Below are 56,341 nucleotides of genomic sequence, written 5' to 3' on the forward strand. Positions count from 1 at the left end.
ATCGGCGCCGTCCGGGCCGGGGATCGCACCTGGCGTTACAACTACGTCGACAGCTACTGGGGGCGCACGCTCAACGAAGTCGTACTTCCCGACCAGTCGCGCTGGACCTTCTCCACCGACCGCCATGTGGGCGCCATGCCGTGGACGATGGTGCCCCCCGTCCTGAATCCAGGCTTCTACATGAATTCCTGCGCGCAGAATGCAACGGGATTCCGCTCGGAAGATGCCGGCGACCCGGCCTTCAACGATGTGATCACCATGCGCCATCCCAGCGGTGCACAAGGGGTGTTCTCGCTTCGCCAGTTGATCCACGGATCGGACAATACGCCTGGCAGCTGCGGCATCATCGGCACTAGTTCCTCCAACTTCGGGTTTGGCTCATTCGGCATTCCCAATGCCTACATGGCCAAGTCGCTGGTATCCAAGACCCTGTCCGGGCCCGGCATCCAGCCCGCCTCCTGGACGTACACATACTCACCACACTGGTCATTCACCGGTGGCTGCACCTCCAACTGCGTTTCAACAACCTGGGAAAACCGGCCCGACGGCGTGCAGGCCGAGTATGTCTTCGGCAACGACTACACCGCCAACATCGGCGACCTGCAGATCGAGCGCCTTCGCCGTGCCGGCCTGGTGGTACAGGAAACCCGGTATGTGAAGGCAGGCGCATCGGGGCCCTACCCCGCACGCTATGGAACGCAACTGGCGCCACGCGGGAATCCGCTGACCACCCAGATCCGGCCGATGCAGGACACCCAGCTGCGCCGGGACGGGATGCTTCATCGTCGTTATGTGGATGCATTCGACGGCCTAGCGCGCCCGGTGCGCATCGTCGAATCGAGCACTGCTGGCCCATGATCGGAGCGTGTCGGGACGCGAGCCGCCGGGCGACCGGAACAAGGCCCCGGCAGTGAATTCCCGACAATCGATAGACAGAAGCTATAGAAGTGAATGATTCATTCGATTATTCATTTCATCTAGCCATAGCTAAAGTCGAGTGAAGATGTTCCACCCCGTCTTCACCCGCAGGAGCCAGCCATGAGCCAGTCCGATAACAACAGCCCCAAGTGCCCGTATCACACCGCGCCGTCGCCGGCGGAAGGCGCCCAGCAGCAGCGTGAACTGAGCACCACGCCCAAGCAAAAGCACGGCGATGATCCGGTCACGCCGATGACAACGGCCTTCGGCGCACCGGTGGTGGACAACCAGAACAGCAAAACCGCCGGCCCACGTGGCCCGCTGCTGATGGAAGACGTCTGGCTGCTGGAGAAGCTGGCCAACCTCAACCGCGAGATCATTCCCGAGCGCCGCATGCACGCCAAGGGCTCGGGCGCGTTCGGTACTTTCACCGTCACCCACGACATCAGCAAGTACACCCGCGCCAAGCTGTTCGAGAAGGTCGGCAAGCAGACCGAGATGTTCGCGCGCTTCACCACGGTGGCCGGCGAGCGTGGCGCCGCCGACGCCGAGCGTGACATCCGCGGCTTCGCGCTGAAGTTCTACACCGAAGAAGGCAACTGGGACCTGGTCGGCAACAACACGCCGGTGTTCTTCCTGCGCGACCCGCGCAAGTTCGCCGACCTCAACAAGGCCGTGAAACGCGACCCGCATACCAACCTGCGCAGCGCGCGCAACAACTGGGACTTCTGGACGTTGCTGCCCGAAGCCCTGCTGCAGGTGACCGTGGTGATGAGCGACCGCGGCATCCCGCGCAGCTTCCGCCACATGCACGGCTTCGGCTCGCACACCTACAGCTTCACCAACGCCGACAGCGAGCGCTTCTGGGTGAAGTTCCACTTCGTCAGCCAGCAGGGCATCGAATCGCTGACCGACGCGCAGGCGCAGATCCTGGTCGGCCATGACCGCGAAAGCCACGGCCGCGACCTGTTCGCCGCAATCGAGAAGGGCGACTTCCCGAAGTGGAAGCTGTTCATCCAGGTCATGCCCGAGCTGGAGGCGGAAACCTACCGCATCCATCCGTTCGACCTGACCAAGGTGTGGCCGAAGAGCGACTACCCGCTGATCGAAGTCGGCCAGTTCGAACTCAACCGCAACCCGGTCAACTGGTACCAGGACGTGGAGCAGTCCGCGTTCGCACCGAGCAACCTGGTGCCCGGCATCGGCCCGTCGCCGGACAAGATGCTGCAGGCACGCCTGTTCGCCTATTCCGATGCGCAGCGCTACCGCTTGGGCGTGAACCACCACCAGATTCCGGTGAACGCCGCACGCTGCCCGGTGCACAGCAACCACCGCGACGGTGCGATGCGCGTGGACGGCAACTACGGCGGCCTGCCGCACTACGAGCCGAACAGCTACGGCCAGTGGCAGGAACAGCCGCAGTACCGCGAGCCGCCGATGAAGATCCGCGGTGACGCCGACTTCTGGAATTTCCGTGAGGACGACGCCGACTACTTCAGCCAGCCCGGTGCGCTGTTCCGCAGCTACAACCAGGCACAGAAGGACCGCCTGTTCGCCAACACCGCCCGCGCCCTGGGCGATGCGCCGGACTTCATCAAGCAGCGCCACATCGACAACTGCAGCAAGGCCGACCCGGCCTATGGCGCTGGCGTTGCCGCGGCCCTGAAGGCGCTGGCCAGCCAGCCGTCGGATCCGTTCAAGCCGGCGCAGCCGGAAGCGGACTTCCCCACCGCGACCCCGGGCGCCGAAGACATCGAGCTCTGATCACCCTGCCCCGTGAACAGCACGCCGCCTCCCCGTGAGGCGGCGTCGCCGTTTTAACGGTCCGCGTCGTACCTTCTGCACGCCCCACCCCAATCAAGGATTCCGCAGATGAGCCTCACCGACGAACTTCTCGCCAAACTGCAGGGCGCACCGCTGCAGCAGGTGTCGCAGCAGCTCGGCATCAGCGACACCCAGGCTTCCGGTGCGATCAGTGCCGCGCTGCCGGTGTTGATGGGCGCGCTGGGCAACAACGCCTCGCAGCCGCAGGGCGCGCAGGCGCTGCTCGGCGCGCTGCAGAACAACCACAGTGGGCTGGACCTGGGCAGCGTGCTCGGTTCGGTGCTGGGCGGCGGTGGCGGTGGCGGTGGTGCCGCCAGCGATGGCGCCGGCATCCTCGGCCACATCTTCGGCGGCAACCAGCAGAAGGTGGAAACCGGCCTGGCCCAGGCCACCCAGCTCGACAGTGGCCGCACCAGCCAGCTGCTGCAGATCCTCGCACCGATCGTGATGGCTTTCCTCGCCCAGCGCCTCGGTGGCGGCCAGGCCGACGCCGGCTCGCTCAGCCAGGCCCTCGGCCAGGAAAAGCAGCAGGTGCAGCAGCAGGGCGGTCTTGCCGGCGGCCTGCTCGGCAGCCTGCTGGACCAGGACGGTGACGGCCAGCTCGGCGTGGGCGATCTGCTGAAGATCGGCGGCAGCCTGCTGGGCGGCAAGCGCTGAGCCAAGGGGGCGCCGGATCCGGTCTGGCGCCCTGCTGCTTACAACGCGTCGATATCGCCGAGCGCGCGGATCAACCGCCGTGCGCGCTTGTCCGGCTTGTGCTCCGGCGGCTGGAAACCATCGCGCGCCGCGATGCGCAACGCGCGCTGTTCGGCACGGCGCGCCTTCGAGGCCTCACTCTCGGCATACAACTGCTGCGCCGTCGGCGCCGGCCCGCGCTGGTCGCTCAGGCCCAGCACCTGGATCTCGAAATGCTCTTCGCCGCGGTCGACCTGCAGCTGCTCACCGACGCGCACTGCGCGTGAGGATTTCGGGCGCTGCCCGGCGACGCTGACCTTGCCGGTCTCGATGGCCTGCTTGGCCAGGCTGCGGGTCTTGAAGAAACGGGCCGCCCACAGCCAGATGTCCAGGCGGACACTGGGCGACAGCGGGGAAAGCTCGGTCATCGGCAGGGACTACTCCGTTCGCTTGTTCAGGGGACGCGGGTTGTAGGGGTCGGTGCGGCAGCCACTGCCCCCGATCAGGATGGGAACGCCGGCGGAAAGATCCTGGCGCTGGCTGCCGACCAGGCACTCGGGGCGGTCGGTTGGCCGCACCTGGGTATCGCCCAGCCGGTCACCTGTCGAACATGCGGCCAGCGCGGCGCCGATCAAGGCCAGCGCCAGCCTTCGCTTCACCTGCAGTCGTTGACGCATTGCCACATCCCGCAAACCGGCTTGGTGCTAGTGTGCGCCTCCCGGGATTCGATCACCACTCCATGGCCAAAGCGCCGCTTGACCTGACCTCCGGCCCGATCGGCCGCAATCTCCTGTTGTTTTCCCTGCCGATCCTGGCCGGCAACATCGCGCAGTCGCTGAACGGTTCGGTGAATGCGGTCTGGGTCGGGCGCTTCCTCGGCGAGGCGGCACTGACCGCCACCGCGAACGCCAACAACATCATGTTCTTCCTGATCGGCTCGGTGTTCGGCTTCGGCATGGCCTCGACCATCCTGATCGGCCAGGCGATCGGCGCGCGCGACATCCCGCAGGCGCGGCGCGTGGTGGGTACCAGCGCCACCTTCTTCATCGGCCTGTCGGTGATCATCGCCATCGCCGGCTGGTTCATGGCCCATCCGCTGCTGGCGGCGATGGGCACGCCGGCCGCCTCGCTGCCATTGGCCGAGGCCTACCTGCAGATCATCTTCCTGGCGATGCCGACGCTGTATGCGTTCGCCTTCCTCACCGCCGCGCTGCGCGGCGCCGGTGACTCGCGCACGCCGTTCCGTTTCCTGATGGTGTCGGTGGCACTGGACATCGTGCTGAACCCGGTTCTGATCTTCGGCATGGGGCCGTTCCCCGCGCTGGGCATCGCCGGCTCGGCCTGGGCCACGCTCGTCGCGCAGACGCTGTCGCTGGCCGGCCTGCTGCTGTACATGCGGCACAAGCGCCACACGTTGTGGCTGGGCCGCGCCGACATGCGCCTGTTCAAGCTCGACCTGACCATCCTGAAAGCGCTGGTGCTCAAGGGCGTGCCGATGGGCCTGCAGATGGTGCTGATTTCGCTGTCGGTGATCCTGCTGATGACCATGGTCAACCAGTACGGCACCGACACCGCCGCCGGTTACGGCGCTTCCCTGCAGCTGTGGAACTACCTGCAGATGCCGGCGATGGCGATCGGCGCGGCGTGCTCTTCGATGGCGGCGCAGAACGTCGGTGCACAGCGCTGGGACCGCGTACGCGGCACCGCACGCCAGGGCGTGCTGTTCAATTTCCTGCTGACCGGCGCGCTGATCCTGCCGCTGGTCCTGTTCGATCGCCAGCTGCTGGCCCTGTTCCTGCCGCCGGCCAGCCAGGCGCTGGACATTGCCCGTCACCTCAACCACGTGGTGATCGGCTCGTTCCTGTTCTTCGGCGTCAGCTTCGTGATCTCCGGCGTGGTGCGCTCCACCGGCGCGGTGATCCCGCCGCTGCTGATCCTGGCCGGTTCGCTGTGGGGCGTGCGCGTGCCGTTCGCCGAGCTGCTGCAGCCGTATTGGGGCGCCGATGCGATCTGGTGGAGTTTCCCGGTCAGCTCGCTGGCGTCGATGCTGCTGTCGTTGGCGTACTACCGCTGGGGCGGCTGGCGCAAGGCGAAGATGATGGGCAAGCCCTCGCACGCCGAGGAACTGGCCACGCCGTCGGAAATTCCGGCCTGCCCGCCGTCGCCGGTGGCCGACCCGGATGCCGCACCGATGCGGTAGTGCCGGCCGCTGGCCGGCAACCTCAAGCCTCTCCAGCAGCATCGCGGCACAGCCGGCCAGCAGCCGGCTCTACCGCTTCTTCTTCGCCGCGTTGAACATGGCCGCCGCGCGCATCAGCGCCTTGAACGCGGCGGCATCCGGCATCGCGCCTTCATGGATATTGATCGCGCGCCGCGTGTTGCCCTCCAGGCTGGCGTTGAACAGGCCTTTGGGGTCGGCCAGCGCCGCGCCATTGGCAAACGTCAGCTTCACCGCCTGCTTGTAGGTCTCGCGGGTGCACAGGATGCCGTTGTGCTCCCACACCGGTGTACCCCGCCATTTCCAGGTTTCCTGCACGTCGGGCAGCGCCTCATGGATCAACGCACGCACGCGTGCCAGCGCTTCGCCACGCCAGTCGCCCAGTTCGGCGATGCGCGCATCGATCAGTTCGGCGGCCGGGGTTCCGGCATCGGCCGGGTTGGGTGCATGCGTGGCCATCAGCGGCTCTCGTCGGCAAGGAGATCAGAACGGTGGGCTTACATGTGTTCGCCGGGCAATGCCGCGGCCTGGCGCACCCAGTCAAGAAACCGGGCTTCATCCAGTACGCCATCCTGTGCAATGTGCAGGTAGCGCGTATCGGCACTCCTGGACGGCTCCGGCGGCACCGGTTTCAGCGCAGCGCCGCGGAAGAACGCCACCTTGATATAGCGGGTGAAGCAATGGAAGCTGAGAAACCAGCCTTCGCCCGCGGCCACCGCATACATCGGCGAGTTCCACTTCACCGCCTTGTGCACCCCGGGTACGGCCTGTTCGACCAGCGCATCCAGCCGTGCGCCGATCGGCCGCTTCCAGTCCGGCATCGCCGCGATATAGGCCTGTACCGTGGCATCGCCCTCGCCCTTGGCGATCTGCGGATTACCGCCTGACAACAGCTTGGGCGCAGCGGAAGGTGCGGTTCGCTTGGCAGGCATCGCACGGCACGTCCATCGGGATGATGCCGGCAGCCTACCGCGGCCTGTGCCGGGCGGTCACGGCGCAGTGCGCCATCGGCTCAGTCCGCCTGCCCCGCGCGGAACTGGCGCCACTCCGGCAATTTGCGGTGACGGCGCAGCGAGCGCATCAAGCCGGCCATCACCACGCCGAACAGCGCACCAGCCAACAGCCCGGCCGCCAGCAGCAAGGCCAGCGGACGCTCGCTGCCCTGCCACAGCATCAGCCACATCAGCGCGGTCCAGAACAGCCCGAACAACAGGCCCTGCACCAGCGCATTGGTACCGAAGCCGGCCAGGATCGGCGGTGGCAGTGCGATGCCCATGCGCCACAGCAGGCGATGCAGCAACGGCGCCGACTGCACACGCGCCAGTCCCTTGCCGTCGAGGAAGCGCAACGCCGACTGGATCACGGCGGGATAGCGCGGGTTGATGTCGTTCATCACCTGAGCATGGCCGATGCGATGCCGGAAACGCAAACGGCCACCCGAAGGTGGCCGTCGCGGCAACAACCGAAGTTGTTTATCAGGCCTTTTCGGCCAGACGGGCAGCCTTGGCGGCAGCAGCGGCAGCCAGGTCTTCCTTGATGCGGGCAGCCTTGCCTTCCAGGCCACGCAGGTAGTACAGCTTGCCGGCGCGGACCTTACCACGACGCTTCACTTCGACCGAGTCGATGATGGCGCTGTGGGTCTGGAACACGCGCTCGACACCGTAGCCGTGCGAGATCTTGCGCACGGTGAACGAGGAGTTCAGGCCGGCGTTCTTGGTGGCGATGACGACGCCTTCGTAGGCCTGCACGCGCTCGCGGCTGCCTTCCTTCACCTTCACGTTGACGACAACGGTGTCGCCCTGGCTGAACTTCGGCAGTTCACGGGTGATCTGGGCGGATTCGAATTCCGCGACGATGGACTTGTTCAGCTTGCTCATGGGTTACACCGATTCTTGTTCGGGTGGGCGTGTCATGTAGACAACGTGGGCTCATGCAGTCACCGGACTGTGCTGCACGTTTGTTGTGGGTACTGCGCGCGCCGGCCTGGGCTGGCGGTAATTGGCCATGATAGCCGATAAAGCCGGCCCTGCGCTAGGGGGCGGCCTTCTGTTTCTGGGCTTGACGGCCCTGTTCCAGCAGCGTGCGGTCGGCCTTGCCCAGCGTCTGTTCATCCAGCAGGTCCGGGCGCCGCTGGGCGGTACGGACCAGCGACTGCTGGCGGCGCCACGCGGCGATGGCCGCATGGTTGCCTGAGCGCAGCACGTCCGGCACGTCGCCCAGAGGGTGCTGGGCCGGCTGGCTGTAGTGCGGACAGTCGAGCAGGCCCAGATCACCTTCGAAACTGTCCTGGGCCGCTGATTCAGCGTCATTCAGGGCCCCGTCCTGCAGGCGGGCCACGGCGTCGATGATGACCGCCGCACCCAGCTCGCCACCCGACAGCACATAGTCGCCGAGGGAGATTTCCTCGTCGACATTGGCTTCCAGGAAACGCTCGTCGATGCCCTCGTAGCGGCCACAGAGCAGGACCATGCGCGGCAGTGCCGCCAGTTCCCGTACCTTGGCCTGGGTCAACGGCGCCCCCTGCGGGCTGAGGTAGATCACCCGCGCCGGGGTCGGATCAGCATCGCGGATCGCCTGCAGGCAGGCCTGCAACGGTTCGATCAGCATCACCATGCCCGGGCCGCCACCGAACGGACGGTCGTCCACCCGGCGGTAGTTGCCTTCGGCGTAATCACGGGGATTCCAGCCATGCAGGCTGAACAATCCCTTCTCCTGCGCGCGCCCGACCACGCCCAGTCCAGCGGACTGGGCGAGGAACTCGGGGAACAGGGTGATGACGTCGAAACGCATGCTCACACTCAGAACTCGGGATCCCAGTCGACCACGACCAGGTTGGCCTCGAAATCGACCGACTTGACGAAGTCCGGCTGCACGAACGGGATCATCCGCTCGCGGTCACCCCGGACCACCACCACGTCATTGGCGCCTGTACTGAACAGGTGCGAGACCTGGCCCAGGGCAACGCCCTCGGTGGTCTTCACGTCCAGGCCTTCCAGGTCCACCCAGTAATACTCATCGGGCTTCGGCGGTGGCAGGGCACTGCGGGCCACATAGATCTCGGTGCCGCGCATCGCTTCAACGGTATCGCGGTCCTCGACGCCGGGGAACCGGGCGACCAGGTGCTTGCCACTGTCGCGGCCACGCACACCTTCAATCGTGGTTTCCACGCCGGACGGGCTGCGCACGATCCACGGCTGGTAACGGAAAATGGCGGAACGTGGCTCGGTCCAGGACTCGAGCTTGATCTCGCCGCGCACACCAAAAGCGCCGACAACCCTGCCCAGCAGGATGCGGCGCTCGATATCTTTCATCTGCTTCAACCAAGAGGGCCACGCCGAAGCGTGGCCCGTCAGGATCAGGCCGCAGCGGCCTGGGACTTGGTCGCTTCCTTGATCAGGTTGCGGACCTTGTCGGTCGGCTGGGCGCCGTTCTTGACCCAATGGTCAACGCGGGCCAGGTCCAGCTCGATGCGCTTCTCGCCGCCCTGGGCGACCGGGTTGTAGAAACCAACGCGCTCGATGTTGCGGCCGTCGCGCGCACTGCGCACGTCGGTGACGATGATGTGGTAGAACGGACGCTTCTTGGCGCCGCCGCGGGTCAGTCGAATCTTGACCATGGTGTTTTTCCTATTGCCCAGTCGCCAGGATGGCGAGGTAAGCGGGCGATTATAGCGGTAGAGTCCGGCCGAGCCAACCCCGGGCGTTCGCTTGGGGTCAGATCCCTTTTGCGCCGCAAAAGGGATCTGACCCCAGCCCCTGCCAAGCCACCGCCGCCAGCACCGCCCTGCCCTGTTCAGCCAGCGCCTGCGAGCTTGGCAGGAGATGCCCGTCGATGGCCTCCAGCGCCCACAGGCCGCTGGCGTTGCAGGCAAAAGCGGCCTTCACCCTGCTTAGTTCAGCCAGCGCCAACGGCCGCGTCAACTGCGCATCGGGCCAATGCCGCTTCAGCAGCGCTTCGGCCGTACCGCGCAGGGCCGGCGCCTGCGGCCAGAGCAGGCGTTCACCATCGTGCACGGCCAGGTTCCAGGTGCTGCCTTCACTCACGTCGCCATCAGCGGTCACGAACAGCACATCGTCGAATCCTTCGGCCATCGCCGCGCGGCGCTCGGCGAACAGGCCAAACGTGCCCACGTGCTTGATCCGCGGCATTTCGCGATGCCAGACCACGCTGCGCACGCGCTTGGGCACGACCAGGGCCAGCGGCGCTGATATTGCCACCAGCACGTCCACCGGCACCGCCGCCAGCGGGTTGCGGAAATCGAACCGGCGCGAGTACACCGTCACCCGCAGCGAGGCATCGGCCAGGCCGGCCTGTTGCAGGGCCTGTGCCATCCAGGTCTGTACCTGCACTGTATCCAGCTCGCTGCCGAACAGTTCACGCGTCGCCTGTGACAGCCGCGCCAGATGCAGGTCCAGTCCCTGCACCGCGTAGCCGCGCACCTGCAGCGAGGTGAAATGGCCGTAGTTGACCAGCGCCGGCAGCAGATCCTCGACCTGTGCCGGCAGGCCGTTGCAGGTCACCGTCATCGCAGCAGCGCCTGCGCCTGGCTCCACATGCCGCGCAGCACGTCGGCGGCCGGCTGTGCCGGCGCCATCCACGCCGACTGCCCGGCCCAGGCCTGCATCGCCGCCAGGCGGTTTTCCTGCGCGGCCTGCTTGCGCATCGGCGCGGTCAGCCCGCGCTGCACCGGGTACGGGCGTGGCGGCGGGGCGCCTTCTGCGGCAGCGGCGCGCACATAGGCGGTCGCCAGGCCGCGGCCCAGGCGGCCGCTGAAGGCGCGGGTCGGCCAGGTGTCTTCCGGTTCGCTGGCGGCCAGCCCATCGGCCCATGCCGAGGCGATCGCTGCTTCGGGCGTGCGCAGGAACGCGGTGCCGATCTGCACCGCGCTGGCCCCCAACGTGAGCGCGGCGGCGATACCGCGGCCATCGGCGATACCGCCGGCGGCAATCACCGGGATCTGCAGGTGATCGGCCAGGCGCGGCAGCAGCGCGAACAGGCCGACCAGCTGGCGCTCGGCCATCGCCGGATCGAACGCACCGCGATGGCCGCCCGCTTCCATGCCCTGCGCCACCACCGCATCGGCACCGGCGTCCTGTGCTGCACGCGCTTCGGACAAGGTGGTCGCGCAGGCGATCCAGGCAATGCCGGCATCCTTCAACTGCTGCACGTGGCGCGGCAGCAACACACCCATGATGGTCGAGGCCACCGCCGGGCGTGCGGCCAGCAGTGCGGCGAACTGTTCTTCGAAGTCGGCGGGCGTGGCATCGGCGGCGCTGGCCGGCACGTCCGGGCCCCACTGCGCCAGGAAGGCGCGGCTGGCAGCCTCGGCGGCAACGTCACGGGTCGGCACCGGATCCGGCACCCACAGGTTCACCTGCGCCGGGCCGGTCGAAGCGGCGCGGAAATCGTCCATCCAGCGACCGATATCGGCCGAAGAGGACAACACCGCGCCCATCGCGCCCATGCTGCCGGCATTGGCCAGCGCAGCCGACAGCGGCACCGGGCAGGCACCGGCCATCGGTGCCAGCAGGATCGGAAGCTGCAATGAAAAACGCCGACAGAAGGTGTCGGCGCGTTCAAGAATCGGCGATGCATTCATCGCGACATACCTGTTGGAGAAGTCGCCATCCAGCATACGCCAGTCATTGTGACCGGGGCCGCGTCGCAATGCGCGCCGGCCCCGTCGCTGCATCAACGGAACGGCATGCCGCGGCCGCCCATGGCGCCCATCATGCCCTTCATGCTGCGCAGCATGCCCTTCATGCCGCCGCCGGCCATCTTGCTCATCATCTTTTCCATCTGCATGTACTGCTTCATCAGCTTGTTGACGTCAGCCGGCGTCACGCCCGAGCCCTTGGCGATGCGCGCGCGGCGCGAGCCGTTCAGCAGGTTCGGGTTGCGCCGTTCCTTCTTGGTCATCGAGCTGATGATGGCGATCATGCGCGGCACTTCCTTGCCCTGGCTGACCTGCTGCTTCAGATGGTCGGGGATGTTGCCCAGGCCCGGCAGCTTGTCCATCAGGCCGCCGATGCCGCCCATGTTCTGCATCTGCTCGAGCTGGTCACGCATGTCGTTCAGGTCGAACTTCTTGCCCTTGGCGACCTTCTCGGCCAGCTTGGCCGCCTTGTCCTTGTCGACCTGCTGCTCGACCTGCTCGACCAGCGACAGCACGTCGCCCATGTCGAGGATGCGGCTGGCGATACGGTCCGGGTGGAACACGTCCAGGCCTTCCGGCTTTTCGCTGACGCCGACGAACTTGATCGGCTTGCCGGTGATGTAGCGCACGCTCAGTGCGGCACCGCCACGGGCGTCACCGTCGGTCTTGGTCAGCACCACGCCGGTCAGCGGCAGGGCATCGCCGAAGGCCTTGGCGGTGTTGGCCGCGTCTTGGCCGGTCATGGCGTCGACCACGAACAGGGTTTCGGCCGGGTTCACCGCAGCGTGCAGGGCCTTGATCTCGGCCATCATCGCTTCGTCGATGGCCAGGCGGCCGGCGGTATCGACCAGCAGCACGTCGACGAACGACTTGCGCGCGTCGTCGATGGCGGCACGGACGATGGCTTCCGGCTTCTGGTCGGCACTGGACGGGAAGAACAGCACGCCGACCTGCTCGGCCAGGGTCTTCAGCTGTTCGATCGCGGCCGGACGGTAGACGTCGGCCGAGACCACCATCACCTTCTTCTTGCGCTTTTCCTTCAGGTGCTTGGCCAGCTTGCCCACCGTGGTGGTCTTGCCGGCGCCCTGCAGGCCCGCCATCAGGATGATGGCCGGCGCGGGCACATTGAGGTTCAGGTCGCTGGCTTCGGCGCCCATCACCGCGGTCAGCTCGTCGCGCACGACCTTGATCAGCGCCTGGCCCGGGGTCAGCGACTTCAGCACTTCCTGGCCGACCGCTCGTACCTTGATGCGCTCGATCAGGGCCTGCACCACCGGCAGCGCAACGTCGGCTTCGAGCAGCGCGATGCGCACTTCGCGGGTCGCCTCGCGGATGTTCTCCTCGGTCAGGCGGCCACGGCCACGCAGGCGCTCGATGGTGCCGGAAAGGCGCTGGGTCAGGGACTCGAACATGCGGCGCAACCTGTCTGAAAGCGGGGGACAATAAGGCAGACAGTATAACGGGTCCGGCTGTCTCCCCGGACTGCGGCCACGGGGCCGTCGCCACCACCGCAGGGGTGTGCGAAACTGCAACGATGACAATCGTTCTCATCGCCGTCCTGCTCTACCTGGCTGCCAGTGCCCTGCTGGTGCGCGTGCTCGGCCGCGATGAAACCACCGGCTCGCCCACCTGGCTGTGGCCGGCCCTGCCGGCGATGCTGCTGCATGGCAGCTACCACGTGATGGTGGCGATGCGCACCAACGGCGGGCCGGACATGCACTTCTTCGCCGCGCTGTCGCTGGTCGGCCTGGGCATGGCCTGGCTGACCTCGCTGGTCGGCGCGCGCGGACGCATGTCGGCACTGGGCGTGGTGGTGTTCCCGCTGGCTGCCGTGCTGCTGCTGGCCTACCACGGCTACGGCCACGAACCGAGCAAAGTGCTGGGCTGGCGCCTGGCCAGCCACGCCTGGCTGGCGCTGCTGGCCTACGCCACGCTGAGCATCGCCGCGCTGCTGGCAATCATGCTGTGGCTGCAGGAACGCGCACTGCGTCGCCGAGAGTTCCGGCCGTGGCTGCGGGCGCTGCCGCCGCTGGCCGACCTGGAATCACTGCTGTTCCGGGTGATCACCGTCGGCTTCGCGCTGCTGACCCTGACCCTGGTCACCGGTGTGCTGTTCGTCGATGACCTGCTGGCACAGAAGCTGGTGCACAAGACTGTGCTGAGCGTGCTGTCGTGGATCGTGTTCGGCGTGCTGCTGGTCGGCCGCCGCCGCTACGGCTGGCGCGGCATGAAGGCGGTGCACTGGACGCTGGCGGCAATGCTGTTGCTGCTGCTGGCGTTCTTCGGCAGCCAGTTCGTGATCGAACTGGTGTTCGGGCATACGCGATAGAAGCGTGCCGACCAACGGTCAGCACCCACCCAACATCACCTGGTAGTGCCGGCCGCTGGCCGGCAACTGGACCGCACCCTGCGTGGATGCTGCCGCCGGTCATGGCACCGGCTGCGCCAGGATCTTCCGCACCGAACGGCCGCTGTTGGTGAGGATGTCATCGACCTGCCAGCAGCCCTGCGCCTGGCGCACCATGGGCAGGCGGGTCACGTAGGCCTTCTTCCACACCGAATAGCGCATCTCGACCTGGCCGGAATTCGCCGAGGCCGCTTTCCAGCTGTAGCGCACCGGGGGTTCGATGTCGCCGTCCTGCGCATCCAGCCACGGATCGGAATCGATCGTGCAGATGCCCTGTCCGCGTTCCTGGCAGGCACGCTCGCCGCGCAGCGCCTTGCCGAAGGCAGGGCTGACCAGCGCCGGGGGTGGCTCCAGCAGATCACCGTTGCGCGTCGTTGCCTCGTAGAAGGCGCGGGCCACCGCCTCTGGTTCCTGGCAGGCAGGTGCAGCCTGCACGGTGGGGGCCAGCAGCAGCCCGGCGATCATCAACATCCCTGTCTTTCGCATGTATTTTTCCTTGAGGTAGTGCCGGCCGCTGGCCGGCAATACAGGATATCCCGGCGCTGCCGGCCAGCGGCCGGCACTACCCGATACCCGGCTTACAACCCGTAACGCTCGATCACGTGCAGGTGCGGCTGGCGATCCTGGTCGCAGGCTTCGGCCAGGCGCAGCCAGCAATGCGGATGCGGCCACGTCGCGGTGTGCTGCTGCAGGAAGCGGTGCAGTGCCAGCGGTGCGTGGTCCTGCGGCTGGGCCACGGTGAACAGCAGGCCGGGCAGCGTGCCGTCTTCCACATCGGGGTCGGTGACGGTGTAGTCCGGGCGGCTGTGCGACCACACCTTCCAACCCTGTGCTTCGGCCGCCTCGACGAAGACGTTCCAGGCCTCTTCGCCCGGGTGCGCGCCATCGATCATCCAGCTGCGGGCGAAGCCTCCGCGTTCCAGCACATGCACCTGCGCATAGGTCGGGATGAAATGCTCGCGTGCTTCCTCCTCCTCGGGTGCCGGATGCACCAGCGCGGCATCGAACACCACCCAGTCGCCCACCTGCTGGGCGCGGTTGGACGGCGCGTTCTCGACGATGCGCGCGGTCACCGGTCCGCTGCGACGGGCGTAGTACTCCATCGGCTCACCGTTCTCTTCGCTGCGGATGATCACCCAGCCCCACGGCTCTTCGACCACGCCTTCCTGGCTGGACAGCTCCATGCCGATCGCCTTGGCCGAGCGACGCACGGCGTCCCAATCCCGCGCCGCGCTGGCGGCACTCATGTGGTCCCAATGCGCGGCATTCGGATCTTCCAGCAATTCAACCAGCTGCGCATAGCAGGCCTGTGCTTCGCTGAAGCGGCCGGTTTCCATGTACATCCGCGCCAGCGTGCCGCGCGCGCCGTGCGAGCCCGGAGACAGCTCCAGCAGGGATCGGGCCGCCTGCTCCAGCGCCGGCCAGTCGGACACGCGGCGTGCACGCTGCACCTCGCACCAGTGCGCGAACACCGGCACGCTGCCACGGTAGAGATCGGCCAGCTGGCGCAGGCCATCGTCGTCGCCCTGTTCGGCCAGCCAGCGCATCAACGTGTAGGCCGCGGGACCATCGTTCTGCGCATGGCTGCGTACGAACCGCCACAGCAGCGCGCGCGCCTCGGGCTGCGCGCCGCAGGCATTGAGTGCGCTGGCCGCCATCTCGGCCAGCGCCTCGTCATCGGGCAACTCGGCATGCGCCTGCAGCAACCACTGCGCTTCGCGCTCGGGATCGCGCGACTGGTTCTGTTCGCCCTGCGCGTCCAGCCATGCCAGCAGCTCGCCCGCCGGCACCGGCAGCGGTGCGACATCCGGCAACGCGTCGATGCGCGCGGCCAGGCCGGCCACCAGCGCCGCAGCACCACGATCCTGGCGCAGCTGCGCCAGATGGGTGCGGGCCAGTTCCAGCTGCCGCAGTGCCACCCAGCGCGCGCCACGCTGCAGCGCCAGCTCCAGGCTCAGCGCTGCCACTTCGATCATCAGGCGATGCGATCCGACCCGGGCAAAGTGCTCGATGATCGTGTTGAAGCGCGTGCCCAGATCCCAGGTGTTGCGCGCAGGATCCCGCTGGCAGAGCGCGGCGGCGGTGTTGGCCCACAGGCGCCAGTAGTTCGGGGTCAGCTCGCTCCACGGCACCAGCTGCTGCAGCGCCTCTTCGTCGCGGCCCAGCTGGGCCAGCGCCCAGGCCTTGGACAGGCGGCGCGGCACCGTGCAGTTGGCCGGCTCGTACTCTCCGGACGCCGCAACTTCGGCCTCCCGCTTTTCGATCAGTGCCAGTGCCTCATCGGCACGGCCCATTCCCAGCAGGATCTTGATCTGCATCTCCGGGAAGCTGTCGAACACTTCCTTGCCACAGGCCTCCACGGCATCGGCCTGCGCCTGCAGGTAATCCAGCGCCGCCTGGCCACGACCATCATCGAGCAGCGCATCGGCCTTCTCGCAGCTCAGGCACTGGAAACACGCCCAGCTCGGGTCGATGCGACCCAGTGTTTCATCGCAGACCTCGATGCGCTCGGGCACCCAGCCCGGGCCATCGATGTTGCCATAGCAGGCAGCCAGATCCTGGGTCACGCAGATCGACTGCGGGCATTCCAGCGTGTCATCACGGTGCGCACGTTCGAACAGCGCCACCGCTTCGCCCAGCGCGCTCTCGCCTTCGACGCGGTTGCCGACGCGGTTGCGCAGCGCCCAGTGGCCGACATAGACGTCGACCCACGGGTTGTCCAGCGCCTTGCCCAGCGCACGCGCTTCGGGCAGCAATGCATCGACGCGGTCGATCTGCAGTTCACTCACCTCGTCGGCGAGACGGTTCAGCAGGTGCGCGTTCTGCGCCTGGCCGGCCTGGCGCAGGTCACCCTGCAGTTTTTCGACCCAGTTCCAGATGTCCATGGGGTAAGTGCTCCTGTCTAGCGAAGGCTGGATGAGAAGGTACGGTGCTCAGCGCAGCATCTGCTGCAGGGCACCGGCGATATCGGTAAAGGCGCCATTGAGATCCGGGCCGGGCGTAGCGTTCGCGCGTGCCAGCGGGCGGCCCTGCGCGGCGACGATGATCTTCAGTGAGCGCAGCAGACGGGCTGCGGCTTCGGCCTGTGGATGCCCCTCGCGCTGGGCGCGCAGCAGCGCCTGCACTGCCGGGTTGTCGAGATTGAGGTACAGCCGCGACGGCGCGCGCGACTCGATGCGTGCGGTGAACTGCCGGGCCAGGCGCAGCGCGGCCATCGACACGCGCTTGTCGTTCTCGTCGTCTTCCAGGCGCTGCTTCAGCTCGGCTTCGCGGTCGGGCACCACCACCACCGGCAGCGACTCGGGGCTGAAGCGTGCCGGCAGCAACTGTTCGCCGTCGCCCAGCTGCTCGCGCAGCCATGCCAGCTGCGCCTCGTCGAGGCTGTCATCGCTTCGGAACAGTGCACGGTTACCCTGCTCGGTCCCCAGTTCAACCAGGCGCAGGCCCTTGGCCTGGGCCCAGCGACGCAGGAACGGCACGACTGCATAGCGGTGGCCATGCGCGACCGGTACCCCCATCGCACGGAACAGCATCTCCTCGAAGCCACCGCCATTGTCGAGAATCACATGCACGGCACCACGCGCCGGCAGCGCACTGGCCGGCAGGTCGCCCTGCGAAGTCGGCACGCGCACGTGCTCCAGCAGCAGGTCGAACAGGCGGTCATCGCACAGCGCCGCGCCCAGCAAGGCCTCATTATGGCGCGTGAGAACGCGTCGCCAGGCTTCCGGCTGCTGCCGTGCGACGTCGGCCAGGCCATCAATCAGCGCCTCCAGCAGCGCGTGCTGCACGGCCCGGTACTGGTCATCGCGCTGCAGGTCTTCGCGGCTGGCGGTGGGCGTCAGCCGCGAGGATTCGATCACCCCGCCGATGAAACCGGCCCACGGCGGCAGCAGGTCGCGCGCATCGTCGTCCAGCAGCATGCCGCGCACGAACACCGAAAGATTGCGGTTGTCACTGGTGCCGTAGGTAGCGCCATCCTGGACCCACAACAGGCCGGTGGCATCGCTGTCGCCATCCGCGCGCAGTGGCACGGTGACGATCGGCTCGAAATCGTGCTCGAAGCGCGCAGCGAACTGCAGCGCCTGGCGACGCGCCTGCACCGGATGCACGGCGACGTCACCCTGGCTGCGCCACGGCGGCGGCTCGGGGTTGAGCGCCTCGGCCGCAGCACCGATGAAGATCGGCTCGGACAGCAGCGCGCAATAGCGGCCCAGCACCTCGTGCAGGCGCGCCTCGTTGGCCAGCGGCAGGAAATCCGGATGCAGCTCCAGTTCCACCTCGGTGCCAACCGCGCGCGCCGGCATTTCGCTGACGGTGTACTGCTCGGCATTGCTGGACACGTACAGATGACCCAGTTCCGGCGTCTGGTACGACGTGGTACGCACGCTGACCCTGCGCGCCAGCACGAAGGCCGACAGGAACCCGAGGCCGAACATGCCGATCAGGCCTTCATCGTCCTCCCCGCCCTGGCGCAGGCCCCGGGTGTAGCCGACGCCCACGGTAGCCAGGTAGTCATGGATTTCCTGGCGGGTCAGGCCGGCACCGGTATCGGTGATGCGCAGCACGCCGGCAGCGGCATCGACCTGCACCGAGATGCGCGACGGCACTTCGATGCCAGGCTGCTCGATGCGGCGACGGATGATCGAGTCATGCGCGTTCTGCACCAGCTCACGCAGCGCCACCACCGGGGTGGAATACAGGTGCTTGCCCAGCACCGTCATCAATCCATTGAGATCGACCCCTGCGCGACGGATTTCGGCGTTGGGGGCGGTGAGCGTGGTGTCCTGCATGTAATCGTTTACTCCTGGGCACGGAAAGACGCCAGAGGGCGCCTTCGTCGAGCGGGAAAAACTAGCACAGGCAGGCTGACCGCTGCCGTATATGACGTTTGTAGAGGCAGGGCCGCGCGCATCACGCCGCGTCGATGGCCTCGGACAGGCGCTCCACCGCGATCACTTCCATGCCCTTCACCGAGCCGCCCTTGGGCGCGTTGGCCCTGGGCACGATGGCGCGCTTGAAACCATGGGTGGCCGCCTCGCGCAGGCGGTCCTCGCCGTTGGGCACCGGGCGGATCTCGCCGGACAGGCCAACCTCGCCAAAGGCAATCGTCTTTTCCGCCAGCGGCCGGTCCTGCAGCGAGGACAGCACCGCCAGCAGCACCGGCAGGTCGGCTGCGGTCTCCTGTACGCGGATACCCCCGACCACATTGACGAACACGTCCTGGTCGCCGACCAGCACGCCGCCGTGACGGTGCAGCACGGCCAGCAACATGGCCAGGCGGTTCTGCTCCAGGCCGACCGCGACACGGCGCGGGTTCGACAGCGGCGATGCATCGACCAGTGCCTGCACCTCCACCAGCAGGGGCCTCGTGCCCTCGCGGGTGACCATCACGCAGCTGCCCGGCTGATGGGTGCTGCCGCCGGACAGGAAGATGGCCGATGGATTGGAGACTTCCTTCAGGCCCTTGTCCCCCATCGCGAACACGCCGAGTTCGTTGACCGCACCGAAGCGGTTCTTGAACGCGCGCAGCAAACGGAAGCGGCTGCCGCTCTCGCCTTCGAAGTACAGCACCGCATCGACCATGTGTTCGAGCACGCGCGGGCCGGCGATGCCGCCCTCCTTGGTCACGTGGCCGACCAGGAACACGGCGGTGCCGGTCTCCTTGGCGAAACGCACCAGCCGCGCCGCGCTCTCGCGCACCTGGCTGACCGAACCCGGCGCGGCGGTCAGGCTCTCGGTCCACAGGGTCTGCACCGAATCGGCCACGATCAGCCGCGGGCCCGCCCTGGAGGCATGCTGCAGGATCGACTCGACGCCGGTCTCGGCCAGCGCGTTGACCCCATCCAGTGGCAGTTCCAGCCGGTGCGCACGGCCGGCCACCTGCGCCAGCGACTCCTCGCCGGTGACGTACAGCACCGGCAGTTCGGCCGCCATCTTCGCCACTGCCTGCAGCAGCAGGGTCGACTTGCCGATGCCCGGGTCACCGCCGACCAGCACCACCGCGCCCTCGACCAGGCCACCGCCGAGCACACGGTCGAACTCGCCGATGCCGGTGCTGACCCGGCGGTGCTCGGTCTGCTCCACGTCCTTCAGCGCGGTGATCTTCGGCGGATCGATCTTGCCCGCCCAACCCGCCCGGCGCGACGCCGGCGCCTTGGCCGCCGCCGCGCTCTCCAGCACGATTTCCGACAGCGAGTTCCAGGCGTTGCACTCGGTGCACTGGCCCTGCCACTTGCTGAATTCGGCGCCGCATTCATTGCAGACGTAGGCGGTGCGGGCTTTGGCCATCGGATGATTTCCAGCAACGGGAACAGGCGTGGCAGGATAGCCGAGCCGGGTCGCAGGTGCTGCGACCGCTCAAGTCCCGCCTGCCCGCGCCGATAGCTGTCGCGGGCGTGCGCCTTGCGGGCGCCCCCTCCCTCCCCCTCTGGATTCAACATGACTGGCAGTTACAGTCAGAGCCTGGTCGCCATCTCCCTGCTGGTGGCCATTCTTGCTTCGTACACGGCGCTGGACATGGCCGGCCGCCTGGCCACCGCCGAGGGCCGCGTGGCCCGCTGGTGGCTGGCCGGCGGCGCGGCGGCGATGGGCCTGGGTATCTGGTCGATGCATTTCATCGGCATGCTGGCCTTCGACCTGCCGATTCCGGTCGGCTACGACCTCGGCATCACCCTGTACTCGCTGGCCGTGTCGATCGGCGCCTCGGCCTATGCGCTGTGGCTGGTGTCGCGGTCCAGCCTGCCCTGGCGACGTCTGCTGGCCGGCGCCGTGCTGATGGGCCTGGGCATTGCCACCATGCACTACCTGGGCATGGCCGCGATGCGCATGCAGCCGGGCATCGACTATCACCCGGGCTGGTTCGCTGCCTCCATCGCGGTTGCCATCGGCGCCGCCGGTGCGGCGCTGTGGATTGCCTTCCGCCTGCGTGCCGAGCAGCGCAACACCACGCGCCTGCGCCTGCTCGCCTCACTGGTGATGGGCCTGGCCATCGTCGGCATGCACTACACCGGCATGGCCGCGGCGCGCTTCCCGGAGGGCAGCATCTGCGGCGCGGTCGGCAGCGGCGGCATCGACACGCGTTGGCTGGCGGTGCTGGTGATCGTCACCACGGTGGCGACTCTGGGCATCGCCCTGGTGGCCTCGCTGTTCGACCGGCAGATGCGCGTGCGCACCGGGCTGCTGGCCGATTCACTGGCACACGCCAACGACAGGCTGATCCAGGCCGCCCTGCACGACCCGCTGACCCAGCTGCCCAACCGCATGCTGCTGCAGGACCGCATCGAGCAGGCCATCGAGAAGGCGCGGCGGCGCAACCAGGCGGTGGCGGTGATGTTCTGCGATCTGGACGGCTTCAAGGCGGTCAATGATGCGTACGGACACCAGCTGGGAGATCGCCTGCTGGTGGCGGTGGCGCAGCGTATCGGCGGCCTGCTGCGGCCACAGGACACCTTCGCCCGCCTCGGCGGCGACGAGTTCGTGATCGTGCTGGCCATCGATGTTCCCGACGATGCAGTGGTGGTCGCCGAGCGGATCATCGCGGCGGCGGGCGAACCGTTCCTGCTGGATGCAGCCGAGCTGCAGGTCAGCGCCAGCCTGGGCATCGCCCTGTATCCGGCTGACGCCGGCAACGAGCGCGAGCTGATGGCACACGCCGATGCGGCGATGTACCACACCAAGGAGACCGGCCGGAACGGCTATACGTTCTTCACCCCCTCGATGCAGCTCAGTGCCAACCGCCAGCTGCGCCTGCTGCAGGACCTGCGCAAGGCCATCGCCCGCGACGAGCTGGTGCTGCACTACCAGCCCAAGTTCCCTGCCGCCGGCGCACCGGCCACCGGCGCCGAAGCGCTGCTGCGCTGGCAGCATCCCGAGCTGGGCCTGCTGGCGCCGGATGTGTTCATTCCCATCGCCGAACGCAGCGGTCTGATCCTGCCGATCGGTGACTGGGTACTGGACCGTGCCTGTGCACAGCTGCGCGCGTGGCACGATGCCGGACATTCCGAATGGTCGATGGCGGTGAACCTGTCACCGTTGCAGTTCGCCTCGCCGGCGCTGCTGGACAGTGTGCGCGAGGTGCTGCAACGGCACCGCATCGAACCGGCGTGCCTGACCCTGGAGATCACCGAGACCACGGCGATGAAGGACGTGGACGCCAGCCTGGCGATTCTCAACGACCTGACCGCGATGGGCGTGCACATTGCCATCGACGACTTCGGCACGGGCTATTCCAGCCTGCTCTACCTGAAGCGCATGCCCGCCACCGAACTGAAGATCGACCGCGCGTTCGTGCACGATCTGGAATGCAATGAAGAGGATGCCGCCATCGTCTCGTCGATCATCGCGCTGGGGCGCACCCTGCAGCTGCAGGTGGTGGCAGAGGGTGTGGAGACGCAGGCACAGCGCGAGTACCTGAGCGAACTGGGGTGTGATCAATTGCAGGGTTACCACCTGGGCCGACCAATGGACGCCGAGGAGTTCCTGCGCCGGGTGGGGTGAGACCCCATCCACGCATGGCATGGATCTCCTGGTAGCGCCGGCCGCTGGCCGACTTCCCGTAATTGCCGGCCAGCGGCCGGCACTACCACCCTGTGCCGGCCATGCCGGGTGGGATGAGGCCGATGGCTTTGGGGTCGGATCCCTTGCCGCAGGCAAGGGCTCTGACCCCATCCCCGTACAGCGTGGATCTCCTGGTAGGGCCGGCCGCTGGCCGCCTTCCCGCAACTGCCGGCCAGCGGCCGGCACTACCCCCTGTGCCGGCCATGCCGGGTGGGATGAGGCCAATGGCTTTGGGGTCGGATCCCTTGCCGCAGGCAAGGGCTCTGACCCCATCCACGCATGGCGTGGATCCTGGTAGAGCCGGCCGCTGGCCGGCTTCCCGTAATTGCCGGCCAGCGGCCGGCACTACCACCGCGCGTGCCATTCCCGGTGGGCGCGACAAACAAAAAGGCCGCCCGAGGGCGGCCTTTCTGCGTGGCGACGTCGCGCGGACGTCAGTGCATCATGTGCACGTTCATGTTGTGCATGACCCACAGGGTACCGACCACGATGATGCCGATCACCACCACGGTGAAGGCCGCAGCGTTGACGTTCCAGCGGCTTTCCGAAGAGCGGTCCAGGTGCAGGAAGAACACCAGGTGGACCAGCATCTGCAGCACCGCGGTGATCGCGATCACCACACCGTTGACGGTGCGCGAGAAATCACCCGACATCACCATCCAGAACGGGATGACGGTCAGCACCACCGCCAGCACGAAGCCGATCAGGTACGACTTCACGGTGCCATGGCTTTCGCCGCCGGTGCCGTGGTCGTGTGCATGGTTGTCATGTGCCATTACAGCGCTCCATTGAGGTAGACGACGGAGAACACGCCGATCCAGATCAGGTCCAGGAAGTGCCAGAACAGGCTCAGGCACGCCATGCGGGTCTTGTTGGTCGGGGTCAGGCCGTACTTCTTCAGCTGCACGAACATCACCAGCAGCCACAGCAGGCCGGCGCTGACGTGCAGGCCGTGGGTACCGACCAGGGCGAAGAACGCCGACAGGAAGGCACTGCGGTCCGGACCGTAGCCCTGGTGGATCAGGTGCTGGAACTCCCACACTTCCATGCACATGAAGCCGAAGCCCAGCAGCCAGGTGATGCCCAGCCACAGGTACATCTGGCCCATCTGCTTGCGGTGCATGGCGATCATGCCCAGGCCGAAGGTCAGCGACGAGGTCAGCAGCAGCGCGGTTTCCCATGCCACGAACGGCAGTTCGAACAGGTCCTTCGCGGTGGGGCCACCATCGGTGCCGCCTGCCAGCACCACGTAGGTGGCGAACAGCGAGGCGAAGATGAGGCAATCGCTCATCAGGTACACCCAGAAACCGAAGACGGTGTTGCCGCCGGTGTCGTGGTGCTCGTGGTCGTCATGGCCATGGGCCGCCGCATGCGCGGCGTGCCCGTGGCTCAGGGTCGAGGTATTGGTGCTCATGCCTTCAGCTCCGACTTCACCAGGCCCTGGGCTTCCAGGTGCTTGCGGTGTTCGTTCTCGATGCGTTCCACCTCGGCGGCCGGGACCCAGTAGTCCACGTCCTGGTCGAAGGTGCGGTAGATGAACGTGGCGATCATGCCGACGAAGCCGACGATGGCCAGCCACCAGATGTGCCAGATCATCGCGAAGCCGAACACCAGGCTGAAGGCACCGATGACAACGCCCGTGCCGGTGTTGCGCGGCATGTGGATGTCGGTGTACTTGGTCGGCTTCGGCCAGGCTTCACCACGCTGCTTGCGCTCCCAGAAATCGTCCAGTTCGGTGACTTCCGGCAGGGTGCCGAAGTTGTAGAAGGCCGGCGGCGAAGAGGTTTCCCACTCCAGCGTACGGGCATCCCACGGGTCGCCGGTCAGGTCGACGGTCTTCTTGCGGTCGCGGATCGACACGGCCACCTGGATGATCTGGCACAGGATGCCGGCGCCAACGATGAAGGCACCTGCGGCGGCGATCAGCAGCAGCGGCTCGTAGGCCGGGTTGACGGTGCTCTGCAGGCGACGGGTCATGCCCATGAAGCCCAGCACGTACATCGGCATGAAGGTCACGTAGAAGCCGATGAACCAGCACCAGAACGCGCACTTGCCCCAGAACTCGTTGAGGCGGAAGCCGAACATCTTCGGCCACCAGTAGGTGATGCCGGCGAACATGCCGAACACCACGCCGCCGATGATGACGTTGTGGAAGTGAGCGATCAGGAACAGGCTGTTGTGCAGCACGAAGTCGATGGCCGGGATCGCCAGCATCACGCCGGTCATGCCGCCGATGACGAAGGTGACCATGAAGCCGATGGTCCACAGCACCGGGGTGGTGAAGTGCACGCGGCCGCGGAACATGGTGAACAGCCAGTTGAAGATCTTCACGCCGGTCGGGATCGAGATGATCATCGTCGTGATGCCGAAGAAGGCATTGACGTTGGCACCCGAGCCCATGGTGAAGAAGTGGTGCAGCCACACGATGAACGACAGCACGCCGATGCAGGCGGTGGCGTAGACCATGCCCTTGTAGCCGAACAGCGCCTTGCGCGAGAAGGTCGCGATGACTTCGGAGAACACACCGAACGCCGGCAGGACCAGGATGTACACCTCCGGGTGACCCCAGATCCAGATCAGGTTGATGTACAGCATGGCGTTGCCGCCACCGTCATTGGTGAAGAAGTGCGTACCCAGGTAACGGTCCAGGGTCAGCAGCACCAGGGTGATGGTCAGCACCGGGAAGGCAGCGACGATCAGCACGTTGGTCACCAGGGCGGTCCAGGTGAACACCGGCATCTGCATCAGCTTCATGCTGGGGGTACGCATCTTCAGGATGGTGATGAAGAAGTTGATACCGCTCAGCGTGGTACCCAGGCCTGCGACCTGTAGACCCCAGATGTAGTAGTCCATGCCGACGCTTGGACTGTATTCGATGCCCGACAACGGCGGGAACGCCAGCCAGCCGGTGGCAGCGAACTCACCGATCCACAGCGACAGCATGATCAGCACAGCGCCCGACACGAACAGCCAGAAGCTGAGCGAGTTGACGAACGGGAACGCGACGTCGCGCGCACCGATCTGCAGCGGCACGGCCAGGTTCATCAGGCCGGTGATCAGCGGCATCGCCACGAAGAAGATCATGATCACGCCGTGGGCGGTGAAGATCTGGTCGTAGTGGTGCGGCGGCAGGTAACCCTCGGACCCGCCGACGGCGAGCGCCTGCTGGGTACGCATCATGATGGCGTCGGAGAAGCCGCGCAGCAGCATGACGAAGGCGACGATGAGGTACATCACGCCGATCTTCTTGTGATCCACCGAGGTGAACCACTCCTTCCACAGATAGCCCCACAGCTTGAACTTGGTGATCAGGGCCATGACGCCCAGGCCACCCAGCACCGCGCCGACCAGGGTGGTCAGCACGATCGGATCGTGGGGGATCGACTCAAGAGAGAGTTTTCCCAACATGTTCATTCTCCCGAACCCGCGTGGCCAGCATGGCCAGCGTGTTCGTGTTCGGTGGCATCCAGGTTTTCACCCGATTCCTTGGAATCATGCGCGTCACTGGGGGCATGCCCCTCGTGCGCTTCATGGCTGGCGGCATCGGCAGCGGCGGCACCGGCGTGCGAGTGCTTCATGCCGTAATGCTTGTTGTCGCCCATGTGCTTGGCGATGACCCAGTCGAACAGGCCTTCTTCGGTCTTGCCGAAGTAGGTGACCGGATACCACTCGGCGTTGCGTGCTTCACCCAGGGCCTTGAACGAGGCCTTGTCCAGGGTCTGCTCACCGGCACGGACCTGGTCCAGCCACTGACGGTATTCGGCATCGGTGACCGAGTAGGCGGTGAAGTGCATCTTGGCGAAGCCTGCGCCACTGTAGTGCGAGGACATGCCCGGGAATTCACCGGTCTCGTTGGCGATCAGGTGGAGCTTGGTCTCCATCGCAGCCATCGAGTAGATCATGCTGCCCAGGTGCGGGATGAAGAAGGCATTCATCACCGAATCGGACGTGATCTTGAAGTTCAGCGGCGTGTTGACCGGGAACTTGATTTCGTTGACGACCGCCACCTTCTCTTCCGGATAGATGAACAGCCACTTCCAGTCCAGCGAGATCGCCTCGATGGTGACCGGCTTGACGTCCGATTCCAGCGGACGATACGGGTCCAGCGCGTGCGACGAACGCCAGGTCAGGACCGCCAGCACCAGCACGATCATGCAGGGAATGGACCACACCACCACCTCGATCGCCGTCGAGTGGGACCACTTCGGCTCGTAACGGGCCTTGGTGTTGGAGGCGCGATACTTCCACGCGAAGGTCAGGGTCATGATGATGACCGGGATGACGACCAGCAGCATGAGCACGGTGGCCGTGATCAGCAGGGTCTTCTCATCCTGGCCGATCTGGCCCTTCGGACTGAGGATGGCCACGGCATCGCAGCCGGTGAGCATCACCAGCAACGACAGCAGCAGGCCCGGGCGCAACCAGCGCCCAAGGGTTTTCAACGGAATCATCGGTCGATCCAATTGCGAGGGAATGCCGTTCCCCGTCCTGCCTGTTCCGGCCAAAGCCGGTCCCACCGGTCCGGAAGACAGGTAGGGAGGTGGGTCGAGTCAGCCTTTCAATTTTAGGCCGTCACCCACCATTTAAGAAAGGCATTGACATTGATCGAGCGCAGGAAAGGCCCGATTCTGGCTGCGACACGTTGTCGCACCGCGCGGGCATGACGGGGCGCATGACCCAGGGCGGCATTCCGGCCCTGGACGTTCGCGGGCCGTTCGCCCTCGTTCGGCAAAGTCACCTGAATCGGTTCAGGCGTGCTGACGGGTGCCTGGCATGGGATGCTCGGCACAGGAGGAAGACCCCGATGGACAAGATCGACTTCAAGAACCGCGACCGGGCACTCTATCACCCGCCCGCCGGCCAGTTCGTACCGGTCGATGTACCGCCCCTGCCCTACCTGATGGTCGATGGTCGCGGCGACCCGAACACTGCCCCGGCCTACCTGCAGGCGGTGCAATGGCTGTACTCGGTGAGCTATGCACTGAAGTTCGCCCTGAAGGCCGGGGGCCAGGACTACGTGGTGCCACCGCTGGAAGCGCTTTGGACCGCCGAGGATCCGTCGAGCTTTGTGGCACGCCGCAAGGATGAGTGGAGGTGGACGGCGATGATCCGCACGCCGGATGGGATCCGTCCAGCGCAGTTGGAGGCTGCCATTGCCAAGGCGGCGAAGAAACTGGGCGACGTTCCGGCCAGCCTTCGCCACGAAATTCTCGAAGAAGGCCTCTGCCTGCAGACGCTTCACGTAGGCGCCTACGATGAAGAGGGTCCGGCCCTGGCCCATCTGCACGACGAACTGATGCCCGCACTGGGTTACACCTTTGCCGGCCCCCATCATGAGATTTACCTGAGCGACCCGCGCAGGACCGACGCGGCGCGGTTGAAGACCGTGCTGCGGCAGCCCGTCCGCGCGGAATGACCGCCTGCGAGCACCGCTCTGACAAGGAGCAGAAGATTCATGCCCCTGATTGATCGTTTACTGCGCTGGACCACCCTGCCCACCGGGCGCCGCGCCTTCGCGCTGCTGTGCAGCGTGTTGTTGCTTGTACTGGCCTGCAATCCCGACCTGCTGCCGCTGCTGTCGCTGATCGATGCACTGGGGATGGATGTGGTGGTGTTGCTGCTGGCCGCACAGGTAACGGTGGTACTGCCCTGGCTGCGGGAACGCACCGGGCGATGGTTCCGGCTGGCCATGCGGATCGCGGCCGGGGTGCTGGCCGGGGTGATCGGCGGCTATCTGCGGCAACTGGTGATGCTCGTGCTCATCAGATCCGGCACCTGCTGCGCTATATATAGGGCTTGATCCTCCGGGCCTGCAGGGAAGACATGAAACAGCTCGCTATCACACTCGGTGCACTGCTGCTGTCCGGCAGCGCATGGGCCGATACACACCAGACCGGAAAAATCACCAAACTGGTTGTCGAATCCACGTTCGTTTCCGTGTGGCTGGAAGGCCAGCCCACCAACAACGAGTGTGCTTCCGACGGGCGCTGGACAATCGATCTGGCCAGCGACAAATCCGGACGGGAAAAGTACGCGGCCATCCTGTCGGCGGCGTCATCGCGGACACAGATCGGCTTCCACGCACTCACCAGCGAAGGTTGCGGCGTGTTCGGAGCAAAGAAGATCTACTATTTCGACCTTGCTTATTGAGGCAGATCTTCTCCCCAACTCGCGCTGCCCCATGGCGGGGATTGCCAACGCCTTCCATGGCCTGACCGGGCTCATTCAATCCAGACGTTGGAAATCGAATGTGACCTTCCTGGTGCACCGGGAGGGGACCGGAGGGAAACGCCACTTCGCCACGGCAACCAAGGCTGCGCGCTCATAAGCAGCATTGTCGACCCTGCCCCGGTCCAGCGCTTCAAACTGTGACCGCGTGATGACGGGATTTGTCACCCGCCCATCCTCTTCAACGACGACGGTCGCCACGACAGAGCCACGCACCTGCATCTCGGTCGCGGCGGGAACGACCGGCGCAATGGACTCCACCGGACTGCTTGCCGCCTGGCAAGGCCCAGGGAGCTCCTCACCGGCGTGACATGAGGCACTGGACAAGGCCAACGCAAGCATCAGAACGCGGTTCATTCAACACTCCCGATTGCTGGTGGGGGAGCAGACATTAACCGTGCCGTTCGTGTCGCTGTAGCTCTTCCGGGCAGGCTCCCCCAGCTCACGCGCGGCCCGGGTCTCCACCCCCGTAGCCCGCGCCTCCTCCGAAGATACGCCGACTCGGATCTGCATCACGCCGTTGCTCTCCGAGTTGGACTGTGGCGCAACAAGCGAAGCCTGGAAAGCGGACAATCCAACCCGATCATGCTGGGCAGCATGGCTCACCTCGTGACCGCCCCCCAGAGCAGGAGACTGGATCTCCCCGGAGGATTTGACGCGAAGTCCAGAGGTGACATCAATGCTGATGATTCTCTTGTTCTCGTCATATCCAAAATCACCATTGCGATTGAACTGTATGGTGTAGGTCTCATCGGATAGGAGAATCTGCTTCAGTTCAGAGCTGATGGTTTCTGACTTCATCCAATGGTTGAGCACGGCAGCACCATCACGCAGCGTCGCTCCGCCTTCAAATGCGTACTTGACGATTCGCCCATCTGGATCGGTGAACCTGTAAGGATTCCCGTTCGCATACCTATACCGGTTGAACTGCCCCACCGGCTGCTCATACGCCGTGACCGGATCAACCGACAGGAACACCCCCAACTGCGGATCCATGTAGCGCTGCTGCATGTAGATCAGGCCCGTTGCCGAGTCGCTCACGTGCCCGGTATACCCCGGCCCGTCCGTGACCTGACCACCGACCACGGCCCCGTAGGGCTCGTAGTCATAGCGCTTGATCACATTGCCGTTGGCATCGCTCTCAGCCACGACCGAGCCCAGGGCGTCAGTGTGGATGTACGTCACAGTGGTCTGGGCGACTGCGGTTGGCGACAGGCCAAGGCCGATCAGCAGCACACAACACAGCCAGGCGCCTGATGCCCCCAGCTTGCGAATTCGATCTCCACATCTCCTGAAGCGGGTAAACACGCCGCCTGCAGTTCCCCCGAACCTGCGCATCCTTCCAATCTCTGAAAGAGCCTTGAAGCAAGGCTAGGTATTCATAGCACAGGAATGACCGGCTGCAGTTGCCAGGTCAGGAACTGTGCAAGGAGCCAAGCGCCTGGGAAGCCGGAGGGGCGGGTAGATCGCGAGACTCAGAAATCGCGACCTGCCAGCCATGGGCTGGCACTTCTGGGGTTGCCGGCCAGCGGCCGGCACTACCAGAGCATAAAAAAAGCCCCGACCAAGGCCGGGGCTTTTCTACAACTGGTGCCGGAAACAGGAGTCGAACCTGCGACCTACGCATTACGAACCCAGCCCAGTGACCCCGACTAGGGACCCAAGCGACTCGCAGCTCAGCGGATGAGCCCCACTCCGGCCGAGCGGATCGGCATGGACCATTGCCACCGGCAGGCACTCTAGCACTCGCCTGGCAAGTGCCCGCTGGGGTGTTCCGGAGACTCACCGGAACTGGCCCGACTGACGGTAAGTGCCAACTAAGCCTTGGCCTGAGGGCAGTTCCACCCCACCAGTCCCAGATGCGGACGAGGATGAGGACACTCCTTACTTATACGAGCTCTCTTTCGCTGAAGCCCATACCGAGGAGCGTCGCACTATGCATGCGTCGCACAAAGCACGTCAGCCCCTGTACAAACAGATACTTAGGCCACCGCCCGAGCCTGGAAAGTTCCGACTAAGCCGTGCAACGTGGAACTCGAGGCCCTGAGGCGCGGCAGCGGAGGTCAGGCACTTGACTTGATCCGACTCGACTCGCGCGCCTCCTGTACTGGTAACATTTTGACTAAAGAAATGGATGGACCCACATGGAAGAGAGAACAACTGAGATGCCGCGCGACAACCTCAACAACAGCAGTTCAATCCCGCCAGCCGCTGCATATGTTCGTCAGAAGTTGCCGGTAGAGCATTTGCACGATCTTTGCTCTAATGCGCTCGAAGCGTCACTCAATAGCCATCAGGCAAAGATTGCAAAAGCAGGCCTGCTTGCAGGTGATATAGATACTTGGAGAGACGCCATTGGAGCCAGACCGGAAGGACGGCTACTGGAAACCGCAGCTTCAGAACTGACTTTATCAGTTTTGAATGCATGCCAGGCTCAGTATCGTAACGCCTTTAAAGGACTCAGACTGGTACTCGAGCTTTGCCTTCAAAGTTGTCATCTGTCTGCGAATCTTCTGGATAGCGCCGAATGGCTAAGGGGCGACAAAGACACGAACTGGTCGGCACTATCAAACGATGTTGACGGACCACTCGGCATCAGGTTCTCAAAAGCGTTCAATCCTGAGCTAGCGGACCATGCCCCTGCCTTCCGAAGCATTGCGACCACTCTCTACCGTGAGCTCTCTGAGTGCATTCACGGAAATTTGCCAAAGCGCATCAGCCTGACTGACACCATATACTTCAATCATGACACACTCGATCTATGGCTAAAGAAGGCCGAGATCCTCACCAACGTCTGCCACTTCTCGCTTTCTCTACGCTATCTCAACGAGTTGACACCAGAGGCAATAAGCAAACTGCGCTCACCAATTGGCGATAGTCTGGGCCACATTTCAACGATTCGATCAAAGCTGGAAGAATAATCCATGGATGACGCTAAGAACTTTATCTTTCGAACAGAAGACATTCGCCCTGAGGAAATACTATCTCTCTTTGTACCCACGGAACGGGATCGGCAACTCATCGCAGGACTTAAGTCCCCTACACCTTTCATCATAGAGGGCAGCCGCGGGACGGGAAAGTCGTTCCTGATGCGTGTCTGCGAACAAGAGCAAGAACTTGAGTCAGAAACGAGCAAAGTAATCCCCGTCTACGTATCGTTTGTCAGAAGCTCGCTACTTAATGCTAAGAACGAGCACCAGTTTCAAAGCTGGATGCTCGCCCGCCTCGCATCAAGAGTGCTTAGGACACTTCAACAACACGGCCTTCTCGCCCAGCCCACGATATCAACTAAACTTCTCGCGGGCGGCGACTTTGAGCACCCTGAAAAGAAGACTGAGCTTGAATTGGTAGCAGAACGCTTTGAAGACTCATTCAAGAGTCCAGGTGTCGAAGTCGACGCATCCGCCGTGCCGGATGTGGAGGCGTTCAAGGACGCCATTCAGGATATCTGCGACCAACTTGGCATTCGCCGATTTAACGTTCTGTTTGACGAGGCAGCGCACATCTTCAGACCGGAGCAACAGCGTCAATTTTTCACTTTGTTCCGAGACCTCCGCTCCCCTTACATGACATGCAACGCAGCTGTCTACCCGGGGGTGACCTCATATGGCCCATCTTTTGAAGCGTCACACGATGCTCAGATTGAGTCTCTCAACCGGGACATTCATTCTTCCGGCTATCGCGAGCAGATGCGAGAAATTGTGATCAAACAGTCTGACGCAGCACAGCAGACATTGATCGAACGAAATGGCGAGAGCTTCGACGCGCTAGCTCTCGCGGTAAGCGGAAACCCGAGACTGCTACTTAAAACAGTAGCACTGTCAGGAAAGTTCCGCTCATCCGACATTCAATCTGTACTCAAGGACTTCTATCGAAACGCCATTTGGGCTGAGCATAGCGCACTCTCACAGCGGTATCCGGGGCATCGGTCATTGATTGACTGGGGAAGGACGTTCGTTGAAACCCACGTAATTCCCGATGCAATCAAGAGGAATGATCAATGGCGTAGCGAGGGAAAGCCTGAGCGCACCTGCTACTTTTGGATCAACAGGGATGCTCCCCAGGCAGCATTTGAGGCGCTAAGACTCCTTGAATACACCGGAGTTATCACCAAGCTTGACGCAGGAGTAGTTGCAACCAGGCGACAGATCGGCACCCGGTATGCAATCAATATGGGCTGCCTCGCGGCGAGCGCCTCAAGCCCGGCAGCATTAATAAATGAACTAAGAAGTGGACTTACAGTAAAGCGCTTCACAGAGTACGGAGAGAACTTCGATCAGTTCATTGAACTGTCGGGAAGCGTAGGAGCATCGATAAATGCGGATCTGTCCACAGAGCTATCAAACCTCTTGGATGCATCGGTATCAAATCTCGACCTCACAAGTCATCAGCTTAGCGCACTTAACTCGATTGGCATAACGACCGTAAGGGGCGCACTTACTTCGTCGGAGGCCAACTTCAGAAGGGCAGCCTACATAGGGCCAGTTCGCTCTAGAAAAATGATGAATGTTGTGACTGCCGCAGTGATGGAATACCTCTCAGGCTGACATCGCGCCAGCTTCAGCTTGGGGCCGACTGCGGCCCCAAGCTCCTTATCCTCACAACATTGTGTCGCCCGCATCCATGTACGGCCAAAACGTTGGGAGGTCCTCGGAGAACGCGCGCCCAGCCAAGACAGTGACTCTATCTCGTCTCGCTCAGGCGGCGGCTACATGCAAGGCATTTTCGGTACATGCCATATCGCCCAGGACGCTCCCGTCCCAGCAAGCCACCGCATTCGCAATCCAAAGCGCTGCGCCCTTGATCCCAGCGCCAAAGCCTTAGAGTAGCGACAAATGCAAGGGTGACCGATACCGCGATAGCCAACGCCGGGAGCCATCGCGCCATCGCATACACCCCTGCAAGCATCGGACTCTCCCGGAGCATTCCCAACGGCAGCATCAGCAGCAACCCCAGCGCCAAAGCCCCAAGTGCGGGCGCATACATCCTTACCATCATCCACGTCCAACGATCCATGTAGCCGTCCCGGTGATTGCTTTATGCATCCTTGAGCATATCGGTCGCAGGGGATGAGACTTGAACGGCGAACTTTCTTTGCCGCCCGTACAAGGCCGAACACCATCGTGTGCTTCATACAAAGAGGCCATGCCTTGCGATTGCAAGCACAGGCTCATGCACCGCCGCCCGCATGTTGCACGTCGAGCTCAGGGCACATGCGCTTTGATAGCGCTTTGTATGAGCTATACACCAGCCCCCAGGATCTTCGAAGCGCGCTTACACGGCCAAGCCACCCATACAACCTCGCGGCCAATTACGCCGTCGATCAATGAGGACTGCGGTTTACAGCAATCCACATGATCATCCGAGTAGCCATTGAGTCGACCATGTGTCATGTGGATCGCCATAAACACTGCATACATGGGCAAGCAATCTATACATCACAGTGATTGCCGGGAGGTTGCGCTCATAAGCGGCCTGCAGGATGCTCACCAGGGCTCACCAGAAGCTCGCTGAGCGCGCCGCAGGACCGTTCAGCGACACCCCTACACAAACACCGGCAGGATTGAACACAGAGGCTTACAGGTCATCTTCGAAAACTCCGGCGCACGCTCTCCACACAACCCCGGCTGTAATTTTCTGCGCGTCCCCGAAGGGGCGCGCATCTGGACCCGAGGTGCGAGGGCCGAAGGCCCGAGTACCGATGGGACCAGTCACGGGACATCAACGTTGGCCGCCCAATAAATATCTACCTTCTCAAAGAGAAGGTAGTTGCTCTTGATTTATAGCTCTTATGGGGCTGCTGACAAGCGAGCTCGCTTGCGCTCATAAGACCTTATTGGCGTTCGCTATGCAGCCAGTTTTCGCCGTTGCTCCTCGCGATGCTTGCGCTGGTTGTTCCGGTTCTGCTCACGCCTCCTGTCCGCACGGGGATCGCCTGAGACGCCTGCGGCATTCAGCGCGCGTGTTACCGTCCGCTTTACGCTCGAGCACCGGGCGGCGAACGGGCAGTTGCGACACGGCATATCCCGCACGTCGTGACGATTGCCGATGCACGCCGGAACGTATCCTTCAGGCGCTTCGTTGACCTCAGCAGGCACGGCGACCATCGCCAGCGCATCCCGGACCATGTCTTCTTCAAACATCGCCTTGGCACGCGCCTCTGTCAGCGGTCCACCAGCCCCAAGATACCGCGCCAATCGGGCGGGGCGGTCCTTTGCATGCAGCACATCGGCACTCAATGCCCGCATTGCCGCAGCATGCACGGGATCTTCTCCAGACGGCTCCATAAAGAAGTGCCGATCCCAAGCGGGCGAGAACAACCGTTCACCAGTCTCAGCCCAGGTGGGGTGTCCCCGCATCCATGCGCCGAACAACTTCCCGGAAATCAGCTGGTTTGGCAATGGTGGGCGCTTCGCCTTCCGGCCCACGATCCATCGTTCCATGACGATCTCGCAGAACAGATCGTACGGCATTCCCAGTTCGTCAGCCTTCTGACGGGCCCGCCACAAGCTGGTAATAACCGACCTGTCGTTCAACGCGAGACTTGGCGTACAGGGCTGCTTGCGCGGCGCTTCGGAATGGTCAAAGTGACGCGCCCAAGCAGCACGGTACGCGGCGATATATGCCTCCGTGAACGCCTGCGTGGCCTGCACCGGGGACATGTAGCGGTTCCCGATCCAACGGGTGCGCAGCAACAATGCCTCTTTGGCAAGCAAGCCTTTATCGATGTACGTGCGCTGGAAGACCAGCTCTCCCACCTGTCGCTTCACGGGATCAGCCGACTTCAGCGCGCGTTGATATGAGGCATCCCTGCTCTGCGCCTCCATCATGTTCTTCGCAGACGCCTTCTTTCGGGCCGGGTTAGGCCGTTTTATCTTTGCCTTCCCGCCCGTCGCGCCTGACTTCTTGTTCCTAGCCATTCTCTTTCCCTCCTCGATAAAGACAGTGTTATACCGACCGGGCCGATGAAATCGCCGGTCTTCTTATGTTCACTAGCGCACGGCGCGCCCGGACGTTTCCGCTGCGGGCGCGCAATGGATGACGCGAGTCAGATGAGGGAACGGCCACCAAGCGGTTGGATGGCGCTATCGCCAAATGTGACAGCCTGAACTTCACCTGGTCCCAGGCCATCCCTAGACATCACGCTCCTTAGTGCCGTCAGGCGCAGAGGGGCCCCTCCGCACCCAACATGGTCGCCATGGGCCGCTACCGGCTCGGACCTCAGCGACTGACGGCGTCGAGCTCCATCACGTGCAGCTGCACTTCAGCAGAGACAAGCATTGCGGGAGTGATGCGCTTCTTGCCGCAGTGGCGCAGGAAGGTCACAGCACGCTGAACGTAGTCGCGGTAGTTGATACCGGTCATGTCAACCAACTGGCGAGCCTTCCAAATTGCGCGAAACATCGAGGCATCGCATACACGCAGGTCGTAGCGACGGTCAGTGGCACCCGTGTTGAGCTGCAGCCTGCTGGCAAACTCGGCAGTGGCCTCGAATGCAGTCATCTCGCTGTAGGTGGAGGCGCGATGGATTTCGCACACCTTATCCACGACAAGCTGCTCACCGCCCATGATCGTTTCAGAAATTGCGCTCTGCGCGGCGTGCAGCGCGCCCCTGCCCTCACGCTGCGCAGCGAAGAGGCAGATGGAGCGATCAATATTGTTGTGCTTGTGCATGGTAGTTCTCCTAGTTGCTAGCGACTGCGGAATTGCCGTCACTGGAAACAAGGTTGCCAAGCAAGTAAGTGGCGGACCCATTGAATTCAACCAGTCCACCATCCTAGGATGTGGCATGAGCCAACTGCCGCATCCTGAGTTCAGGGCACTATTGATACTTGCCAATGGGCTGACTAGCGACCTTGAAGTCCGCCTCAAGGAATACGACCTATCCCTCACTGGATTCCTGGCGCTAGAGGCTATCGAGCGGGCACAAGGTGCCAACGCATATCCGATGACACGCGCGAGCCTCGCTCGAATGATTGGCACCACGCCAGCATCGATGTCTGTACTTGTTGGGCGTCTGATACGCAAAAGGATGGTGTCAGAAACGTCTATTGATGCCCGGGCCAAGAGACTTGCGATTACATCATTCGGGCACTCTAAGCTCGCTGGAGGGAAGGTAGCCTGGGAGGACACCTTTGAAAATCTTAGCGAGGCACTATCGCCTAGCGGCAAAAGCCAGCTTCTGAAAGCCATTGATAAGCTGAACTTGACGCGTGAACACGAGCGCAAAGAGGAGCATCGAGCGGCGTACATGCGCACCCTCTCAAAGCAGTCAACCAAGAATGCAGTTGCAAATAACCATCAACAGTCCAGAGTCGCTGAGTCCCGAAGGAGGGCTGAGCTCGAATGATCACAGCTGTATGGAGTGATCGATTCCGGTACCCCACTACGGCAGCTAGGTAACGCGTCCTTCGCGAACCATCTAGGACTTCGTGCTTTGGACACGGATTATCCACGCACACAATTAGAACCCGTCGTTCGCCAATGCGCACCAATCGCTGCACAACGCTAGCCTGACAGGGTCGCTACACCCCTGCATCGACAGCCCTCGGGCAGCCCCAGATCGGCCGACAGAGCGATCCTAGAGCGTCTATTCTGCGCAGCTAGCCCGGTGCCTGAGACAGTAGCCAGGTGACACCTCAGCTAGCATAAAGAAGGCCCACTGACGTTGCCATCAGCGGGCCTGGTTGCGGCAAATCGAGTTGCTCAGCGAGGGCGAATGCCCAAGCCAAGCAGCACAGCTCCAGCGATGGTAAGTGCTTGACCTACTGCGAGCGCATGCATGTTGGCAATGTTGCCGTAACCGCTTGCTGAGGGGTTGATCAGGAAGTAGAGCCCAATTGCGAGTGCAACTAGTCCCAATGCCACACACGCCACTGTCGAGCCACGCTCTTCCCGGGCGTTCGCGCTCGCACGATTCGATTCAACAATTGCCTTGGGCAGGTCCGCATAGCACTTAGGACACTTCGCGGATGATCTACCCGAGGGGATGGCAGCACGGCAAGCCGGGCATTGATAAAGGTTAGTTGCTGGATTGCTGGTTTGCATGTTCTCTCCTCCATGATTGGATGCACTGGGGTTTCCGACGTCAGCCACCCGTTGGACTACCCACCTGAGCGCCCTTGACCAGATCACGCAATGCAGCGCGTTGCTCATCGTCCAGGCTGTATTCGGTATCGCAGACCCGGACCTCGATCCTGTTGGCACCGGTGAAGGCCCCTGCTTCTGCCAAGGTCATCTTCTTGCCGAACGAAAGGATTGCGTACTCGTATCGATTGAAGGCGGGCATGTCGCTGGGAAGCGAAACAGCCCTTCCGTCCACGAGCATGTCAAAGCCTGTACCGGCGCAGCGGACGTCATAGGACATGTTGAAGGTGAGGATGGCCGAGACGGTGAAAGAGTCCGACTTCGTTACAGCGCGGTCTCCGTCTACTACGCTGTGCAGGCTCAGAGAAATGCCCCTGCTGGTCTTCGACAGCTCCGATAGCTCCACTTTGGCCTCGTAGGAGGTTCGATCCTTGAAACGGTCGTATGAGCGCTGCTCCTGGGCTACGACTTCTCCCGGGGCAACAGCAGTCAGCATCAACGACATGACGGCAGCAAGCGTAATCCTGTTCTTCATCCCAACGTCCCCGACTGAGCGCTGACGGGCCCGGCCACCCCTTGCGACCGGTCACACCGCGTGCAACGCTATATACCGCAATGGTAATGACTTCTACTGAATAGGTATATGGCCCATGCTCCTGCAAGTTCACACACCGTTACCTCCGCGTGCCCTCGCCCCAAGTCATCACTGCTACGTTTTCCAAGCGGCTCTCCGAAGCTCGAGCGCTGCGAGGGCTGTCCCAGCGCGCGCTGGGGGCGCTGGTGGATAAGGATCAGGACAAGAACCGAGGTGCCGTGCTGATCAACAGGTACGAGCGAGAGCGAAATCAAGCGGATATGACCAAGGCCGCAGAACTTGCCAGCGCACTTGATATACCCGTCGCATACCTCTTCGCTGAGGACGATGACCTGGCTGCCGCAATCTTGGCCTTCGTGAAGCTCCCGCCCCCAGAGCGGCACAGGGTGCGAGAGGAGCTTGAGCGCTTGGCCGGGCAGCAGCCCGACTGAGAGCTTCACGCCGCCAGCTTGGCAACTGCCGCCGCCAGGGTGTCCGGGGCCAGGTGGGCGTAGCGAAGAGTCATGGTGATGTCTGCGTGTCCCAAGAGCTCCCGCACGGTGTTCAGGTCCACCCCTGCCCGCACCAAGCGTGATGCGAAATGATGGCGCAGATCATGGAAGCGGAACTCTTCAATGCGGGCATCGGCTATGAGTTTTCCCCACCCCTTCTTGATGTCGGTCACGTCGAAGACCTTGCCCGCACGGCGCCCGCCCGCTTGCCCAGCCCAACGCTGCAGGACTTCCATGGCTTCGACGTTTAGCGGGATGTGACGCTGCCTACCGGACTTGGCGTTCTCGGCCCGAATGGTCAGCATCTTGGCTTCCCAGTTGATGTCCGCCCATGTCATCGACAATAGTTCACCCCGCCGCATGCCGGTATTGATGGCTGTAAGGACCACCGGGGTCAGGTGATCGACATAGCCGTCCATCGGCAAGTCAGGCAGAACCGCTTGCCGGTACTTACGTCGGGCCGCATTCGCGTTCGCCCTCCCCTCAACCCCGGCTAGATCGCGCGCTGCGAGCGCGGCCCGGAGCATCGCTTCTTCGTCCGGGGACAGGAACCGCACCACCTTGCGGCTAGCTGCTGATCGCTGACGCATGCCCATGAGGGGGTTAGTCTCGATCAGCTTCCACTCAACGGCCCGAGACAAAGCAGACCGCAGGCAAGCAAAGTCGCGCGCTGCGGTAGCCTTGGTGACGGCGTCAGGGCCAGTGACACGCCCGCGCCACCATCGCTCCATTGTGGGCACGTCAATTTCGATGATCTGCCGGCGCAACAGCCACGGGAACACGGATCGGATGCGATCCGGGTACTGACGACCACCCTTGAGCTCAGCCACAGCCCAAGGCTCGAAGTGATCATTGAGCAGCGTCTCGAGCGTGCAACTGGTGGGCTTGGACTTCGCAAGCGCGGGCAACCCGGACTGAACGTACTCAGCGACAGCCTGCCGAGCTTGGTCGCGGGCCTGATCAAGTGACAGATGTTCAACCGAACCCAACGTACGACGCTTACCGTGCGCCCAGGTCACGATCCAAGCTTTATGACCTGAGGGCTGCACGCGAAGAATCAGACCACGAACCTGGGCGTCCCTGAGCTCGTACGGGCGATCTCGGGGCTCCGACGTGAGAGCGATGCGCTTGGTAAGGGCAGATGACATTGGGCGGGTTGTCCGTAAGTGGCGATAAGGCCAACTTAGGACAGGATGCGAGGTGGTGTTTGGATGAGGACGGTCCGCACTACAATAGAACAGACCATTCAGGATATGGCGGAAACCATGGAAGTTAAATACTTGCTTCGAACCCTAGACTTTAACCAGCCAGCGACTATATCGGAGCTTTATTACGGACCCAGCCCGACCTCGACTAGAAGTATTTCAATTAATGGCAATGAAGCCAAATCACTGATAAAGATAATGGACAGGCTCGGAATACATGTCACGAGGGACGCAGATGACGCTAGCGCCTTTCGGGTTCCGTATGACTCACTTTGGTCGTTTGGCACAAACTTTCACTTGGCCGCAAACACAATCCAGCAAGAAGAGCCAGGGTTCAGCATCATGCATAGACTTAGAGAGCTAGTCCCAATCGAGGGAAGCCACCCACATTCCTATCGCGTCACCGCGCTTGCGAAGGTGGTAGATGATGATGTCGCCAGCCGAATTTCCCCTCTATTTGGAAGGGACATACATACAATTGACTTCCAACACACAAAGCATCACGCCGAAGTAATAGCAGCCGCACTTTATATTGAGGGAATGCTCAACCACGTGATTGAAAGTACCTCCACGAAAGCGAGCCCCCACAAATTTTTCCAGAAAATAAATCTCTGCGAATCAGAGGGACTTCTTCAGAGTGGGACCACCCAGATATTGCACGCACTCAGGAAGGCCAGAAACTCAGCCGCGCATGATCTGGACATGCTGACGCAGGACGAAGATAACACAAAAGGAGTGCGCGTAGAAAGCAACCACAAGGACTTCATAAACAACGTGAGATCCGTCATTGACCTTGCCAAGGATCGCTACGACATCGGAACAGTCCGAATCAACTTTAGAACTGCCATCGCACTCACAGCAGGTGAAATAAACAAGTCCGCACAGATGGCAGGGAGCACAACACTTGGATTCATTCACCCCGACGAACTTGACGACCTTTTCGCCTAACCTCCCACACAACAATTCCAACCGCACAAAAACAGTATCAGACAAAGGCAAGGACAAATGACCGTTGCAGCAACGCAGGATGCGCTCGAAGCTTTCTTCATTGATCCCCGAGTTGTTGAATTGTGCGAGTTATTACGCACAAGTGACGATTTGCTCGACGTGATAAATCTATCCGAGAACCAGCACTCCAGCATGCTGGCTTGGCTGCTGGACCCCCGCGAGGGGCATGGACAAGGCGACCAGATCCTACGTGATTTACTTATCGCTGCGACTACGTCTGCTCGCTCAACCGTTGCCCTTGATGGAAGAGGTAGAACTTCCCGATTCTTCTCTGCTTGGCCCCCCTCGCGCATTCGTACGGCGACCTTTGGCTCGGCGTTCGTTGCTCGGGAACTGGGAATTAATGCAAGAGAGCGAGTGGATCTCTTCGTGATTGACCCACAGAATAAATTCATTCTAGTAATTGAGAACAAGGCTGGAATGAATCACTCAGACCACCAGCTCGACAGCTATAAGTCAAAATTCGATGAGATTTCATCTTCCAACTCAAATCTAAAGGATTATGATTGCGCATTCATCGCCCTAGACCGCTACTTCCAAGGAGATGATGAAAAAGAACTTCCGAGCGCTAGCACGTGGCTTCATATCGGCTACGAATGGCTCCAAGTGTCTGCCAATCGCGCGTTGATGCACATGGAACGGGGAAACAATGCGGCGCGGCTTGTCGTGAGTTACTGCAATAGGCAGACCGACTGGAACAGTCCTCAGAACAAAAGAAGCATAGAACTAGCTTCGGCGTTGCACCATGATCACAGCGATGCCATCAAGCGTTTGCTTTCGACGTCGATAAGGCGCATCGAGACTGAATGGCTGTCAAGTCGTGCGCCGCCTGCTGAACTCGAATTCATGCTCCAGAACCGTTCACTTGAGGACCTGCTCCGAGAAACACAGGGCATGGCGTCGGTGGCCTCGTCGTTGCTGGCACGTGTTCCCGGCTTGACAACAGAGTCTCTCGAGCATGGGCGCGTATGGATGGACATATGCCCTATTGGCTGGGAAAGATACTTCAATGGCGAATGGTGGCCCGTCTATCTCAGCATCACCTACTCAAACAAGGACAGAACTCAATTCCGAGTTTCTCTAGTGTGGAACTCATATCACGCCCGCTCTGAAGCTGAAGCGAAGCAACTTCGAGGGCTACTTGCGGAGTACAACCAACGATTTTCAACACATAGTGACGCCAGCCGCAGATGGATTGTGTTGGACAAAAGTCTAAGTCTTCAGGAGCTCTTTCGTCGGGTCCCCGAGGTCTTTGCCCACCTGAAGAAGTTGTTAGAAGTCAGCAGCGTCACCCCCTGAAACAACTCTTTCGCATCAGACTCGCCTGCCTCGACGCGTTCCCTAAGCGAGTCTGAAGCCAACGGCCAGTAGATTCCGCGAATGATGTGCGCGGAAGCGGGCCATCCGCAATGAGCTGCATGGAAGCTCATCCAGCAATCGACTGCGAGCAAAGCCCTCACCAATCAATGATTTCCAATCACCCACCAACAAAAAGCCCCGACCAAGGCCGGGGCTTTTCATGCAACTGGTGCCGGAAACAGGAGTCGAACCTGCGACCTACGCATTACGAATGCGCCGCTCTACCAACTGAGCTATTCCGGCGGAGCCCGCGATTTTACGGGCTGGGCGCCCCGGCGGTCAATCCACCCGGCTCAGTCCGCCTCTACCCGGTTGGCACACACCCGCCCAGCCGCGAAATCCTGCAGGTTCCCCAGCGTGATCGCCGAGATCTCCTGCAGCGCCTCCACGGTGAAGAAGCCCTGGTGGCCGGTCACCAGCACGTTGGGGAAGGTCATCAGGCGCTGGAAGGCCTCGTCGTCGATGATCTCGCCGGACAGGTCCTGGAAGAACAGCGCGCTTTCCTGCTCGTACACGTCGATGGCCAGGTGGCCGAGCCGGCGCGACTTCAGCCCGCGGATCACTGCATGGGTATCCACCAATCCGCCGCGCGAGGTATTGACCAGCATCGCGCCCGGTTTCATCCGCACCAGCGAGGCGTCATTGATCAGGTGCTGGGTATCGGGCGTCAGCGGGCAGTGCAGCGAGACGATGTCAGCGCGCGCCAGCAGTTCATCCAGCGCCACCATCTCGCCGATATCTGCGAAGGCCGCCGACGGATACGGGTCGTGCCCCAGCACCGTGCAGCCCATGCCCTTGAAGATGCGCGCGGTGGCCAGGCCGATCTTGCCGGTACCGACGATGCCGACCGTGCGGCCATGCAGGGTCCGTCCAAGCAGTCCGTCGAGCATGAAGTTGCCTTCGCGCACGCGGTTGTAGGCACGATGGGTCTGGCGGTTGAGGGTCATCACCAGCGCCAGTGCATGCTCGGCCACGGCTTCGGGCGAATACGCCGGCACCCGCGCGACGAACAGGTCCAACGCTTTCGCAGCGGCCAGGTCCACATTGTTGAAGCCCGCACAGCGCAGCAGCACCGCACGCACGCCCAACGCGTGCAGCGCGCGCAGCACCTGCGCATCCAGCCGATCGTTGACGAACGCGCAGACCGCGGCGCAGTCCTGTGCCAGCGCTGCGGTATGCACATCCAGCGCGGCATCGAAGTAGACGAACGTGTAACCCTGCCCCGCCGCCTCACGCAGGTTGGCTTCGTCCAGGAAGCGACGGTCGTAGGGTCGGGCGCTGAAGACGGCGATCTGCATGGAATAACCTGGATGGAATGCCATGCCGACCATACCGCAGCCACGCGTCCGTGGGGATGGCACCGGCGATGCGAACATCGCCGGTGCCCTGTGCCACTCAGAACTTGTAACCCAGCCCCAGCATCACGCCGTTCTGGATCTGCCCGTCACGACGCTCGCCCACGTAGTCGGCCATGATCGACAGGCGTTCGCTGGCGCGGCTGGTCACGCCCAGGTTCCAGGCCAGCACCTGCTCGCCCACGGCCTGGCTGCTTGCCCCGAACACCAGATCCGGTGCTGCGGCGAAGCCGGTGCTGTAGCGCGCCTGCGAGTCGCCCAGTTCCTTCTGCCAGACCACGCGGGCACGCGGGGTAATGCGCTCGCCGTTGTTGCCTTCGAAGGTCCTGAACAGCTGCAGGCCGGCGCCCACGCGGATGCTCTCCAGGCTGCCGCTGCGACCGACCAGTGCACCCGCGCCCTGCCCTTCATTGAAGCGCGTGGCCGAGGTACGCGCGTAGTCCACCACCGGCAACAGCGGCTGGATCGCCAGGCCCTTGCCCGTGGTGAATGAGAACGCATGCTCCACCCGCGCGGAGATCGCATCGTTGCTGTACTTGGCACGCAGCGGCTGCTGCAGGCCATCGATACCGCTGACGCTGCGGCGGGTGTCGTGACGCAGGTCTGTGTAGCGCACCGCCGCCGAGAGATAGCCGCGCGAATAGGTCGCGTCCAGGTAGCCACCCACGTCCAGCGCGCGCACGTCACCACTGAAGTCGGAGCCGTCGCGGCCCTTGGTCGACATATCCGCCGCGGCCACGCTGACGCCCAGGGTGACGCGGTCATCGGCAACGCGAGTATCGGCGCCGACGACGATGCCGCCGATGTTATGGCTCAAGCCTGCCACGCCACCGTCGGCATCGATGCGGCCGTGGCTGGCGAAACCGCGCGCCCACAGGCCATGGTTGCGACCAGAGCCACTGCCTTCACCGCCACCCGCCGCCGGCTCGACCAGATGCATGGCCAGCTGGTTGAACAGGCTGCCGTGGCGCATGCCCGGCTGCGCCGACACCGATTGCGCGGCCTGCGAGGCCAGACCGTCGGCATCACCGCCACTGCGCATCGCGGCCTGGTGCTGCTGCACCACGTTGCCGATGCTGCCCACCAATGCGTTGTCGGCCAGGCGCAGGGTCGCGTGCGCGTCACCGCGCAGGGCACCGGCCTGCTGTGCGATCACATCACGGTCGGCGAACTGCAGGGCGCCGAGCAGCGACTTCAGGCCACCATCCCTGCGATCGGAAGCAGTCGCCAGCGCGCGGCCCAAGCCATCGCCGGAAGTGCCGTTGGTGAACAGGCCCATCTGGTCGAAACCCGGGTTGGCGGTCAGCCACAGGCCGTCAGCGGCCTGCTTCACGTTGAAGCTCAGCAGCGAGTTGTGGCGCGGGCGGAACACTTCGCCGCCGGTGATGCTGGCGCTGTAGCCGGTGTCACCCAGGCGCACGACCTCTTCGAAGCCGCCCTGGTAGATCGGGCCCTGCACCAGGTCACGGCGGAAGTCCTGGCCGTAGTAACCCTGCGCCACGTCCAGTTCGAGGAAGGCCCCTTTGGAGATCACCAGCGCGCCGTCGGTCTGCTTGCTGTCGAAGAAACTGCCTACACGCAGGCGGCCACTGCCCGCCCCGCCGTTCTCGGTCACATCGAACAGCACCTTCCCGCCCGGCATGATGTTGACGTAGCCATGGGTGACCAGATCGCCGCCGCGCGGCATCAGGGTCCCGTACACGCGCAGGCGGTTGAAGCCGTCCTCGCGCCAGGACGGGCGGGTACCGCTGGCCAGCGCACTGAGTTCCATAGCGGTGCCGGCCACGTCACCATTGCCGACCAGCATGCCTGCGCCCATTACCCGCACCTCCGAAGCGCGCAGGGCGCCGCCTTCCAGCGCGATGGTGCCGTTGTCGACCAGCATGAAGTCGGCACCGGTGGTCGCGGAGGTCCGCCATGTCGCGCCATTGGTCACGCGGATCACGCCCATGGAGTTGTCCAGCGTGGACGCATCCAGATCGCCCAGGCGCAGCTTCGACAGCAGCAGGGCCTTGTAGTACGGATCGTTCTGGTAGTCCTGTACCGAGTTCGCGCCGATGCCCTGCGGACCATTGCTGGACGCGTTGTAGATGCTCTGCGCCAGGTTGATGTAGCTGGATTGCCAGTTGGTGTTCCAGCGCGCGAAGTCATCATCGACGAAGGTCTGCAGCTGGCGACCGGTGCGCAGGTAGCCCGGATTGATGTCGCCACTCACGTTGGCGGTGACATTCAATGTATCGCCCGGATCGCGGTAGCCCTTGGCGGTGATGACCCTGTTGCTGTAGATGTCCTGGCCCGGGAACGACTCCAGCTTGCTGCCGCTGCCATCAGGATCGAAAGTGACCGAGGCACCCGTGGTGCGCGCCGGATCGCGGAACACCAGCAGGCCGTTGGGCTGCACGACTTCATACATGGCCTTGTGCAGCAGCCCGGCATCGATGCCGCCGCCGTAGTTGCCGGTGTAGATCTGGGTCATCCGCGGCGATGGCGTGTAGATCACCTTGCCGCTGTTGCTGGCCGCGTGGATCTGTACCGAATCGACGATCGGCAGATCACCGGCCAGATAGCGTTCGACGCCACCGGACTGCATGATCGAGCAGGACGAAATGCAGTGGCCGGACACGATGGTGTTCAGGCCGGACGTGCGGATCACGCCCTGCAGCCACTCGCCGGCGATCAGCGCGCCACCATTGGAGGTGCGCAGCACCACTTCGCGGATCGGCCGGCCCTCGGCCTGTGCCTTGGCCAGCAAGGCGGGCAACGACACCACATCGGCGTAGGTCACCCCGCCGCTCAGGAAGATGCGATCCCCCTGCACGTGATAACTCATTGCCATGACGTCATCAGCCGCCGCGATGGCGCCAACGGCGATCAGCCCGGCCAGGGCCAGGCTCAACTTCGAATGCTTCATACGTTCTCTCTCTCCACCCGCAACACGCGGGTAAGGAGTCAAACGGCAAAGCGCCGGAATCTCCCCCAGCCCGGTCGGCCGGAAAAAATGAATGCATTCACAATGAGAGAGGGGCACCACACACTCTTCCCCATCCGGTCATCGTCGCGTAAAACTCGAAGGCGCACCCGCCAACGTCAGCCGAGGCCAGCCCTGTCCGTTCCGTCCCCCCTGATCCACCACGCGCCGGAGCCACCCGCGCCTGCGGACGCCTTCATCGCGTTCGTACGCGAGGAACGCGCGCCACTGTGCGCGTTCCTGCGCACACGGGGCGTCGGGCCGGAGGATGCAGAGGACATCGCGCAGGACTGCATGGAGCGGCTGATCCGCTATCGCGCGCACGGCACCGACGAACTGCGCCTGCTGCTGTATCGTATCGCGCGCAATCGCCTGGCCGATCGCGGCCGATCGCCGCAGTCGCGACCGCACCTGTCACTGGCCGAGCATGATGGTCACGACGAGCCCACCAGCCCGTCGCCGGACCCCTTGCGCCAGGCAGAGTCCGGGCAGATGTTGTCCCTGCTGCGGCAGGCCCTTTTCAAATTGCCCGAGCGTGCGCGCGAGGTGTACCTGCTCAACCGGATCACCGGCATGAGCTATACGCAGATCGCGCGGCACTGTGGAATTACAGCCAAGACCGTGGAAAAACACATCGCCCGCGCCCTGCAGGGCCTGCGCCAGGAGTTGGGACCGGATCCGCTGCACAACGACGGGGATACCGAATGAGCAGCCACCGGCACACGGAAGACGCCTCGCTGTTCGCACGCGCCAGCGCCTGGGTGGCGCGGTTGGAGGCCCCGGACTGCACCCCTGCCGAACGCGAGTCGTTCGAAGACTGGCTGGCTGAAGACCCTGCCCATGTCAAAGCCTGGGCGCAGGCCGAAGATCTTTTCCAGCAGGGCCAGGGCCTGGCTGCGGACCCATGGCTGCGGACGGCTGCGGCGCGTGCGGCACGGCCTGCCCGACGCCGCTGGCTGCCTGCCGCGGCCGCGGCCGCTGGTATCTGCCTGGCCATCGGCGTGGGCTGGATGGTAGCGGTGGATGGCAACCCAGCCCCGCAGCGCTTTGCCAATGACACGCATCAGGCGCAGCGGCTGACCCTGCCCGATGGCAGCGTAGCCACGCTCGATGCCGGCACGACGCTGCACGCACGCTTTGGCTGGCGCCACCGCGAGCTGGACCTCGAACGCGGCCGCCTGCAGCTGCAGGTCGCGCCATCGAACAAAGCACTGCAGCTGCGCGCCGGCACCAGCACCATCCGCGATATCGGCACCACCTTCCAGGTCGAGCGCCTGCACGATGGCCTGGTCGAGGTCGCGCTGCTGGAGGGTGCGGTGGAAGTCAGCAACGGCGCCGCCCAGCACACCCTGGCCCCTGGCCAGCAACTGCAGGTACTCCCCTCCGGGCGCATCCAGCCCGGTCCAACGCTGTCCTCCACGGCAGCCGCCGAGGGCTGGCTGCATGGGCAGCTGGTCTTCGATGCCACCCCGCTGTCGATCGTGGTCGAACGCATGAACCGCTATGGCCATGCACCGCTGGTGATCGCCGACCCGGAGATCACCGATCTGGCAGTCAGCGGCACGTTCCGCGCAGGCGACGCACAGGAGTTGCTGTCCGCGCTGGAACTTGGCTGGTCCATTGCTGGCCAGACGCGCCCGGATGGCGCGCTGGAACTGCGCCGCACGTACTGAGGAGGCCTGCGGTGATGGCAGGACCAGGCGCGCTGCAGTGGGGGCTGCTCCGCCCCCTGCTGTGCCTGGCGCTGCTGGTCGCCGCGCCGCCTGCCGCCCTCGCAGGCGATCCGGCTGCCACCCACGACTACCGCATCAACGCTGGCCCGTTGCCCTCGGCATTGCAGCAATGGGCACGGCAAAGCGGCATCGCTCTGGTGTTCGATGCCCGGGAACTGGCGGGGCTCCATGCCAACGGCACCCATGGCCAGGCCGATCCAGCATCGGCCCTGAAACAGCTGGTCGCCGGCATGCCGGTGACCATCCTTCGAACACCGTCCGGTGGCTTCGTGGTCCGCCGCATCCGCGTCGCGCCCGCCGTCGCGCCGCCGGTTCCGGCAACGGTGGCGCCGCGCCCGCGCATGCCCCCGCAGTCGCCCCCCCAGGTGGACCTGGCGCCGATCCATGTCACCGGCAGCCGGTTGCCGCGCACCTCCGTGCAGACCACCCTGCCGGTGACCACGATCGATCGCGCAGATATCCTGCGCAGTGGCTACGGCAGCCTGTTCGACCTGCTGCGACACCTGCCGGGCATGAACGGGCTGCCAGCGATGAGCAGCGCACGCAGTGGCGATTCGCAGTACCTGCCTGTCGGTGCGGCCGCCACCACCAGCCTGGATGGCATGGGACCGCGCGCCACCCTGTTCCTGGCCAATGGCCGGCGCCTGCCCCGTTATCCGATGGTGTCCCTGGAACAGGGCGGGCTCACCGACCTGGGCGGCATTCCACTCAGCTTTGTCGAACGCATCGAACTGGTGCGCGGCGGTGCATCGGCCATCTACGGTGCCGATGCCATGTCCGGCGTGGTCAACATCATCCTCCGCGACCAGGCCGACGGCCCGGAGGCAACGCTGCAGACCGGTCTGAGCAGTCGTGGCGACGCTGGCCAGTACCGCGTGCAGGCCGCCACCGGAGGCCTGCGCGGGAGCGGCGACCGCTGGTTCGCAGGCATCGACCTGCATCGCGTCGATCACCTGGCGGGGGACCAGCGTGACTGGCACGCGGAGACGTCGCAGTACCTGATCGGCGCCTTCCGCGATGGCGACTACTGGCCCGCTACGCGCTGCGACGGACCATTGAAACGACGCAATGGCGCCTGCTGGTTCGACAGTTCGCGCCCTCGTTCGCTTCAACCGGCCTCCGATACCGCCTCGGCCTATCTGCGCTACCGGCATGAGCGTGGCCAGGGACGCTACGTCTATGCCGAAGCCCGCGCCAGCCACAACCGGCAGCGTTTCGATCTGGGCCCGACCGCCGTCGCCCTCGGCCTGTACGGCTACACCTTCAACAGTGTCCTGCGCGAAGCCGGCAATGTGCGTCCCCAGGTCCGTGCCACCGACGCCGATCTCACCCTGGGCATCGGCCGGGACCAGGGCAGCCACAGCTGGGACGCCGGCATCAGCGCGCAGCGCAGCGACGTCACCCTGGCCACGCCGGGCACCGTGCGCGCCGAACCGTTCATCGAGGCGGCGCAGTCGCTCAGGTTCCTGCCAGGCTTCGATGCATTGCCCGCCGATGAAGCCACTTCGCTGTTCCCATCGATCCGCAACCGTGGACTTACCGAGCAGTGGCAGGGCTGGTGGGGCATACAGCGCGCATTGATGCCGATGCGGGGCGGCAATGCGCAGCTGGCTACCGGCATCGATCTGCGCCATGAACGCTGGACGTCGCACCCGGACACCCTGCTGAGCCAGGGCGATCTGGCACTGGGGCTGCCGCAGCAGCAGCGGCGCCTGTCGCGGCAGAGTGGCGGCGCGTATGCGGAACTGGGCCTGCCACTCACGTCGGAACTGCGCATGGACCTGGCCGCGCGCTGGGACTACGACGGCGACTACACGGCATTCTCGCCCCGTGCCGGCCTGCGCTGGACGCCAACACCGCACTGGTCGTTCCTGCTGGCCAGCGGCCGCGGCTATCGCGCGCCCAGCCTGTTCGAACAGCGCCGCCCGCCAGGACAGTTCGGTACCCTTACCCTGCCCGTCTCAAGCGCACTGCCACCTTGTGCACAGAGCGAGCCGGACGGCCGCTGTGTGGTCACTGCGGATGTGGAGGAGAACAACGCGCTCAAGGCCGAGAGCTCACGCAGCCATTCGCTGGCGGCGACCTGGTCACCCAGCGATGCGTTCTCGCTTTCGCTGACCCACAACATCGTCGAGCTGCGCAACGAGATCCTCGCGCTGCAGCCGGCCGATGCCGTGTGGAACCGTGACACTTGGCAGTTGGATGAGGATGGCAACCTGAGCAGCCTCCGCCTGTCGTTCGACAATATCGGCCGCACCACTTCCCGCAACTGGGTGCTGCGTGGCGAATACCGGGTCGACACCGGCAGCACCGGCCAGTGGTTGTTCTCCTTGGACGCGCTGAAGCAGCAGGAGCTGCGCCGCCGTCGGGACCACGAGCCGGCGATCGACCTGCGCGGGCATGTCACGCCCGAGATGGCGGCGGTCCTCAACGTGCAATGGCAGAACAGCAACTGGGACATCGCCCTGCGCGGCAACCAGGTGGGCCGCACCCGCGCATGGCTGCCCGGCGCCGAGTGCCCGCAGCGGCAGATCGAACAGAACCATTGCATGAATCCGCGGCAGCTGCGCTGGAACCTGCACCTGGCGCGCCGCCTGGGCACACGCGTCATCGCGGCGCTGGACGTGCACAACGTGCTTGATGCGCAACCGGTGAACTACCTGGTCGGCAATGGTGGGCAGATGCCGGGGCTGGACGATCCACTGGGTCGCTACTACCTGCTTACCCTGCAGTTCCGCTGAGCGTAGTACGCTACGCGGCCTGTTCCACCGGTCTGCCACCTTCCCCATGAAAGCCTATCTCTGGTTCTGGGGCGCGTTCCTGCTGTTCTTCGCGTTGCCCTTCCCCTGCATCCTCTATTTCGGAACCTCCTGGCCGGTGGCGCTGGCTGATCGCAGCGCGCCATGGCTGTCCCTGCTGCTGCTTGTGCTGTCGCTGGCTGCATGGCTCTCTCTGCTGTTCGCGTTCCTGCATTTCCTGCTGCTCGGCCCACCGCGCGCCCTGCATCGCGTCCGCTCGATCCTCGCCGATGGCGAACCGCGCGATGCGCTGATCGAACACGCTGAACAGACCGGCGTACAGGTGCGTGGCTTCGCGCAATGGAAACTGCAGCTGTCCTTCAAGAACCTGTCCGGCACGCCGATCCGCGAACAGCTGCTGGTGGTCGACAGCAAGCCGCAACTGCAGCGCTTCGGCGTCGGCAGGCACGTCGATGCACGCCTGAGCCGGGTGCCGGGCGCGTTCCCGAACGTGGTACTGGACGGTGCCCAGCCCGAACTGGATGTCGCCAGCCTGTGGCGGCGAAGCATCGGCGCAGCGCTCTGCATCGTCCTGGTAGCCGCTGCCTATGTGGCGGCCTACCGGCTGCAGAGCGAGGGCCTTGGCTGGACCTTCCTGTCCTTCGGCCACCCGCTGCTGGTGTGCCCGCTGGTGCTGTGTGGGTACATGTTGGGGCTGCGCCTGCTTGGCCGCCTGCTGCAGGCTGATGCGCGCGGCGACGCGTTGAAGTACCGCGGCATCGGCGTGGAGGCCAGGGTGCTGAAGGTGCGTCAGACCGGCACCTACCTCAACGAACAGCCGCAGGTGGAGTTCCAGCTGGAGTACACCGATCGCGACGGCCGCGTGCAGCAGGTGAGCGTGCGCCGCTTCATCCCGCTGATCGATCTAGCCAACATCCCGCGCGAAAACGTGACCCTGCTGTACGACCCGGATGACCGTGGCAACGTGCGCCTGGAGGGCGTATGAAACAGCCGCCCTCCACCCACACCGTGTTCCTGGTACTGCTGCTGGTTCTGGCGGGCGTGGCCGTTGCCGGCGGCGCCCTGCAGACCATCAGCGAAACGCTGGGGCATTCGGTACAGCCGGACCGGTTGCCACCCTCCGTCCCGTCTCAGTCGTCGCGCGAGCAACCCGCATCGCTTGTGCCGTCCCCGGCCGCCTTCCCCGCGGCGAGTACCGCTGCGGCGCCCGAGCGCAACAATCGCCTGTTCGATGCGGACTACCTGCTGGCTGCCCGCCAGGCACTGGAGCAGCTGCCAGCGCTGGCCGGACAGCGGTTGACAGTGTTCCACAGCATCCACTTCTATGACGATGGCCGCATCAACCTCGATCTGGTCGACCCGCAACAGCCGGGCCACGTCGACAGCTACCACTTCGAACGTGGCCAGTGGCGCAAGGGCAATCCGGTGAACCCGCAGCAGTTCGCGCCGACCATCAGCCTGCAGCGCAGCAGCACACCCCTGGCCAGCATCGATTTCGAGGCCGTGTCGCGCGTGGCGCAGGCACTGCAGGAACAACGCAACGCGCTGCAGAACCCCGCATCCGAAGTCGGCCACGTCTACGTGATCGTGCGCAAAGGCGGCAAGCTGGTGTGGCTGCCGGATGACGTCGCCGGTGACCGCGAATCCGTGCGCCTGCAGTTCGATGCGCAGGGCACCCTGCGCGGCGTGAACCGCCGATAGGCCACAAAAAAAGGGGACGGAGGGGATTAAGTCGTATGTGCCTTGGTGCGGATTGCGACTTAATCCCCTCCGTCCCCTTTTTCTATTTCACCGAGCGGGCGATGGCGTACTGCGCGCCGTAGTACGTGGATAGCACCAGCAGGCTGGCCAGCGGCAGACCGCCGGCGAAGCGGTCCCAGGCCAGCAGTGAATCGCTGGCGACGAACAGCAGCGCACCGGCGGCCGCCCAGCGCGCGCTGCTGGCTTCCACGGCAGCGGGCTGTGGCCGGCACCACTGGCGTGCCAGTGCCAGCACCGCCATCGAGGCCAGCACCACCACATACGCCAGCACCGGAATGCGCATCGGTGCGGGCAGGTGCGGCCACAGGCCAAGTACGTTGAGCACGGCAAACGTCGCCAGCAGGACGCTGGCGGCGAGCAGGCCACGTCCGGCACGCAGGCCGTCGCGGAAGGCCACGATGTAGCAGAGGTGGGCCAGCAGGAACGCGACCAGGCCCGGCACGAACGCATCCATCGGCAGCATCAACGCGATGTCACCCACGCACGACAGCAGCATGCCGGCCAGCACCGCGCGTCGATAGAACGGCTGTGTGGGATCATGCAGGCGCCAGACGATGGCAGCGATCAGCAGCGTGGTGGTCGGCTTGGCCAGCCAATGCAGCCAGCGCCCGTCACCGTGCAGGAACGCGCCGACGATGGCCAGGATCGCCATCAGCAGGATCACGCCATCGCGGGCGCGCGGCTTCATCGGGCCTTCCACAATTCTGCAAGGCGGTCAGGCTTGCCGGCGATACGCTCCAGCACCGGGTACTGCAGGCCACCGTGGTAGGCGATGCTCATCGTTTCGATGCGGTCGAACTGCTTCACCAGCAGCACGATCGGCGCCTTGTCCTTTGCTGCGGCCGCCACTGCATCCTTCAAGCGCTGGCTGCTGTACTCACGGCCGCCAACCGCGATCACCTTCATGCCCGGTGCAAGACCGGCGTTGAACGCCGGGCTGTCCCAGATCACATCGCCAACCGTACCGCTGTCGAGCACGGTCGCGCCCAGCGAATAGGCCAGCAATGCCGCCTTGGCACGTTTTTCCTGCGCCTTGTAGGCGTCGTTCGGGGTATCGCGGTAAACCAGCTTCCAGCCCGCCAGTTCCAGGCCGCCGGTCAACGAACCGTGGCCGTCCAGGCGCCCGCGCAGGAACGTCGCCCAGTCGTACGGCGCGATGCCGTTCAAGGTCGCGACCACATCATCGAAGGTGTACGGATTGACGTCCCAATCGCCATTGCCGACGCCGAAGAACGCACGCGCGAAGTCGTCCAGGCTGCGGCGGTTGCCGCTCAGTTCGCGCAGCTTGCCCTCCACTTCCAGCCACAGCATCTGACCGCCGGAGTAGTAGTCCTCGCTCATCTGGTAGTTGCGGTAGGGCAACGTGCGGCGCTGGGCGATGGTCGGGTCGTTGGTGGTGTCCTGCAGTGGGCGCCAGGCCAGTCCCGGGCGGCCGCGGTCATAGGTGGCGGCCACGTTGGCCAGCATGTCGCGCGCCTGCGCGACCGACCACAGCCCCGAGCGTGCGGCCAGCACCTGGCCCCAGAACTGGGTCTGGCCCTCGTACACCCACAGCAGGCTGTCGCCCATCGGCACGTTGAAATTGGCAGTAGCCAGATCGGCGCCACGGCGGTACTTGCCGTTCCAGGAATGGGTGTACTCGTGCGGCAGCAGGTCGCGCATCCACGCGTTGCTGTCCCACTCGGTGAAATAGCCCGGATCGGCGCTGTTCTCGCTGGAGCGGTGATGCTCCAGGCCGATGCCGCCGAGACGGTCGGTCAACGCCAGCAGGAACTCATAGTGGTTGTAGTGGCGCGCACCGTAGAGCTTGTCGGCCTGCTGCACCAACGCGCGATGCATGGTGATCTGTGCCTCGCTCGGCTTCAGCGATTTGGCGTCGTCGGCAAACACATTGAGGTGCACCGGCACCTTCGCGCCCGGGTCGAGATCGATGCGCTGGTAGTGCTCGCCGGCGAACAAGGGCGAATCGACCAGATGGTCATACGAGATCGGCTTGAACACCACGGTGTCACCGTCGCGCCGCGCGGTTTCCAGCGCGGTTGCGAACGACCAGCCCTTGGGCAGGGTCACGCTGGCCTGCGCCTGCAGGTTGCGCGCATCGACGCCGGCCGGATACAGCGAATTGGCGTTCCACTGCAGGTTGAGCATTTCCGGGGTCATCACCACCCGGCCCTGGCTGCCGCCCTGCGAGGACAGGAAGTCGAAGTGGGCGACGATCTCGCTCACGCCCTCGGGCACGTTCACCTTGAACGCATAGACGTTGAACTGGTCACGCTGCCAGGCCAGCGGCTTGCCGTTGGCGGTCACGCGCAGGCCGGCCAACTTGTCGATCGGGCCGGTGGGCGAATGGTTGCCGGGAATCCACTGCGGGTACAGCAGGGTCATCGGGCCGGGCTTGGCCGGCACCGTAGCGGTCACCTTGAAGATGCGCCGGGCCAGATCGCGCGCGTCGACATCGATGCGCAGCAGGCCGGGGGCCTCAGCGTTCGCCGGTGGCGAGGTCTGCGCCAGTGCAGGCGTGGCCGCCAGCGCGAACAGCAACGACATCGCCAAGGCTCGGGTCTTCATCGGGCAGGTTCCAACAGCGGAGAATCTTCCGATGCTAGGCCTGTAACGTGCCCTGCCCCATGGCCAAAGGTCATGGGCGGGCCGCCCATCCTTGCGTGCGAAAAAGCGTGCGAACCAAGGTTCGCACCCACCTTGTGCCGGCTCGCACCCACCTTATGCCGGCTCGCACCCACCTTGTGCTGGTTTGCACCCACCGTGTGCCAGTTCGCACCCACCAGAGCAGTTCCAGTAGATCCACGCCATGCGTGGATGAGGCGCTTCCCGGTCAGTCGACCAGGCGCAGGCGCAGTTCCTTCGGCAGCGCGAACACCATCGATTCCGGTTCGCCGTCCAGCTCGCCCACGCCGGTGGCGCCCAGTTCGGCCAGGCGCGCCAGCACGCCATCGACCAGCACCTGCGGTGCAGAGGCGCCGGCGGTCACGCCGATGTGCTGCTTGCCTGCCACCCATGCCGGGTCGATCTCGTGCGCGCCGTCGATCAGGTACGACTCCACGCCCTCACGGCGGGCCAGCTCGCTCAAGCGGTTGGAGTTGGAGCTGTTCGGCGAACCGACCACCAGCACCAGGTCGCAGCGCTTGGCCAGATCGCGCACGGCATCCTGGCGGTTCTGCGTGGCGTAGCAGATGTCGTCGTTCTTCGGGCCCTGCATCGCCGGGAAACGCTCGCGCAGCGCATCGATGATGCCGCGCGTGTCATCCACCGACAGCGTGGTCTGGGTGGTGTAGGCGAAGTTTTCCGGCTGGTTGATCTGCAGCGTGGCAACCTGCTCCACGTCTTCCACCAGGTAGATCTGGCCGGTGCCGGCTTCGCGGTTCCACTGGCCCATGGTGCCTTCCACCTCCGGGTGACCGGCGTGGCCGATCAGCACCACGTCACGGCCGGCACGGCAGTGGCGGGCGACTTCGAAGTGGACCTTGGTCACCAGCGGGCAGGTGGCGTCGAACACCTTCAGGCCACGGCGCTCGGCTTC

The 56,341-nt window shown here is 64.1% G+C and carries 51 protein-coding genes and 1 tRNA gene (2 of these 52 only partly in view); 19 read left to right on the forward strand and 33 right to left on the reverse strand.

Translation table 11 applies throughout. The annotated features are described in order from the left end of the window. The 3 genes from AC5P60_RS02845 to AC5P60_RS02855 all read left to right on the forward strand — a co-directional run. Nucleotides 1–858, forward strand: partial view of a hypothetical protein gene (locus AC5P60_RS02845; protein ID WP_033833382.1) — the end only. 900 nt of this gene lie to the left of the window's left edge; 858 of the gene's 1,758 nt are visible here — the last part of the coding sequence; the start codon falls outside the window, past its left edge; its stop codon occupies nucleotides 856–858. Nucleotides 859–1,038: 180 nt separating this feature from the next. Then, the gene (locus AC5P60_RS02850) at nucleotides 1,039–2,682 is read left to right on the forward strand and encodes a catalase (protein WP_005408605.1); all 1,644 of its coding nucleotides are present in this window, start codon (nucleotides 1,039–1,041) and stop codon (nucleotides 2,680–2,682) included. A 108-nt stretch (nucleotides 2,683–2,790) separates the two neighbouring features. Further along, on the forward strand, nucleotides 2,791–3,399 hold the full coding sequence (locus AC5P60_RS02855; RefSeq protein ID WP_049404750.1) for a DUF937 domain-containing protein: 609 nt from the start codon (nucleotides 2,791–2,793) through the stop codon (nucleotides 3,397–3,399). A gap of 38 nt (nucleotides 3,400–3,437) precedes the next feature. Here AC5P60_RS02855 and AC5P60_RS02860 read toward each other — a convergent pair whose 3' ends face one another. Both AC5P60_RS02860 and AC5P60_RS02865 read right to left on the reverse strand, forming a co-directional pair. Next, on the reverse strand, nucleotides 3,438–3,845 hold the full coding sequence (locus AC5P60_RS02860) for an RNA-binding S4 domain-containing protein (RefSeq protein ID WP_005408603.1): 408 nt from the start codon (nucleotides 3,843–3,845) through the stop codon (nucleotides 3,438–3,440). Nucleotides 3,846–3,854: 9 nt separating this feature from the next. Beyond that, the gene (locus tag AC5P60_RS02865; RefSeq protein WP_329771761.1) at nucleotides 3,855–4,094 is read right to left on the reverse strand and encodes a hypothetical protein; all 240 of its coding nucleotides are present in this window, start codon (nucleotides 4,092–4,094) and stop codon (nucleotides 3,855–3,857) included. A 62-nt stretch (nucleotides 4,095–4,156) separates the two neighbouring features. Here AC5P60_RS02865 and AC5P60_RS02870 point away from each other — a divergent pair, with 62 nt between their 5' ends. Next, nucleotides 4,157–5,617: an MATE family efflux transporter gene (locus tag AC5P60_RS02870; protein WP_231522583.1), complete on the forward strand. Its 1,461-nt coding sequence runs from the start codon at nucleotides 4,157–4,159 to the stop codon at nucleotides 5,615–5,617. A 69-nt stretch (nucleotides 5,618–5,686) separates the two neighbouring features. Here the strand turns inward: AC5P60_RS02870 and AC5P60_RS02875 are convergent, their stop codons facing one another. From AC5P60_RS02875 to ffh, 10 genes are all read right to left on the reverse strand, one after another. After that, entirely contained in the window at nucleotides 5,687–6,094 is a 408-nt protein-coding gene (locus tag AC5P60_RS02875) for a DUF1801 domain-containing protein (RefSeq protein ID WP_483692927.1), read from the reverse strand. Between the two features lie 38 nt (nucleotides 6,095–6,132). Beyond that, nucleotides 6,133–6,567, reverse strand: coding sequence for a DUF1801 domain-containing protein (locus tag AC5P60_RS02880; RefSeq protein WP_005412655.1), 435 nt, complete (start codon nucleotides 6,565–6,567; stop codon nucleotides 6,133–6,135). A gap of 80 nt (nucleotides 6,568–6,647) precedes the next feature. Further along, the gene (locus AC5P60_RS02885) at nucleotides 6,648–7,028 is read right to left on the reverse strand and encodes a DUF6404 family protein (RefSeq protein WP_012479532.1); all 381 of its coding nucleotides are present in this window, start codon (nucleotides 7,026–7,028) and stop codon (nucleotides 6,648–6,650) included. Between the two features lie 82 nt (nucleotides 7,029–7,110). Beyond that, on the reverse strand, nucleotides 7,111–7,512 hold the full coding sequence (rplS, locus tag AC5P60_RS02890) for a 50S ribosomal protein L19 (RefSeq protein WP_005408597.1): 402 nt from the start codon (nucleotides 7,510–7,512) through the stop codon (nucleotides 7,111–7,113). A 154-nt stretch (nucleotides 7,513–7,666) separates the two neighbouring features. Beyond that, a complete protein-coding gene (gene trmD / locus AC5P60_RS02895; protein WP_049432339.1) occupies nucleotides 7,667–8,425 on the reverse strand; it encodes a tRNA (guanosine(37)-N1)-methyltransferase TrmD in 759 nt (252 codons plus the stop codon). Nucleotides 8,426–8,433: 8 nt separating this feature from the next. Beyond that, nucleotides 8,434–8,946 carry a ribosome maturation factor RimM gene (gene rimM / locus AC5P60_RS02900; RefSeq protein ID WP_005408595.1) on the reverse strand — a complete coding sequence of 171 codons (513 nt, stop codon included), beginning with the start codon at nucleotides 8,944–8,946 and terminating at the stop codon, nucleotides 8,434–8,436. 44 nt (nucleotides 8,947–8,990) lie between these two features. After that, nucleotides 8,991–9,251, reverse strand: a complete 261-nt coding sequence (rpsP, locus tag AC5P60_RS02905) for a 30S ribosomal protein S16 (RefSeq protein WP_005408594.1) — start codon at nucleotides 9,249–9,251, stop codon at nucleotides 8,991–8,993. 97 nt (nucleotides 9,252–9,348) lie between these two features. Continuing rightward, a complete protein-coding gene (locus AC5P60_RS02910; RefSeq protein WP_483692929.1) occupies nucleotides 9,349–10,161 on the reverse strand; it encodes an aminotransferase class IV family protein in 813 nt (270 codons plus the stop codon). Then, on the reverse strand, nucleotides 10,158–11,234 hold the full coding sequence (locus AC5P60_RS02915; protein WP_099605717.1) for an NAD(P)H-dependent flavin oxidoreductase: 1,077 nt from the start codon (nucleotides 11,232–11,234) through the stop codon (nucleotides 10,158–10,160). Before AC5P60_RS02915 ends, AC5P60_RS02910 begins: the two co-directional genes overlap by 4 nt. A 92-nt stretch (nucleotides 11,235–11,326) precedes the next feature. Further along, complete coding sequence (gene ffh, locus AC5P60_RS02920) at nucleotides 11,327–12,703, reverse strand: signal recognition particle protein (protein WP_005408591.1); 1,377 nt, start codon at nucleotides 12,701–12,703, stop codon at nucleotides 11,327–11,329. 122 nt (nucleotides 12,704–12,825) lie between these two features. On the opposite strand from ffh, the gene AC5P60_RS02925 reads away from it, so the two are divergent. Further along, nucleotides 12,826–13,620, forward strand: a complete 795-nt coding sequence (locus AC5P60_RS02925) for a cytochrome C assembly family protein (protein ID WP_483692930.1) — start codon at nucleotides 12,826–12,828, stop codon at nucleotides 13,618–13,620. A gap of 99 nt (nucleotides 13,621–13,719) precedes the next feature. On the opposite strand, the gene AC5P60_RS02930 is transcribed toward AC5P60_RS02925, so the two are convergent. From AC5P60_RS02930 to radA, 4 genes are all read right to left on the reverse strand, one after another. Then, nucleotides 13,720–14,184 carry a YqhG/Tai3 family protein gene (locus AC5P60_RS02930; RefSeq protein ID WP_483692931.1) on the reverse strand — a complete coding sequence of 155 codons (465 nt, stop codon included), beginning with the start codon at nucleotides 14,182–14,184 and terminating at the stop codon, nucleotides 13,720–13,722. 92 nt (nucleotides 14,185–14,276) lie between these two features. Beyond that, nucleotides 14,277–16,583, reverse strand: a complete 2,307-nt coding sequence (locus AC5P60_RS02935; RefSeq protein WP_483692933.1) for a tetratricopeptide repeat protein — start codon at nucleotides 16,581–16,583, stop codon at nucleotides 14,277–14,279. A 48-nt stretch (nucleotides 16,584–16,631) separates the two neighbouring features. After that, the gene (locus tag AC5P60_RS02940; protein WP_049454371.1) at nucleotides 16,632–18,488 is read right to left on the reverse strand and encodes an ATP-binding protein; all 1,857 of its coding nucleotides are present in this window, start codon (nucleotides 18,486–18,488) and stop codon (nucleotides 16,632–16,634) included. Nucleotides 18,489–18,609: 121 nt separating this feature from the next. Further along, nucleotides 18,610–19,986 carry a DNA repair protein RadA gene (radA, locus tag AC5P60_RS02945; RefSeq protein WP_483692934.1) on the reverse strand — a complete coding sequence of 459 codons (1,377 nt, stop codon included), beginning with the start codon at nucleotides 19,984–19,986 and terminating at the stop codon, nucleotides 18,610–18,612. Nucleotides 19,987–20,136: 150 nt separating this feature from the next. On the opposite strand from radA, the gene AC5P60_RS02950 reads away from it, so the two are divergent. After that, nucleotides 20,137–22,194: a putative bifunctional diguanylate cyclase/phosphodiesterase gene (locus AC5P60_RS02950; RefSeq protein WP_005412645.1), complete on the forward strand. Its 2,058-nt coding sequence runs from the start codon at nucleotides 20,137–20,139 to the stop codon at nucleotides 22,192–22,194. Between the two features lie 494 nt (nucleotides 22,195–22,688). On the opposite strand, the gene cyoD is transcribed toward AC5P60_RS02950, so the two are convergent. Genes cyoD through cyoA form a run of 4 tightly spaced genes read right to left on the reverse strand, consistent with a single transcriptional unit; the run spans nucleotide 22,689 to nucleotide 26,705 of the window. Further along, the gene (gene cyoD, locus AC5P60_RS02955; protein ID WP_005408584.1) at nucleotides 22,689–23,030 is read right to left on the reverse strand and encodes a cytochrome o ubiquinol oxidase subunit IV; all 342 of its coding nucleotides are present in this window, start codon (nucleotides 23,028–23,030) and stop codon (nucleotides 22,689–22,691) included. Further along, complete coding sequence (gene cyoC, locus AC5P60_RS02960) at nucleotides 23,030–23,668, reverse strand: cytochrome o ubiquinol oxidase subunit III (protein ID WP_005408583.1); 639 nt, start codon at nucleotides 23,666–23,668, stop codon at nucleotides 23,030–23,032. Before cyoC ends, cyoD begins: the two co-directional genes overlap by 1 nt. Continuing rightward, a complete protein-coding gene (cyoB, locus tag AC5P60_RS02965) occupies nucleotides 23,665–25,662 on the reverse strand; it encodes a cytochrome o ubiquinol oxidase subunit I (protein WP_033833371.1) in 1,998 nt (665 codons plus the stop codon). The genes cyoC and cyoB overlap by 4 nt, the downstream gene beginning before the upstream one ends. 2 nt (nucleotides 25,663–25,664) lie before the next feature. Next, complete coding sequence (gene cyoA / locus AC5P60_RS02970; RefSeq protein WP_005408581.1) at nucleotides 25,665–26,705, reverse strand: ubiquinol oxidase subunit II; 1,041 nt, start codon at nucleotides 26,703–26,705, stop codon at nucleotides 25,665–25,667. Between the two features lie 353 nt (nucleotides 26,706–27,058). Here cyoA and AC5P60_RS02975 point away from each other — a divergent pair, with 353 nt between their 5' ends. From AC5P60_RS02975 to AC5P60_RS02985, 3 genes are read left to right on the forward strand one after another with little or no spacing between them, the layout of a single operon-like run. Beyond that, the gene (locus AC5P60_RS02975) at nucleotides 27,059–27,670 is read left to right on the forward strand and encodes a GyrI-like domain-containing protein (protein WP_033833370.1); all 612 of its coding nucleotides are present in this window, start codon (nucleotides 27,059–27,061) and stop codon (nucleotides 27,668–27,670) included. Between the two features lie 39 nt (nucleotides 27,671–27,709). Further along, nucleotides 27,710–28,054: a hypothetical protein gene (locus AC5P60_RS02980; protein WP_005412641.1), complete on the forward strand. Its 345-nt coding sequence runs from the start codon at nucleotides 27,710–27,712 to the stop codon at nucleotides 28,052–28,054. 23 nt (nucleotides 28,055–28,077) lie between these two features. Beyond that, entirely contained in the window at nucleotides 28,078–28,404 is a 327-nt protein-coding gene (locus tag AC5P60_RS02985; protein WP_005412640.1) for a hypothetical protein, read from the forward strand. A 75-nt stretch (nucleotides 28,405–28,479) separates the two neighbouring features. On the opposite strand, the gene AC5P60_RS02990 is transcribed toward AC5P60_RS02985, so the two are convergent. Together AC5P60_RS02990 and AC5P60_RS02995 are read right to left on the reverse strand one after the other, a co-directional pair. After that, nucleotides 28,480–28,839, reverse strand: a complete 360-nt coding sequence (locus AC5P60_RS02990; protein ID WP_033833369.1) for a TonB family protein — start codon at nucleotides 28,837–28,839, stop codon at nucleotides 28,480–28,482. After that, on the reverse strand, nucleotides 28,840–29,790 hold the full coding sequence (locus AC5P60_RS02995) for an RHS repeat-associated core domain-containing protein (RefSeq protein ID WP_395760179.1): 951 nt from the start codon (nucleotides 29,788–29,790) through the stop codon (nucleotides 28,840–28,842). Between the two features lie 836 nt (nucleotides 29,791–30,626). Between AC5P60_RS02995 and AC5P60_RS03000 the strand changes: the two genes are divergently transcribed. Beyond that, on the forward strand, nucleotides 30,627–31,403 hold the full coding sequence (locus AC5P60_RS03000; RefSeq protein ID WP_495201670.1) for a hypothetical protein: 777 nt from the start codon (nucleotides 30,627–30,629) through the stop codon (nucleotides 31,401–31,403). Between the two features lie 3 nt (nucleotides 31,404–31,406). Then, nucleotides 31,407–33,029 (forward strand): ORC-CDC6 family AAA ATPase, encoded by a 1,623-nt coding sequence (locus tag AC5P60_RS03005; RefSeq protein WP_495201671.1) that lies wholly within the window; start codon nucleotides 31,407–31,409, stop codon nucleotides 33,027–33,029. Nucleotides 33,030–34,328: 1,299 nt separating this feature from the next. Here AC5P60_RS03005 and AC5P60_RS03010 read toward each other — a convergent pair. Further along, the gene (locus tag AC5P60_RS03010) at nucleotides 34,329–35,402 is read right to left on the reverse strand and encodes a hypothetical protein (RefSeq protein WP_495201672.1); all 1,074 of its coding nucleotides are present in this window, start codon (nucleotides 35,400–35,402) and stop codon (nucleotides 34,329–34,331) included. A gap of 301 nt (nucleotides 35,403–35,703) precedes the next feature. Next, a complete protein-coding gene (locus AC5P60_RS03015; RefSeq protein ID WP_495201673.1) occupies nucleotides 35,704–36,156 on the reverse strand; it encodes a hypothetical protein in 453 nt (150 codons plus the stop codon). 115 nt (nucleotides 36,157–36,271) lie between these two features. On the opposite strand from AC5P60_RS03015, the gene AC5P60_RS03020 reads away from it, so the two are divergent. Continuing rightward, on the forward strand, nucleotides 36,272–36,832 hold the full coding sequence (locus AC5P60_RS03020) for a MarR family winged helix-turn-helix transcriptional regulator (RefSeq protein WP_180855550.1): 561 nt from the start codon (nucleotides 36,272–36,274) through the stop codon (nucleotides 36,830–36,832). A gap of 356 nt (nucleotides 36,833–37,188) precedes the next feature. Here AC5P60_RS03020 and AC5P60_RS03025 read toward each other — a convergent pair whose 3' ends face one another. The 3 genes from AC5P60_RS03025 to AC5P60_RS03035 form a co-directional block, all read right to left on the reverse strand. Continuing rightward, complete coding sequence (locus AC5P60_RS03025; RefSeq protein WP_180855549.1) at nucleotides 37,189–37,530, reverse strand: hypothetical protein; 342 nt, start codon at nucleotides 37,528–37,530, stop codon at nucleotides 37,189–37,191. Between the two features lie 40 nt (nucleotides 37,531–37,570). Next, nucleotides 37,571–38,104 carry a hypothetical protein gene (locus AC5P60_RS03030; protein ID WP_180855548.1) on the reverse strand — a complete coding sequence of 178 codons (534 nt, stop codon included), beginning with the start codon at nucleotides 38,102–38,104 and terminating at the stop codon, nucleotides 37,571–37,573. 496 nt (nucleotides 38,105–38,600) lie between these two features. Further along, complete coding sequence (locus AC5P60_RS03035) at nucleotides 38,601–39,803, reverse strand: site-specific integrase (RefSeq protein WP_495201674.1); 1,203 nt, start codon at nucleotides 39,801–39,803, stop codon at nucleotides 38,601–38,603. Between the two features lie 63 nt (nucleotides 39,804–39,866). Between AC5P60_RS03035 and AC5P60_RS03040 the strand changes: the two genes are divergently transcribed. Both AC5P60_RS03040 and AC5P60_RS03045 read left to right on the forward strand, forming a co-directional pair. Next, on the forward strand, nucleotides 39,867–40,808 hold the full coding sequence (locus tag AC5P60_RS03040) for a DUF4145 domain-containing protein (protein WP_495201675.1): 942 nt from the start codon (nucleotides 39,867–39,869) through the stop codon (nucleotides 40,806–40,808). 57 nt (nucleotides 40,809–40,865) lie between these two features. Further along, nucleotides 40,866–42,167, forward strand: coding sequence for a PDDEXK-like family protein (locus AC5P60_RS03045; RefSeq protein ID WP_495201676.1), 1,302 nt, complete (start codon nucleotides 40,866–40,868; stop codon nucleotides 42,165–42,167). A gap of 227 nt (nucleotides 42,168–42,394) precedes the next feature. Here the strand turns inward: AC5P60_RS03045 and AC5P60_RS03050 are convergent. From AC5P60_RS03050 to AC5P60_RS03060, 3 genes are all read right to left on the reverse strand, one after another. Next, nucleotides 42,395–42,470: transfer RNA gene (locus AC5P60_RS03050), tRNA-Thr, on the reverse strand. Nucleotides 42,471–42,520: 50 nt separating this feature from the next. Then, complete coding sequence (locus AC5P60_RS03055; protein WP_483692936.1) at nucleotides 42,521–43,525, reverse strand: 2-hydroxyacid dehydrogenase; 1,005 nt, start codon at nucleotides 43,523–43,525, stop codon at nucleotides 42,521–42,523. Between the two features lie 97 nt (nucleotides 43,526–43,622). After that, nucleotides 43,623–46,493, reverse strand: a complete 2,871-nt coding sequence (locus AC5P60_RS03060) for an autotransporter domain-containing protein (RefSeq protein WP_495201677.1) — start codon at nucleotides 46,491–46,493, stop codon at nucleotides 43,623–43,625. Between the two features lie 255 nt (nucleotides 46,494–46,748). On the opposite strand from AC5P60_RS03060, the gene AC5P60_RS03065 reads away from it, so the two are divergent. Genes AC5P60_RS03065 through AC5P60_RS03085 form a run of 5 tightly spaced genes read left to right on the forward strand, consistent with a single transcriptional unit; the run spans nucleotide 46,749 to nucleotide 52,743 of the window. Next, nucleotides 46,749–47,258, forward strand: coding sequence for an RNA polymerase sigma factor (locus AC5P60_RS03065; RefSeq protein ID WP_080052359.1), 510 nt, complete (start codon nucleotides 46,749–46,751; stop codon nucleotides 47,256–47,258). Next, complete coding sequence (locus AC5P60_RS03070; protein WP_049404725.1) at nucleotides 47,255–48,223, forward strand: FecR family protein; 969 nt, start codon at nucleotides 47,255–47,257, stop codon at nucleotides 48,221–48,223. The genes AC5P60_RS03065 and AC5P60_RS03070 overlap by 4 nt, the downstream gene beginning before the upstream one ends. Before the next feature lie 14 nt (nucleotides 48,224–48,237). Further along, entirely contained in the window at nucleotides 48,238–51,024 is a 2,787-nt protein-coding gene (locus tag AC5P60_RS03075) for a TonB-dependent receptor domain-containing protein (protein ID WP_483692938.1), read from the forward strand. Nucleotides 51,025–51,070: 46 nt separating this feature from the next. Then, on the forward strand, nucleotides 51,071–52,027 hold the full coding sequence (locus AC5P60_RS03080; RefSeq protein WP_049449974.1) for a hypothetical protein: 957 nt from the start codon (nucleotides 51,071–51,073) through the stop codon (nucleotides 52,025–52,027). Next, complete coding sequence (locus AC5P60_RS03085) at nucleotides 52,024–52,743, forward strand: hypothetical protein (protein WP_049454949.1); 720 nt, start codon at nucleotides 52,024–52,026, stop codon at nucleotides 52,741–52,743. The genes AC5P60_RS03080 and AC5P60_RS03085 overlap by 4 nt, the downstream gene beginning before the upstream one ends. A gap of 82 nt (nucleotides 52,744–52,825) precedes the next feature. Here AC5P60_RS03085 and AC5P60_RS03090 read toward each other — a convergent pair whose 3' ends face one another. From AC5P60_RS03090 to ispH, 3 genes are all read right to left on the reverse strand, one after another. Next, nucleotides 52,826–53,491 carry a lysoplasmalogenase gene (locus AC5P60_RS03090; protein ID WP_483692939.1) on the reverse strand — a complete coding sequence of 222 codons (666 nt, stop codon included), beginning with the start codon at nucleotides 53,489–53,491 and terminating at the stop codon, nucleotides 52,826–52,828. Continuing rightward, on the reverse strand, nucleotides 53,488–55,371 hold the full coding sequence (locus AC5P60_RS03095; protein WP_483692940.1) for a M61 family metallopeptidase: 1,884 nt from the start codon (nucleotides 55,369–55,371) through the stop codon (nucleotides 53,488–53,490). Before AC5P60_RS03095 ends, AC5P60_RS03090 begins: the two co-directional genes overlap by 4 nt. 265 nt (nucleotides 55,372–55,636) lie before the next feature. Next, nucleotides 55,637–56,341 carry the 3' portion of a 4-hydroxy-3-methylbut-2-enyl diphosphate reductase gene (gene ispH, locus AC5P60_RS03100; protein ID WP_005408565.1) on the reverse strand. 246 nt of this gene lie beyond the right edge of the window, so the window shows 705 of its 951 coding nt (coding positions 247–951); its start codon lies beyond the right edge, outside the window — the gene reads right to left on this strand; the stop codon is at nucleotides 55,637–55,639.

The organism is Stenotrophomonas sp. YJH_SMC_120, assembly GCF_059368675.1.

Excerpts from the sequence above, each read along its gene's own strand:
- AC5P60_RS03045 (WP_495201676.1), top strand. The coding sequence starts at position 40,866 with ATGACCGTTGCAGCAACGCAGGATGCGCTCGAAGCTTTCTTCATTGAT.
- AC5P60_RS02915 (WP_099605717.1), bottom strand. The coding sequence starts at position 11,234 with ATGAATGCATCGCCGATTCTTGAACGCGCCGACACCTTCTGTCGGCGT.
- AC5P60_RS02870 (WP_231522583.1), top strand. The coding sequence starts at position 4,157 with ATGGCCAAAGCGCCGCTTGACCTGACCTCCGGCCCGATCGGCCGCAAT.
- AC5P60_RS02875 (WP_483692927.1), bottom strand. The coding sequence starts at position 6,094 with ATGGCCACGCATGCACCCAACCCGGCCGATGCCGGAACCCCGGCCGCC.
- AC5P60_RS02985 (WP_005412640.1), top strand. The coding sequence starts at position 28,078 with ATGAAACAGCTCGCTATCACACTCGGTGCACTGCTGCTGTCCGGCAGC.
- AC5P60_RS03035 (WP_495201674.1), bottom strand. The coding sequence starts at position 39,803 with ATGTCATCTGCCCTTACCAAGCGCATCGCTCTCACGTCGGAGCCCCGA.
- AC5P60_RS02990 (WP_033833369.1), bottom strand. The coding sequence starts at position 28,839 with ATGAACCGCGTTCTGATGCTTGCGTTGGCCTTGTCCAGTGCCTCATGT.
- AC5P60_RS03000 (WP_495201670.1), top strand. The coding sequence starts at position 30,627 with ATGGAAGAGAGAACAACTGAGATGCCGCGCGACAACCTCAACAACAGC.
- AC5P60_RS02930 (WP_483692931.1), bottom strand. The coding sequence starts at position 14,184 with ATGCGAAAGACAGGGATGTTGATGATCGCCGGGCTGCTGCTGGCCCCC.
- AC5P60_RS03070 (WP_049404725.1), top strand. The coding sequence starts at position 47,255 with ATGAGCAGCCACCGGCACACGGAAGACGCCTCGCTGTTCGCACGCGCC.
- AC5P60_RS03005 (WP_495201671.1), top strand. The coding sequence starts at position 31,407 with ATGGATGACGCTAAGAACTTTATCTTTCGAACAGAAGACATTCGCCCT.
- AC5P60_RS03090 (WP_483692939.1), bottom strand. The coding sequence starts at position 53,491 with ATGAAGCCGCGCGCCCGCGATGGCGTGATCCTGCTGATGGCGATCCTG.
- AC5P60_RS03080 (WP_049449974.1), top strand. The coding sequence starts at position 51,071 with ATGAAAGCCTATCTCTGGTTCTGGGGCGCGTTCCTGCTGTTCTTCGCG.
- cyoB (WP_033833371.1), bottom strand. The coding sequence starts at position 25,662 with ATGTTGGGAAAACTCTCTCTTGAGTCGATCCCCCACGATCCGATCGTG.
- AC5P60_RS03015 (WP_495201673.1), bottom strand. The coding sequence starts at position 36,156 with ATGCACAAGCACAACAATATTGATCGCTCCATCTGCCTCTTCGCTGCG.
- AC5P60_RS03075 (WP_483692938.1), top strand. The coding sequence starts at position 48,238 with ATGGCAGGACCAGGCGCGCTGCAGTGGGGGCTGCTCCGCCCCCTGCTG.
- AC5P60_RS02975 (WP_033833370.1), top strand. The coding sequence starts at position 27,059 with ATGGACAAGATCGACTTCAAGAACCGCGACCGGGCACTCTATCACCCG.
- cyoC (WP_005408583.1), bottom strand. The coding sequence starts at position 23,668 with ATGAGCACCAATACCTCGACCCTGAGCCACGGGCACGCCGCGCATGCG.
- AC5P60_RS03025 (WP_180855549.1), bottom strand. The coding sequence starts at position 37,530 with ATGCAAACCAGCAATCCAGCAACTAACCTTTATCAATGCCCGGCTTGC.
- AC5P60_RS02925 (WP_483692930.1), top strand. The coding sequence starts at position 12,826 with ATGACAATCGTTCTCATCGCCGTCCTGCTCTACCTGGCTGCCAGTGCC.
- radA (WP_483692934.1), bottom strand. The coding sequence starts at position 19,986 with ATGGCCAAAGCCCGCACCGCCTACGTCTGCAATGAATGCGGCGCCGAA.
- trmD (WP_049432339.1), bottom strand. The coding sequence starts at position 8,425 with ATGCGTTTCGACGTCATCACCCTGTTCCCCGAGTTCCTCGCCCAGTCC.
- AC5P60_RS03085 (WP_049454949.1), top strand. The coding sequence starts at position 52,024 with ATGAAACAGCCGCCCTCCACCCACACCGTGTTCCTGGTACTGCTGCTG.
- AC5P60_RS03095 (WP_483692940.1), bottom strand. The coding sequence starts at position 55,371 with ATGAAGACCCGAGCCTTGGCGATGTCGTTGCTGTTCGCGCTGGCGGCC.
- ffh (WP_005408591.1), bottom strand. The coding sequence starts at position 12,703 with ATGTTCGAGTCCCTGACCCAGCGCCTTTCCGGCACCATCGAGCGCCTG.
- AC5P60_RS03030 (WP_180855548.1), bottom strand. The coding sequence starts at position 38,104 with ATGAAGAACAGGATTACGCTTGCTGCCGTCATGTCGTTGATGCTGACT.
- AC5P60_RS02910 (WP_483692929.1), bottom strand. The coding sequence starts at position 10,161 with ATGACGGTGACCTGCAACGGCCTGCCGGCACAGGTCGAGGATCTGCTG.
- AC5P60_RS02880 (WP_005412655.1), bottom strand. The coding sequence starts at position 6,567 with ATGCCTGCCAAGCGAACCGCACCTTCCGCTGCGCCCAAGCTGTTGTCA.
- AC5P60_RS03020 (WP_180855550.1), top strand. The coding sequence starts at position 36,272 with ATGAGCCAACTGCCGCATCCTGAGTTCAGGGCACTATTGATACTTGCC.
- AC5P60_RS03010 (WP_495201672.1), bottom strand. The coding sequence starts at position 35,402 with ATGGCTAGGAACAAGAAGTCAGGCGCGACGGGCGGGAAGGCAAAGATA.
- cyoA (WP_005408581.1), bottom strand. The coding sequence starts at position 26,705 with ATGATTCCGTTGAAAACCCTTGGGCGCTGGTTGCGCCCGGGCCTGCTG.
- AC5P60_RS02860 (WP_005408603.1), bottom strand. The coding sequence starts at position 3,845 with ATGACCGAGCTTTCCCCGCTGTCGCCCAGTGTCCGCCTGGACATCTGG.
- AC5P60_RS02865 (WP_329771761.1), bottom strand. The coding sequence starts at position 4,094 with ATGCGTCAACGACTGCAGGTGAAGCGAAGGCTGGCGCTGGCCTTGATC.
- AC5P60_RS03040 (WP_495201675.1), top strand. The coding sequence starts at position 39,867 with ATGAGGACGGTCCGCACTACAATAGAACAGACCATTCAGGATATGGCG.
- AC5P60_RS02935 (WP_483692933.1), bottom strand. The coding sequence starts at position 16,583 with ATGGACATCTGGAACTGGGTCGAAAAACTGCAGGGTGACCTGCGCCAG.
- AC5P60_RS02850 (WP_005408605.1), top strand. The coding sequence starts at position 1,039 with ATGAGCCAGTCCGATAACAACAGCCCCAAGTGCCCGTATCACACCGCG.
- AC5P60_RS03055 (WP_483692936.1), bottom strand. The coding sequence starts at position 43,525 with ATGCAGATCGCCGTCTTCAGCGCCCGACCCTACGACCGTCGCTTCCTG.
- AC5P60_RS02950 (WP_005412645.1), top strand. The coding sequence starts at position 20,137 with ATGACTGGCAGTTACAGTCAGAGCCTGGTCGCCATCTCCCTGCTGGTG.
- AC5P60_RS02885 (WP_012479532.1), bottom strand. The coding sequence starts at position 7,028 with ATGAACGACATCAACCCGCGCTATCCCGCCGTGATCCAGTCGGCGTTG.
- rimM (WP_005408595.1), bottom strand. The coding sequence starts at position 8,946 with ATGAAAGATATCGAGCGCCGCATCCTGCTGGGCAGGGTTGTCGGCGCT.
- cyoD (WP_005408584.1), bottom strand. The coding sequence starts at position 23,030 with ATGGCACATGACAACCATGCACACGACCACGGCACCGGCGGCGAAAGC.
- AC5P60_RS02980 (WP_005412641.1), top strand. The coding sequence starts at position 27,710 with ATGCCCCTGATTGATCGTTTACTGCGCTGGACCACCCTGCCCACCGGG.
- rpsP (WP_005408594.1), bottom strand. The coding sequence starts at position 9,251 with ATGGTCAAGATTCGACTGACCCGCGGCGGCGCCAAGAAGCGTCCGTTC.
- AC5P60_RS02940 (WP_049454371.1), bottom strand. The coding sequence starts at position 18,488 with ATGCAGGACACCACGCTCACCGCCCCCAACGCCGAAATCCGTCGCGCA.
- AC5P60_RS03060 (WP_495201677.1), bottom strand. The coding sequence starts at position 46,493 with ATGAAGCATTCGAAGTTGAGCCTGGCCCTGGCCGGGCTGATCGCCGTT.
- rplS (WP_005408597.1), bottom strand. The coding sequence starts at position 7,512 with ATGAGCAAGCTGAACAAGTCCATCGTCGCGGAATTCGAATCCGCCCAG.
- AC5P60_RS02855 (WP_049404750.1), top strand. The coding sequence starts at position 2,791 with ATGAGCCTCACCGACGAACTTCTCGCCAAACTGCAGGGCGCACCGCTG.